Below are 57,671 nucleotides of genomic sequence, written 5' to 3'. Positions count from 1 at the left end.
CGGTGAGGTAGACGGGCTTGCGACCCCACCGGTCGGCGAGGCGGCCCGCCTGCGGGATCACCGCGAAGTGCACGACGTGCGCGATGAGCAGCGCGAGCAGGAGCTGGCTGGTGTCGTACTCGTGCACGGTCTTGAGGTAGACGATCGTGAAGCTGACCACGATGTAGTACACGATGTTCTCGGCGAAGCGCAGGCCCATCGCCTGGAGGATGCCGATCGGGTAGCGACGCAGCACCTCGACCACGCCGTACGACGTCGCCTTCTCGGTCTCGACCTGCGCCTTCGCCTCCAGGAAGATCGGCGCCTCCTCCACGTGACGGCGGATGTAGTAGCCGACGAGGACGATCACCGCGGACAGCCAGAATGCGATGCGCCAGCCCCACTCGAGGAACGCCGCCGAGCTCATGACCCACGAGCTCACCAGCAGCACGAGCGTGGCGAGCAGGTTGCCCACCGGCACCGCCGCCTGCGGCCAGCTCGACCAGAAGGCGCGCGAGCGGTCGGGGCTCTGTTCGGCGACCAGGAGCACGGCGCCGCCCCACTCACCACCGACCGCGAAGCCCTGGATGAACCGCAGCGCGACGAGCATCGCGGGAGCCCAGTAGCCGATGCTCTGGAACCCGGGCAGGCAGCCCATCAGGAAGGTGGCGGCGCCGACGAGGATGATCGTGGCCTGCAGTGTGGGCTTGCGGCCGAAGCGGTCGCCGATCTGCCCGAACACGATGCCGCCGAGTGGGCGCGCGATGAAGCCCACCGCGTAGGTGACGAAGGCGGCGATGATGCCGTCGAGCGGCGACCCGGTGGCCGGGAAGAAGTAGGTGCCGAACACGAGGCTCGCGGCGGTGGCGTAGAGGAAGAACTCGTACCACTCCACGACGGTGCCGGCCATGGAGGCGGCGACGACGCGCTTGAGCTTCGAGGTCGACGGTGCGGGGGCGGCGCTGCGGGATGCGCTGGTCGAGGATGCCATGTCTCTCCTTCGGGGTGTCGACGGTGACACCACTCGTCCAGTGTCGGGAGGACTGCGGATTGCAGCAATGCCCAGTCCCGCGCAGCTGATGTGCATAATTGCAGAATGGATGCGGCCAGGCGCCCTCGCGCGGACGATCTGCTCGTGCTGCTCGCCGTGGCCCGCACCGGCCGCTACACGAGCGCCGCCGCGCACCTCGGCCTCGACCACACGACGGTCGCCCGACGCATCGCCGCCCTCGAAGACGCCCTCGGTGGTCGCGTGATCGCGCAGTCCGCGGGCGGGTGGGAGCTGACCGACCTCGGCCGCTCGGCAGCGGAGACCGGCGGACGCATCGAGGCCGCGCTGTCCCAGCTCGACGACGGCGGCGGCGATGCCCCCGACCCGATCGCCGGGGTGGTGCGCATGTCGGCCACCGACGGCTTCAGCGCGTACATCGCCGCGCCGGCCATCGCCGAGCTGCGCCTCGCCCATCCCCGGCTGACCGTGGAGATCGTCGCCGCGACCCGACGCGCGGCCGAGCATCGCGCAGGCCTCGACCTGGAGGTGGTGGTCGGCGCCCCGCAGACCCGCCGCGCCCACGCCGTGAAGCTCGGGACCTACACGCTGGGCATGTACGCCTCCCGCGACTACCTCGCGCGCACCGGCACCCCCGGCACCCGCGAGGAGGTCGAGCAGCACCGGCTCGTGTACTTCGTCGACTCGATGCTCCAGGTGGATGCGCTCGACCTGCCGCGGCGACTCGTGCCGGGGATGCAGGACGGGCTCACCTCGACCAACGTGTTCGTGCACGTGGAGGCCACGCGTGCCGGTGCCGGCATCGGCCTGCTCCCGTGCTTCGCCGCCGACCGCCACGCCGACCTGGTGCGCCTGCTGCCGTCGGTCTTCGCGGAGAAGCTGCCGTACTACCTCGTGACCCGGCCCGAGTCGCTGCGGCTTCCCGCAGTCGCCGCACTCGTGGAGGCTCTGCGCGCCCGCACCCGCGCGGCCAAGCCGATGCTCGACGGCCTCAGCGGCTGAGCGTCAGCCGGGCGTCCTTGGTCAGCAGGTACAGTGTGCGGCGTTCGCCCGGAAAGCCCGTGAAGCCGAAGCGCTCGTAGAACGGCACGACCTCGTCGCTGATGGCGTGGACGAGGAGGGCGTGGACGCCGATCGTGGCCGCGGCCTCCAGCGCACGGAGGGTCGCGTGCTGCAGGAGCGAGGCGCCGAGGCCGAGGCCCGCGAACTCCCGGTCGACGGCGAGCCGACCGAGGAGGACCACCGGGACCGATGACGGCATACCCGCGGACAACGACGGCGGCCCCTCGGCGCGGTCGAGCGAGCTGGCGGACAGGCAGTAGTACCCGGCGACTCGGCCCTCGCGCGTGACGGAGACCATCGTGCGGGACGCGCCGCTCTTCTCGTTGCGCCGTGCCTTGAGACTCACTCGAGGCCGAGGTGTGCGAGCTCGGCGGGGGCGAGCATGCGGGAGCGGATGAGGAAGCGCAGGCCGGTCGGACCCTCCACGCTGAAGCCGGCGCCGCGGCCGGGGACGACATCGATCGTGAGGTGCGTGTACTTCCAGTACTCGAACTGCGACGCCGACATGTACACCTCGACCGGGTCGTCGAGGCCGACGTCGAGCGCGCCGAGCAGCACGTCGCCCTGACCGACGAGGAACATCCCCACCGGGAAGCACATGGGGGCGGAGCCGTCGCAGCAGCCGCCCGACTGGTGGAACATGAGCGGACCGTGCTGCGTGGTCAGCTCGCGCACGAGCGCCGCGGCAGCCTCGGTCACGGCGACGCGCTCGGCGGCATCGGCGGACACCATGGAACTCCTTCCTCGGGACGGGCCGACGGACGCCGGCCCAGCGGGAGCGACTCCGGGCGGGCACCTCGCCCGCCCACCCGGAGCCGCCGTTCAGAAGAAGCCCATCGGGCCTTCGGCGTAGGACACCAGGAGGTTCTTCGTCTGCTGGTAGTGGTCGAGCATCATCTTGTGGTTCTCGCGGCCCACGCCCGACTGCTTGTACCCGCCGAACGCCGCGTGCGCGGGGTACTGGTGGTAGGTGTTCGTCCACACCCGACCGGCTTCGATGGCCCGGCCCGCGCGGTAGGCGATGTCGCCGCTGCGGCTCCACACCCCGGCGCCCAGGCCGTACAGCGTGTCGTTGGCGAGGGAGATCGCGTCGTCGAAGCCGTCGAACGAGGTGACCGACAGCACCGGGCCGAAGATCTCCTCCTGGAAGATGCGCATGTCGTTCGTGCCCTCGAACACCGTCGGCTGCACGTAGTACCCCTCGCTCAGGTCTCCGCCCAGGTCGGCACGCTCACCGCCCACGAGGAGCCGCGCACCACCCTGCTTGCCGATGTCGATGTAGCTGAGGATCTTCTCCAGCTGGTCGTTCGAGGCCTGGGCGCCGATCATCGTCGCAGGGTCCAGCGGGTTGCCCTGCACGACCTTCCGCACCCGCTCCAGACCGTCGGCGAGGAATCCGTCGTAGATGGAGCGCTGGATGAGCGCGCGCGACGGGCACGTGCAGACCTCGCCCTGGTTCAGCGCGAACATCGTGAAGCCCTCGAGCGCCTTGTCGTAGTACGGGTCGCTCGTCGAGCGCGCCACGTCTTCGAAGAACACGTTCGGGCTCTTGCCGCCGAGCTCGAGGGTGACCGGGATGAGGTTCTGCGAGGCGTACTGCATGATGAGACGCCCCGTCGTGGTCTCGCCGGTGAAGGCCACCTTGCGGATGCGCTTGTGCTGGGCGAGCGGCGCCCCCGCCTCGATGCCGAAGCCGTTCACGATGTTGACGACGCCCGCGGGGATCAGATCGCCGATGAGGTCGAACAGGAACAGGATCGACGCGGGTGTCTGTTCCGCGGGCTTGATCACGATGCAGTTGCCGGCGGCGAGCGCCGGCGCGAGCTTCCACACCGCCATCAGGATCGGGAAGTTCCACGGGATGATCTGCCCGACGACGCCGAGCGGCTCGTGGAAGTGGTACGCCACCGTGTTCTCGTCCAGCTGGCTGATGCCGCCCTCCTGGGCGCGCAGGACTCCGGCGAAGTAGCGGAAGTGGTCGATGGCGAGCGGGATGTCGGCGGCGAGGGTCTCCCGCACGGGCTTGCCGTTCTCCCACGTCTCGGCGACCGCGATCTCCTCCAGGTGCTGTTCCATGCGATCGGCGATGCGGGTGAGCAGAAGGGCGCGTTCGGCCGGACTCGTCTTGCCCCAGGTGGCGAAGGCCCGCCAGGCGACGTCCACCGCGCGATCGACGTCCTCTGCCGTGCCGCGGCCGACCTCGGTGAACGGCTTGCCGTTGACGGGGCTCACGTTCTCGAAGTACTGGCCCTTCACCGGCTCGACGAACTCGCCGCCGATGTAGTGGCCGTAGCGCGGACGGTAGGTCGCGAGGGCTCCGGGCTGCCCGGGTGCGGCGTAGGCGAGGGATACGTCTTCTTCGACGATGCTCATGGGGTCTCCTTCGACGGTGCCGGGGCCTCGGTGCCCTGCGGCGCTGCTCCGACGCTAGGTCGCCCGACGTTGCAGACCGATGCGCAACGTTGCAGGAGGTTGCATCGCCTCAGTCGAGGGCCGCGGCGAAGGCCCGGAAGCGCTCCGCCATCTCCTCCGGCACCTCGGCCAGAGTGAAGTGGCCCCCGCGGTCGAGCCGCTCGAACACGCGCAGGTCGCGGTAGTACCCGCGCGCCAGCACCTCCGGGTAGTCGTGCTCGTGCCGTTGCACGTAGACGGCCGCCGGCACCGTGACCGGGGGCATCGCCTCCGGAGTGTCCGCCCCCTCGTAGTACGGCCGGAAGGAGCTCGCGATGCTCTGGGTGACCCAATAGACCATCGCGTCGGTCAGGATCCGCTCGCGGGAGATCACGCGCTCCACGGCCGCCGGGTCGTCGCCCTCGGTGTCCGCCCATTCGGAGAGCTTCTCCGCGATCCACGCGAGCAGCCCGGCCGGCGAGTCGTTGAGCGCCACGGCCAGCGTGTCCGGACGCGCCCACTGCACATGGCCGTAGGAGCCGTGCGGGCCGTGGTCGGCGTCGAGGCGGGCGAAGAACGCATGCACGTCGGGGTCGTCGCTGGCCGCCCGCTCCTCCGGTGTGCCGAAGTGCGCGTGCGTCGCCACGATCCCGAGGATCTGCGTGGGATGGGAGGCGGCGATCAGATCGCTCACGTTCGCCGAGACGTCTTCCCCGTAGGTCAGGTACCGCTCGTAGCCCAGCACCTCGGTCATGAGCCGGTGCATGGTCGCGGCGAACCGGCGCTCGTCGGCCGGGCCGTCGGCGTAGGGCTGCGAGAACGCGAAGCCCGGGAGGCTCGCGACCACCACGTGGAAGTCGCGGAGGTGGGCGGTCGCCTCCAGCTGGAGCGCGAAGGTGTGCGGCCAGCCGTGCATGATCAGCAGCGCGGGCGCGTCGTCCTGCTCGGCCCGGAGGTGGGCGAAGTGGATCTCGGTGCCGTCGACATCGGCCAGGAACTGCGGGAACCCGTTCAGCCACTCCTCGCGCGCGCGCCAGTCCCACTCGGCCCAGGTGCTCACGAGCTCGCGCAGCCACGCGGCGTTCATGCCGGAGCGCATGCGGCGGGGCGAGTCGTCGAGCAGACGCGTGCGTCGGAGCCGGTCGCGCAGGTCGTCGAGGACGCCATCGGGAACGTGCAGCTGGAAGGGACGGATCTCGGACATGCCCGGACGCTACTCCGGGCCACCGACAGCGCGCTCGATGCGGGTGACCAGACCCGCTCGCCGCGGCGAGCGCGCCGGCAGCATCTCCAGGGCGAGGCGCAGCACCTCCGCGTCCTCCTGGCCCTCGGGGATGTCGGCGTAGGCGAGCAGCACGTCGAGGCTGGCCTCGGACAGCATCACCTCCCGCAGCGCCGCGCGCACCGTCTCACGGAACTCCTCCACGCCGGGCGAGGCGGACTCCGGCAGCACGGGCCCGCGGTAGGCGGTCAGAGCCACGCGGTGCGCGCCGCGGTCGAGCAGCGACAGCACGTCGTGCGCGTCGGTCTCCAGCGGCACAGGGAGGCGGTACGGGCGCGACTCCGGCACCAGGTCGGGCGCTGCCCGCTCGAGCACCTTCCGCAGCCGCACCATCTCCGGGCGCAGGGTGTCGGGGGAGACATCGGGGCCGTACACCAGCTCGCTGAGCCGCTCGGCCGACAGTCCCTGCCGGTGCACCGCGAGCATCAGCAGGATGGCCGCGTGGCGGGCGCTCAGCTCGATCACCGACTCCTCGTGCGCCGACTCGGTCTCCAGCCGCGCGCGGTCCCTCCCGAGCACGTGCAACCGAGCCCGTGCCGTGGCGGTGGGCCGCAACCGGGGCGTCGTGCGCGGGCGCGAGGTCGCGGCGCGCCCGCGCAGTCGGGCGACCAGCAGCTCGGACTCCACGGCCCTCGCGGTCGCGTCGACCAGGAGGCGGGCCTGCGTGCTGACGACCTCGGGCCCTCCCGTGATGTCGAGCACGCCGAGCACGCGCTGAGTCTCGGGATCGCGGACGGGGGCGGCGGTGCACGACCACGGATGCACGAGCCGGTTGTAGTGCTCGGCGCCGCGGATCTGCACGGTCTGGTCCAGGGCCAATGCCGTGCCGGGGGCGCTGGTGCCGACGGCGCCCTCCGACCAGTTCGCGCCGGCGACGAAGCCCATGCCGTCGGTGAGGGAGCGCAGCTGTGCGTCGCCCTCGATCCACAGCAGCCGTCCGGCCTGGTCGCCGACGGCGATCACCACGCCGGAGTCCTCCGCGCTCCCGGGCAGCAGAAGCGCCCTGATCATGTCCATCGCCGAGGCGAGCGGGTGCGCGCGGCGGTAGGCATCGAGCTCGTCGGCGCGCAGGTCGAGCGGCGGCGGGCCCTCGGGGCCGACCCTGCCACGCCACGACCGCTCCCACGACTCGCGCACGAGCGGGCGCACCTGCAGCAGCCGTCGGTCGTCGAGGTTGCCCGCGATGAGCTCCTCGTGCGCACGCTCGATCAGCAGACGCGAGGCTTCCGGCAGGTCCCCGCGCGACCCCTGCCACGGTGCAGACACGCGATCTCCGATCGTCGAGAACGTGCGTGCCCTCAGTGTAGGAGCAGGACCCCTCCCACGGAATATCGCATTGCGCCGCCGTGGCGCTCACCCCGCGCAGCCGTCCGTCGCGTCAGCGGAGCAGGCCGGCGACGAGCGCGTCGATCACGTCGTCCGTGGAGCTGCCGGGGTCGATCGGGGTCGTGAGGCGGTCGAGCAGCAGGCCGTCGATCGCGTAGTGGAACAGCGCGATCTCCTTCCGTCCGCCGGGGAGGCCTGCCGCGGTGTTGAAGGCGACGTCGGCGTCGAAGCCGGCGCGCTGCCAGGCGCCGAGCAGGGCGGCGAGCTCGGGGCGACGCCCGCTTTCGAGTCGCAGTTCGAACAGGGCGAGCGTCACGTCCCTGTCCGCGGTGAGCCGCCGCACGATGTCGCGCAGGTAGTCGGCGAACAGCGCAGGGCCCGGCGTTCCGGCGGCACGGCGCTCCAGGTCCTCCGGCGTGGGGGCGAGGCGTTCGCCGATGCGGTCGACCAGTCCCTCGATGAGGGCGTCACGGCTGCGGAAGTAGTTGGACGTGGTGCCGGTGGGCATCCCCGCGGCGGCATCGACGGCCCGGTGCGTGAGGCCGCGCGAGCCCTCCTGGGCGAGCACCGTGAGGCCCGCATCCGCGATCGCGCGTCGCCGTGCCTCGTTCCTCACCATGAGAAGCACACTAGCGCAATCACTACGGCTGTTGTACATTCAACCGCGACAGATGTAGTGATTGGAGAATGATGCGAGAACTCGTGTACTACGCGGCCGTCACCCTGGACGGCTTCATCGCCGGACCGCACGGCGAGTTCGACGCCTTCCTGGTGGAGGGCGACCACATGGACGGCATCAACGCGCGCTTCGCCGACACCCTGCCCACCGTCGCGGCGGAGGCCCTCGGCATCGCCCAGGAGCGGACGATGTTCGACACGGTGCTGATGGGGTGGAACACCTACGCCGTCGGCGGGCTGCCGAGCCCCTACCGTCACCTCAGGCAGATCGTGTTCAGCCGTACCCAGCACGGGGAGGCCGAGAACCTGGAGATCACCGCGGAGGATCCCGTCGAGGTGGTCCGGCGTCTCAAGCAGGAGGACGGCCGCGCGATCTGGCTGTGCGGAGGCGGGGCTCTCGCCGCGACCCTCGCCGACGAGATCGACCGGCTCGTGCTCAAGCGGCAGCCGCTGCTGTTCGGCTCCGGCATCCCCCTATTCGGCGATCGCCCGTACCACCCCGAGCGGTTCGACGCCGTCGACACGACCGCCTACGGCACCGGCGTCGTCGTCACCGAGCTGGTGCGCCGCCCCGCCGGCTGAGCCCGGAACCAGGCGCCGGGAGGGGGTGCGAACACCCATCCATACCTCCTCCCGGCCGTCCTGGCAATGGCGTTCTCGGAATCGGCCCCGCTTCCTATCGTGAACACACACCACGAGTCAGGAGAGGCGCCATGGACGTCGAGATCCCCATCCCCACTGGCTCCCCGCAGCGCGCAGAGACGTCCGAGCAGCCGACGTCCGCCGACGCCGCGTGCGAGCGCATCGACTTCGACCGGTACGTCGTGACCCCCACGGCTCCCGTCGGCTACATTGACGTCGTGCCGCCGCTCTACGTCTGCTACCTCGGTCACCCCTATCCGCGCGCCGTCGAGATCGCGCAGGTGTACGACTTCGACCACGCGGTCGGGATCGTGAGCGCCATGGCCGCCGGCTCGCGCGACCACGCCCTCGCCGGATGAGCCTCGAGGTCTGGCCCGGGTCCGCCTATCCGCTGGGCGCCACCTTCGACGGGCAGGGCACCAACTTCGCCCTCTTCAGCGAATCCGCCGAGCGCGTCGAGCTGTGCCTGTTCGACCAGGACGGCACCGAGACCCGCGTCCCGCTCACCGAGGTCGACGCGTTCGTCTGGCACGGGTATCTGCCGACTGTGCAGCCGGGGCAGCTGTACGGCTATCGCGTGCACGGCCCGCACGACCCCGCGCAGGGCCAGCGCTTCAACCCGAACAAGCTGCTGCTCGACCCGTACGCCAAGGCCGTCTGCGGCGACATCGACTGGGGGCAGTCGCTGTTCGGCTACGACTTCGGCGACCCCGACTCCCGCAACGACGACGACTCCGCCGCCGCCATGGTGAAGGGCGTCGTCGTCAACCCGTTCTTCGAGTGGGCGGGCGACCGCCTGCTGAAGACGCCCTATGCGGAGACCGTGATCTACGAGGCCCATGTGAAGGGGCTGACGCAGCGTCACCCCGAGATCCCGGAGGAGCTGCGCGGCACCTACGCCGGCATCGCCCATCCCGCCGTGATCGAGCACCTGCAGCGCCTCGGCGTGACCGCGCTGGAGCTCATGCCCGTGCACCAGTTCGTGAACGACTCGGTGCTGCAGGACAAGGGGCTCTCCAACTACTGGGGCTACAACACCCTCGGCTTCTTCGCGCCGCACAACGCGTACTCCGCCACGGGCGAGCACGGCCAGCAGGTGCAGGAGTTCCGGGCCATGGTGCGCACTCTGCACGACGCGGGCATCGAGGTCATCCTCGACGTGGTCTACAACCACACGGCCGAAGGGAACCACCTCGGACCGACCCTCTCGATGCGCGGCATCGACAACGAGGCCTACTACCGCCTGGAGGAGGATCGCCGGTACTACACGGACTACACCGGCACCGGCAACAGCCTCAACGCGGGCAACCCGCACTCGCTGCAGCTGCTCATGGACTCGCTGCGCTACTGGGTCACCGAGATGCACGTCGACGGCTTCCGCTTCGACCTGGCGTCGACCCTGGCGCGCGAGTTCTACGACGTGGACAGGCTCGCCGCGTTCTTCGAGCTCGTGCAGCAGGACCCGGTGGTGTCGCAGGTCAAGCTGATCGCCGAGCCGTGGGACGTGGGGCCCGGCGGCTACCAGGTGGGCAACTTCCCCCCGCAGTGGACCGAGTGGAACGGCAAGTACCGCGACACCGTGCGCGACTTCTGGCGCGGCGAACCGCAGGCGCTCGGCGAGTTCGCGTCGCGGCTCACCGGTTCGGCCGACCTGTACGAGCACTCGGGACGGCGCCCGGTCGCCTCGATCAACTTCGTCACCGCACACGACGGCTTCACGCTGCGCGATCTCGTCTCGTACGACGAGAAGCACAACGAGGACAACGGCGAGGACAACAACGACGGCGAATCGCACAACCGCTCGGACAACAACGGCGTCGAAGGTCCCACGGACGACATCGAGGTCAACCGCCGGAGGGCGCGGCAGCAGCGGAACTTCCTCGCCACGCTGCTGCTCTCGCAGGGCGTGCCCATGATCTCGCACGGCGACGAGCTCGGCCGCACGCAGCACGGCAACAACAACGGCTACGCGCAGGACAACGAGCTCACCTGGATCGACTGGGACAACGCCGATCTGCCGCTCGTCGAGTTCACCGCGGCCGTGGCCCGGCTCCGCCGCGAGCACCCCACCTTCCGTCGCAGCCGCTTCTTCGACGGACGGCCGGCGCAGGCGGAGGACGGCGAGCGCATCCCCGACGTCGTGTGGCTGCGGCCGGACGGCGGGCCCATGGCCCCGGAGGACTGGGACTCCGGCTTCGGCCGCTCGGTGGGCATGTTCCTCAACGGCCGCGGAATCCGCGAGAACGATCGGCGTGGGCGGCCCGTCGAGGACGTGAACTTCCTCGTGTACTTCAACAGCGGCGACGAGCCCGTCGAGCTCGTGCTGCCCGACGAGCGGCACGGCGATGAGTGGCTCGTGGTCGTGGACACCGCGGGCGAACTCTCCCACGATCGTCCGCTCCGTCCGCAGGAGACGGTGCCCCTGGAGAGCAGGGCCATGCTCGTGCTCCAGGAGGTCGACGGCGAGCCCGTGGCCACGGACGACTCGGTCGACGCCTCGCTCCGTGCGCAGAGCGATCAGGGCGAGGCATGACCGACCGCCCTCTGTCGACGTACCGACTGCAGATCAGCGACCGGTTCCCGCTCGACGCCGCGGCCGACGTGACCGGCTACCTGGCTGAACTCGGCGCGTCCTGGGTGTACCTCTCCCCCCTGCTCGCTGCGGTGCGCGGCTCGAACCACGGCTACGACGTGGTCGATCACTCCCGCGTCGACCCCGACCGCGGCGGTGAGGAGGGCCTCGAGCGTTTCGCCGCGGCCGCCCGAGCCGCGGGCCTGGGCATCCTCGTCGACATCGTGCCGAACCACGCAGGGGTCGCCGTGCCGCGGCAGAACCCGTGGTGGTGGGAGGTGCTGCGGCTCGGGCGGGAGACCCGGCGCGCCGCGGCCTTCGACATCGACTGGGCCGCGGGGGGCGGGCGCCTCCTCCTGCCGCTGCTCGGCTCCCCGCCGGACGAGGCACTGGCGAACGGCGAACTCGTGGCCGACACGACCCCGGCCCCGGATGCGCCGGACGGGGTGCTGCGCTACTTCGAGCACGTGCTTCCCCTCGCTCCAGGCACGGCCGCCCTCGCCGACGACCTGCCGCGACTGCTCGCCGCGCAGCACTACGAGCTGCGGTTCTGGCGGGACCAGAACACCGACCTCACCTACCGGCGCTTCTTCGCGGTGTCCGAGCTCGCCGGTCTGCGCGTCGAGCTGCCCGACGTGTTCGCCGACACGCACCGCGAGATCCTGCGGTGGATCCGCGACGGGCTGGCGGACGGCCTGCGGGTGGACCACCCGGACGGCCTGACCGACCCCGGTGCGTACCTGGAGCAGCTCGCCGACGCCACCGGCCGCGTCTACACGCTCGTCGAGAAGATCCTCGAACCCGGGGAGGCGCTGCCGGCCTGGTGGCGCACGGACGGCACCACCGGCTACGACGCGCTGGCCGAGCTCGACCGGCTCTTCGTCGACGCGGACGGCGTGGCGGCGCTCGACCGGCTCGATGCGCGGCTGCGCGAGGACACGGGCCTGCCGCCGGCCCCGGCGTGGCCCGACCTGATCCATGACACCAAGCGGATGATCGCCGATCGGCTGCTGGCCGCGGAGGTCCGGCGGCTCGTGCGCACCCTGCCGCACGGCATCGTGCACGCCGACGACGCTCTCGCCGAGCTGGTCGCCTGCTTCCCGGTGTACCGCGCCTATCTCCCGGAGGGCAGCGAGCACCTGCGCATCGCGTTCGCCGAGGCGCGGCGCCGCCGACCCGAGCTCGCCGGCGCCTTCACGGCACTCGAGCCGCTGCTGCTCGACCCCGCTCTGGAGGTTGCGCAGCGCTTCCCCCAGGTGACGGGCGCCGTGATGGCGAAGGGCGTGGAGGACACCGCGTTTTACCGGTACACGCGGCTGGGCACGCTGACCGAGGTCGGGGCCGACCCGTCGATCCCCGCGGTGTCGGTCGAGGAGTTCCACGAGGCGCAGCGGGCACGGCTCGCCGCCTGGCCGCACTCGATGACGACCCTGTCCACGCACGACACGAAGCGCTCGGAGGATGTGCGGGCCCGGCTCGCGGTGCTGTCCGAGATCCCGGAGCGCTGGGCCGAGGTGCTCGACGAGCTGCGCGCCGTGGCGAGCACGGGGCACGGACCGCTCGACGCGCTGCTCTGGCAGGCCGCGGTCGGTGCCTGGCCGATCCCCGCCGACCGGCTGCGGGACTACGCCATGAAGGCCGCGCGGGAGGCGGCCGAGGAGACCACCTGGCAGGACCCCGATGCGGCGTTCGAGAAGGGGCTCGACGCGATCGCCCGTGCGGTCGAGGGCGACGCTGCGCCGATCCTCGACCGGTTCGTGCACGAGATCGTCGGCGCCGGCCGTTCCAACGCCCTCTCGGCGAAGCTGCTCCAGCTCACGGGCCCCGGCGTTCCCGACGTGTACCAGGGCACCGAGCTGTGGGACCTGTCCCTGGTCGACCCCGACAACCGCCGGCCGGTGGACTTCGCGGTGCGCGCCCGCATGCTGCGCGAGCTCGATGCCGACCACGCCCACGGCGTGCTGCCGCCCGTCGACGACACGGGCGCCGCGAAACTGCTCGTCACCTCGCGTGCCCTGCGCCTGCGCCGCGACAACCCCGAGCTGTTCCGCTTCTACCGTCCTGCCGTGGTGGAGGGCGAAGCCGCCGGGCATGCCGTGGCCGTGCACCGCGGCGGAGCCACGGCCGTGGCGACCCGGCTCCCGGTCGCCCTCGCGCGTCGCGGCGGCTGGGGCGACACCGTGATGATGCGGCCGGACATCCCCGGGACCGACCTGCTCACCGGTCGGCGTATCGCCCCTGGGCCCGTGCGGCTCGCCGAGCTGCTCGACACCTACCCGGTCGCGTTGATCGAGCTCGCGCGATGAAGGAAGTGCGCGGATGATCGAGGTGTGGGCGCCCCGCGTGGAGCGGCTGCGGCTGCGGCGGCTGACCGCCGACGGGACCGTCGCGGAGGAGCGCGAGCTGAGCCCCGCAGGCCACGGGTGGTGGCGCGGGGACACGGTGCTCGCGGACGGCGAGCGCTACGGGTTCCTGCTGGACGACGACGAGCAGCTGCGCCCGGATCCACGGTCGCGGCGGCAACCGGACGGCGTGCACGAGGCGTCGGCCTGGTTCGACCCCGCCGCGTTCGCGTGGACCGATGCCGCCTGGACCGGACGGCAGCTCGCCGGCGGACTGCTCTATGAGCTGCACCTGGGCACGTTCACCCCCGAGGGCACGCTCGACGCCGCGGTCGCCCGCCTGGGGCACCTGGTCGAGCTTGGCGTGACCCACGTGGAGCTGCTGCCCGTGAACGCCTTCAACGGGCGCTGGAACTGGGGCTACGACGGGGTGCTCTGGTACGCGGTGCACGAAGGCTACGGCGGACCGGCGGCGTACCAGCGCTTCGTCGACGCGGCGCACGCGCACGGGCTCGCCGTGGTGCAGGACGTGGTGTACAACCACCTGGGCCCGAGCGGCAACTACCTGCCGCTCTTCGGCCCGTACCTCCGCGAGGGCGAGAGCACCACCTGGGGCGACTCGATCGACCTCGACGAACCGGCGGTCCGGCAGTACATCATCGAGAACGCCCTGGGGTGGCTGCGTGACTTCCATGTCGACGGGCTGCGGCTCGACGCCGTGCACGCCCTGCACGACACGCAGCCGGTGCATCTGCTGCGCGAGCTGGCCGAGCGGGTGGACGCGCTGTCGGCACATCTCGGACGCCCGCTGACGCTCATCGCGGAGTCCGACCTCAACGACCCGACGCTGATCCTCCCGCGCGAGGCCGACGGCTTCGGGCTCACGGCCCAGTGGTCGGACGACTGGCATCACGCCGTGCACGTCGCGCTCACGGGCGAGACCACGGGCTACTACGAGGACTTCGCATCACCGGAGGCGGTGGCCAAGGTCACCGACCGGGGCTTCTTCCACGACGGCACGTACTCGTCGTTCCGCGACCGTCCGCACGGAGCGCCGATCCCGCCCGAGGTGCCGGCGTGGCGGCTCGTCACCTTCGCGCAGGACCACGATCAGGTGGGCAACCGTGCGGCGGGCGACCGGCTCTCCGCCACGCTGTCGCCCGATCGGCTCGCGGTCGCGGCGGTGCTCACGCTGACCGCTCCTGGCACGCCGATGCTGTTCATGGGCGAGGAGTGGGGGGCTTCCACGCCCTGGCAGTTCTTCACGTCGCACCCCGAGCCCGAGCTGGGGCGTGCCGTGGCCGAGGGTCGTGCGGCCGAGTTCGCCCGCATGGGCTGGGACCCGGCCGCGGTGCCCGACCCGCAGGATCCGGAGACCTTCCGGCGCTCGCAGCTCGACTGGACGGAGCTCGAGCGGCCGGAGCCCGCGCGGCTGCTGGCTCTCTACCGCGACCTGACCCGACTGCGGCGCGCACGACCCGAGCTGACGGAGCCCGACACGACGCACACGACGGTCGAGGTCCGCGCGACCGACGGCCGCCCGGAGCATCGCGTGTACCGCCTCGGCCGCGGAGACCTGTCGGTGCTGATCAACCTCTCCCCCGAGCGGGCCGTGTTCGAGGTCGACCCCGTGGCATCGGTGCTGCTCGCGACCACCGCGCTCACCCGGGACGGCGCTCTTCTCACGCTGCCTCCCGACGCCGCCGCCGTGGTGGGCCCGCCCACCCCCTGACACCATGTGCCGCGGGCGCGACCGACGTGCTCGTGCCGGAGCGGCGCTGAGGGCTCAGCCGCGGGCGGCCCACCAGTCGCGCAGCCGCTGTTCGGCGACATCCGGACCGAGCACGCCCTCGTCGAGCCGGAGATCGAGCAGGAACCGGTACGCCTCGCCGACCTCACGCCCAGGGCGGATGCCGAGCACCTCCTGGATGCGGTTGCCGTCGAGCTCCGGGCGGATCGCGTCGAGCTCCTCCTGCTCTCGGAGGGCGGCGATGCGCGACTCGATGTCGTCGTAGGCGGCGGCCAGACGCGCGGCCTTGCGACGGTTGCGCGTGGTCACGTCGGCGCGCGTGAGGATGTGCAGCCGCTCCAGCAGCTCGCCCGCGTCGCGCACATACCGGCGCACGGCCGCGTCGGTCCAGGCGCCCTCCGCGTAGCCGAAGAAGCGCAGATGCAACTCGATCAGGGTCGCGACGGCATCGGTGGTGGCGGTGTCGAACCGCAGCGCCTGCAGCCGTTTGCGGGCCATGCGCGCGCCGACCACATCATGGTGGTGGAACGTGACCGCGCCGCCCTGCTCCAGCTTGCGCGTGCGCGGCTTGCCGATGTCGTGCAGCAGAGCGGCGATGCGCAGCGGCACGTCGGGCGCGGCCCCGGGGTTCCGCGCGTGCTCCAGCTCGATCGCCTGGCTGAGCACCGTCAGCGAGTGCTCGTAGACGTCCTTGTGGTGGTGGTGCTCGTCGACCTCGAGCCGCAGGGCGCTCACCTCGGGGAGGAACTCCTCGATGAGTCCGGTGTCGACCAGCACGCGGATGCCCCGCACGGGGTCGTCGGTCTGCATGAGGCGCACGAGCTCGGCCTGCACCCGCTCGGGGCTGACGATCGACAGCGTCTCCCGCAGTTCCGTGATCGCCGCGGCGGTGTCGTCTTCCACGGCGAAGCCGAGCTGCGCGCTGAAGCGGGCCGCGCGGAGCATGCGGAGCGGGTCGTCGCCGAACGACACACGGGGGTCGGCCGGGGTGCGCAGAACCCCGGCGACCAGGTCCTCCACGCCGCCGGTGGGGTCGATGAGCTTCACGGACGGCACCTGGAGGGCCATCGCGTTGACCGTGAAGTCGCGCCGCACCAGGTCGCCGTCGATCGTGTCGCCGAACTCGACGGTGGGCTTGCGCGTCACACCGTCGTAGCTGTCGGCGCGGTACGTGGTGATCTCCACCTGCTCGCCCTGCACGCGGGCGCCGATGGTGCCGAACGCACGACCGATGTCCCAGTGCGCCGTGGCGACGGGCTTCACGATCGCGAGGATCTCGTCGGGCGACGCGCTGGTCGTGAAGTCGAGGTCGTGCGTCTCCCGCCCGAGCAGCGCGTCGCGCACCGGGCCGCCGACGACCGCGAGCTCGAACCCGGCCTCGGCGAACGCGGTCGCGAGGGTGCGGACGACGGGATTCTCGGCGAGCGCGCCGAGACGGGCGAGGCCGTCGGCCATGTTGAGCATGGGTTCCAGCGTACCGGGACGACCGAGTTCACCTCCCGGTCGCCTGCGGGTCAGGCGGCGGTCATCCGGCTCCGCTGGGCTGGACGGGCCCCGTGCGGCTGAGCACGGATCCCCACCATGAAGGACTGACATGACCTCCCCCACCCCTGCGGTGCGGTGGCGGCGTCGCGGACTGACCTCCGTCGCGCTGCTCGCCCTGCTCGGCGGCGCCGTCGTCGCCCCGGCGGCTCTCGCCGCGCCCGACCCGGACGTGCCCACCGGTTCGCTGATCACGACCGACACGACGTGGCATTACCTCGACGACGGCTCCGACCCTTCCCCCGCTCCGGCGGCGCTGCGCGACTGGACTCTCCCTGCGTTCGACGACAGCGCCTGGAAGACCGCGCCAGGCGGATTCGGCGCGAAGAACGGCAAGCTCGGCGCCGTGGGTCCGCAGACGCCGACGACACTGCTGAACCACTACCTCGACGGGGCGAAGGCCCCGACCGTGCCGACGTACTTCTTCCGCACGACGTTCGAGCTGGAGCCCGGTGTGGCCGAGCAGGTGGCGGCACTGCAGAGCACCATCACCTACGACGACGCGATCATCGTGTGGATCAACGGCCAGGAGGTGGCGCGCTACGTCGACGGCCGCATCACCGACACCGTGAACGTCGAGTACGCGGGCGACTCCAACGGGGACCCGCTCACCAGCACGTTCAGCGCGGGCGGCGAGCTGCTGCACGACGGGGCGAACACCATCGCCGTGTCGCTGTTCCAGGACCGCGCCACCAGCTCCGACATCTACTTCGACATGTCGGCGCTCACGCTCGTGAAGGCATCCGACCCCGGGACGCCCGTCGTCGCACCGCCGACCCGCGTGATCCTCACGCCGACCGCGCAGCCCGCGGTCTCGCAGTCGTTCTCGTGGCTCGCGGGCGACGCCTCGCACACGGTCGGCCAGGTCGAGATCGCCCCGGCGGCCGGCGGCGAGCCGCGCATCGTGGACGCCTATGACGCGGGCGTCGTGAACGGCAACCCGAACGCGCATTTCTCGGCGACCGTGACCGGGCTCACCCCGGCGACCGAGTACCGCTACCGCGTCGGCCTCCCCGGCAGCTGGAGCGACTGGTTCACCTTCCGGACCGCCGACCCCACCGCGACCGACTTCCAGTTCATCTACTACGGCGACGCGCAGATCGGTCTCGACACCACGTGGCCGAGCGTCGTGAAGCAGGCAGAGGCGAACGCGCCGCGCTCCATCGGCTCGGTGCACGCGGGCGACCTCATCAACACGTCCAGCAACGAGACCGAGTGGCTGAACTGGTTCAAGGGCATGGAGGACTCCGCCGTCCGCACGAACGTGATGGCCGCCCCCGGCAACCACGAGTACTCAGGCGACAAGCTCCTCACCGCCTGGAAGGCCGCGTTCGAGTACCCGCACAACAACCCGTCGACGAGCTCGATCGGCGCGCTGGCCGACCTCGCGAAGGGCGACTCTCCGGTCGCGCAGCAGTACCGGGCGTTCTTCGACCACTGGAGCACGTTCGCCGCGGAGACCGCGTACTACACCGACTACCAGGGCGTGCGCTTCATCACACTGAACGCGACGCGCGACACGACCTTCCTCACCCCGCCCGGACTCCCGTCCTGCACGGGTGCCGAGTGCCCGTCCAGCCAGATCGGTGTGCTGTGGACGCGGTTCCAGGCGGCCTGGCTCGACCTGCTGCTGCAGGACAGCCCGTCGAAGTGGAACGTCGTGACGTTCCACCAGCCGGTGTTCTCCGCGTCGGCCGGTCGTGACGAGCCGGTGCTGCGGGCCGAGTGGCTGCCCGTGTTCCAGCGCAACGACATCGACCTCGTGCTCATGGGTCACGACCACACGTACGCCCGCGGCTACGTCAACACGGATGCGACCGACACCCCCGGCCTCACCACGGGCCCGGTCTACGTGGTGTCGAACTCGGGCGCGAAGCACTACGACCTGGAGACGCCCGAGAAGAACGTGTGGACCAACAACGGCGCCACGCAGGTGCTGCGCGGCGAGGGCGTCACGACGTATCAGGTGATCGACGTGTCGAAGGATCAGCTCGTGTACCGGTCCTACCTCGCCGAGAAGACCGGCAGCGCGTCGACCGACCTGCCCGTCGGCGCGGTGTACGACACGTTCACGGTGACGAAGTCCGATGCGGGCGAGAAGTGGGTCACCGAGCAGGGTGTCACGCCACCCGTGACCGAGGAGCCGGAGCCCGAGGAGCCCGCGAAGGTGGAGCTCGGCGCGTCCTCCGTCGCGGCCGGTGGAACCCTGTCGGTCTCGGGCAGCGGCTTCGCGGCCGGGGCCGAGCTGCGGCTCGAGCTGCGGTCGGACCCGGTGTCGCTGGGCACCGTGACGGCCGCGGCAGACGGCTCGTTCGCCCGCACGGTCACGATCCCTGCAGGCACCCCGGCGGGCGCGCACACTCTCGCCGTGATCCTGCCCGACGGCACCGAGGTGACCGCCGCGCTCACCGTGACGGCTGCCGCGGGCGGCGGGGCGACCACCCCGGGCACGGGCGGCACGGGCGGCACGGGCGGTGCTGCGGACGGCGACCTCGCCACGACCGGCGCCGACAGCATGCCGTACGTGATCGCGGCCGTCGTGCTGCTCGCCGCGGGCCTGGGCCTGTTCGCCCTGCGTCGCCGTCGGCAGCACGCGGTGGCGGAGTCCCCGGTCGGGGCATCCGCGGTGGATGCGTCTGCGGTGAACGCTGAGTAGCCGATCCCGCACGGGCGCCGTCGGGGCTTCGGCTCCGGCGGCGCCTTCGCGCGAGGGCGCCGTTCGCATCTCAGGAGTTCCGGGCGACACACCGCCCATAGCGCTGCCCTCGGGCGTACATGCTCGATTTCTCCTGAGTTGTGAACGCTGGGCAGCGCGACCGCACCGCCATAGGATCGGCGCATGGCCCCCGACGAGGATTCCCCCACCCCCGCACCCGGATCCCGCGACACCTCACGCCGCGGCTTCTTCAAGGTGGGCGGGGCGGCCCTGGCGGGCGCGGTGATCGGCGGTGCCGGCGGCGCGGCGATCGGCGCGTCGGTGGCCGGGAGCGCCAGGGACGGCTTCGCCGACGACCCCGACCCGTTCGCCGCGCTCACCCCACGCAGCGAACCCGGCTTCGACCACATCGTCGTGGTGATGGGCGAGAACCGCTCCTTCGACAACCTGCTCGGCTACCTCTACTCCCCGGACACGCTGCCGAAAGGCGAGACCTTCGAGGGTCTGGCGTTCGGCTCGTACAGCAACACCGCGGCGGACGGGACCGTGGTCGACGCGCACGTCTATCAGGGCGACACCGACCGGATCATGAGCCTGCCCGATCCCGACCCGGGCGAGGAGTATCCGCACGTCAACACCCAGATCTTCGGCACGGTCGACCCGAAGACCAACGCCGACCTGTTCGTCGACGAGATGTCCGCCCCGTTCAACGCGCCGACGCACGGCGAGAAGGCGACGATGTCGGGGTTCCTCGACGACTACATCATCAACTTCCGCCGCCTGCGCAAGGGCACCGAGCCGAGCATCGACGAGGCCAGGCACATCATGGGGTCGTTCTCCCCGGAGATGCTGCCCGTGCTGTCGACGCTCGCGGCGGAGTTCGCCGTGTTCGACCACTGGTACGCGGGCGTGCCGTCGCAGACGTTCTGCAACCGCTCGTTCTTCCACGCCTCTACGTCGCACGGGTTCGTCACGAACCAGGGTGGTGGCGGCTACAAGAAGTGGCTCGACGCCCCCGCCGAGCCGACGGTGTTCAACCGGCTGGAGGAGAAGAAGCTCAGCTGGAGGATCTACATCGACAAGCTCCAGCTGGTGTCCTTCACCGGCATGCTGCACGCGCCTGTGCTGGAGAAGTACTGGCGCACCGAGCACTTCGGCACCATGGAGGACTTCTACGCCGACGCCAAGAACGGCACCCTCCCCGCCTACGCGTTCATCGAGCCGCGCATGGTCTACGACCACAACGACTTCCACCCGCCGTTCGGGTCCCCGAGGGAGAGCGTGGTCGACGGCGAGCCGGTGTTCGACAGCGCGATCTCGGACGTGCGCGCCGGCGACCGCCTGATCCACGACATCTACGAGGCCGTGCGCACGAGCGCGACCCCCGACGGCTCGAACGCCGTGAACACCCTGCTGCTCATCACGTTCGACGAGCACGGCGGGTGCTACGACCACGTGCCGCCGCCCGCCGCCACGAAGCCGACGGAGGACACGAAGCCCGGGGAGATGGGCTTCACGTTCGACCGGCTCGGCTGCCGCGTACCGGCCATCGCCGTGTCCGCCTACACCCGCCGCGGCACCGTGATCCACGACGAGATGCACCACGGCTCGGTCACCGCGACGCTCTCCCGGCTGCACGGGCTGAAGCCGCTGAACGACCGCGACCAGTCCGCGAACACACTGATGAACGTGGTGAACCTGGACAAGCCGCGGCACCCGGCCGACTGGCCCGTCACGACCCCGGCCTACACACCGCCGAACCCCGAGGACACCGAGCCGCAGCCGAACTCGGCCGATCACCTCAAGCCGCTGACGCCTCCGGCGCGGGGACTGCTCGGGCTGCTGATCGCGCGCTACGGCAAGCCGGGCGAGCCCGAGCCGCAGACCTTCGCCGACGCGTACCGGCTGCTGCACGAGCACGGCGAGGAGCTGTTCGGCCCCGCCCGCTGACGTCGCACTCTCGCACGCAGGTCGCAGAGGTGGGCGGATTCGCTGCGACGCGGGCGCGAATCTGCGACGCCACCCCGGTGACCTGGTCTGCGTGCGAGCTCAGCCCTCGCGGGTGAAGGTGACGTGGACCACGCCCGACTCGGCGACCTCGGAGCTCACGCGGTACCCGGACTCGAGGCCGCGGAGGTCGTCCCACAGCCGGATCCCGCTGCCGGTGAGGATCGGCGTGATGCCCACGTGCAGGTCGTCGACGAGCCCCGCGCGCAGGAACTCCCGCACCGTGGTCGCGCCGCCGCCGATCCGTACGTCCTCGCCGCCCGCAGCTTCGACCGCCGTGCGCAGCGCCTCCTCCGGGGTCGCGGAGAGGAAGTGGAAGCTCGTGCCGTTGGCGAACTCGATCGAGGGCCGCGGCGTGTGGGTGAGCACGAACACCGGGACCTCGAACGGCGGCTCGTCGCCCCACCAGCCACGCCAGTCGGGGTCGTCCGCGTGGAGGTGCAGCCCGAACATCGCCGCGCCCATGATCTCCGCGCCGATGCCCTCGAAGTAGCGGGCCGCATAAGTCTCGTCGACCCCGGTCGTGCCCGCGCCCCTGGTGTCGTGGAACACGCGCTGCTGGAACGTGCGGGTCGCCGTGTATGCGGCGGTGAGCCGCCCCCAGTCCTCGCCGAACGGGTTCTCGGGCGTCTGGTCTGTCGTCGTGGCGAAGCCGTCGAGGGAGATGTTGAGGTCGACGCGAACGCGGGTCATGGGGTGCCTCCGGGCGGGGGTGAGGGCGTCGGTCGACGCACCGCTCCCCAGCGTCGAGCCTGCACCCCGCGCTGTCAAGCACGATGTTCGACGCGTCAGGCCTTGTCGTGGAGCTCCAGGTGGAGGATCGGATACGGTCGGCCGTCGCCGTCGAGCTCGCTGCGACCGACCGGCACGAAGCCCCTGTTGAGGTAGAAGGCGCGGGCGCCGTGGTTCTGCTCGTTCACGTCGACCTTGGACACGGCCTGGGTGGTGACCACCTCCGCCAGAAGAGCCGAACCGACGCCCTGTCCGCGGACGGAATCCGAGACGAACAGCATCTCCAGTCCGTCGTCGTGAACGCCGGCGAATCCGACGGGCTTTCCGTCCATTTCAGCGACGGTGAGGGTGACGGCGGGGAAGTAGTCGGACGCGAGGTGCGATTCGATCCGGGCGAAGTCGGACTCGTCGAGGAAGTCGTGGGTCGCGCGCACTGCGCTGCGCCAGATCTCGACGAGAGCCGCGTACTCCTCGGGGCCGCGGCCCGCGCGGATGACGATCTCGGTGCCGTTCACGGACATGTGTTCGATCCTCGCTCACTTCCCGCGCATCGACCGCCCCCGCCCGGATCAGATCGCGTCGCCCTGCACCGGGCCGTCCGTGTTGGGCTTCCACCCGAGCGCCGGGGCGACGTGCTCCGCGAACGCCTCCAGCACGTGCAGGTTGTACTCCGGGCCGAGCTGATTCGGGATCGTCAGCATGAGGGTGTCCGCGGCCATCACGGCCTCGTCCTGGCGCAGCTGTTCGATCAGCACGTCGGGCTCTGCGGCGTAGGTCTTGCCGAACGTGGAACGGTAGCCGTCGATGATCCCGACCTGGTCTGCGTTCTCCTCGCTGCGCAGCCCGAAGTACGCGCGGTCAATGTCCGACACCAGCGGGAACACGCTGCGACTCACCGACACGCGCGGGGTCCCGGTGTGTCCGGCCTCACGGTAGGCGCTGCGGAACAGTTCGATCTGCTCGCGCTGCAGCTCGTGGAACGGCTGGCCCGTGGCCTCGGTCACCAGCGTCGAGCTCATCATGTTGAGCCCCTTGCGGCCGGTCTCCTCCGCGGTCGCGCGCGAACCCGAACCCCACCAGATGTGGTTGCGCAGGGTGGGCGACTGCGGCTCGATCGCCAGGTACTGTCCGGGGCCCACCATCCGAGGGTCGCCGGGGGCCAGGCGCTCCCCGTCGATCGCCCGCAGGAAGATGTCGAACTTCTCCCTGGCCAGCACGCTGCCGCGCTCGGTGTCCTCCTCATCGCGGAAGCCGAACGTCTCGTAGCCGCGCAGGGCGGTCTCGGGTGACCCCCGGCTCACGCCGAGCGCGATGCGTCCGTCGGCGATGAGGTCGAGCGCCGCCGCCTCCTCCGCGAACTGGAAGGGGTTCTCGTACCGCATGTCGATGACGCCCGTCCCCACCTCGATGCGGGAGGTGCGGGCGGCCATCGCGGTGAGCAGCGGCATGGGCGATGCGGCCTGACGCGCCCAGTGGTGCACGCGCACGTACGCGCCGTTGACGCCCAGCTCGTCGGCGCCCTCCGCGATCTCGATGGTCTGCTTCAGCATGTCGCCCGCCGTGCGGGTCGCCGAGCCGGGCACATCCGCATAGTGCCCGAACGAGAGGAATCCGAAAGCCTTCATGATGTATTCGAACGCATGGAAGCGCGTGCTATTCCCCCGGCAGCAGGAAGCCGTCCCGCACGAGGGCGCGGATGCGCGGCTCCAGGTCGGCCCACAGCTCTGCCAGCGGCACCCCGAACAGGTCCGCGAGCGCCGCCGCGATCTGCGCGACCGTGAGCTCCCCGTCGCACGCGCCCACGAACCCCGCGAGCGCCGGGTCCACCGCGACCGTGCGCGCGAAACCCCCGCCCTGCCGCAGCTCGATCACGCTCGGGTCGTCGTTGCCCGGCAGCAGATGCCTGGCCTCGGTCACATCGGCGGCCACCACCAGGGTCACAGGAAGACCCGCGGCGAGCGCGTCGTGCGCCACCAGGCCCGTGCCCAGCGCGGCACCCACGTTCGACACGGACTGCGTGAGCCGCTCGACCCGCCGGAGCGGCTCGCCCGCGCCACGGCGCAGCAGCACGTACCCGAAGCCCACCGCGGTCACGCCGCGTGCCGCGAAGTCGTCGAGCCAGGCCGACAGCAGCGGCGTGAAGGCGGGGTCGCGCGGAGTGGTGCCGCCGTCGCGGATCCACAGTTCCGCGTAGCCGAGGGGCGTGAGCTCCTCGCGCTCGATCACCCACAGGTCGAGGTCGGCCGGCACCCAGGCGTCGAGCCGCACCAGGCCCGCGACCCCCGCGCGCGACTCCCAGTTGCCCAGCAACTGCGCGATGCCGCCCCGCGTGAGATGCGCCGGCGCCGTGCGCACGAACTGCTCCACGAGCGCGTCGCCGACCAGTCCGCCGTCGCGGTACTCGTACGCGGGCACGCCCTCGGCGCGCGGCGTGATCACGAACGGAGGGTTGGACACGATGAGGTCGAACGCCTCGCCCGCGACCGGCTCGAACATGCTGCCGTGCCGGAAGTCGATGTTGGTGACGCCGTTGAGCTGCGCGTTGAGCCGCGCGAAGGCGAGCGCGCGATGGGAGATGTCCGTCGCGACGACGGTTCCGGCGCGCCGTGCGACCAGGAGCGCCTGGATGCCGCACCCGGTGCCCAGGTCGAGTGCCCGGTCCACCTCCACGGGCACGACGGTCTCGGCGAGCGTGCGCGATGCGCCACCCACACCCAGGACGTGGTCGGGGGGCAGCGGGCCGTCGAGCGCGACCTCGTCCAGGTCGCTCGCGATCCACCACTCGCCCACGCCGTCCGCATCGACGAACGACTGCGGCCGCAGCAGGGCCGTCGGGGTCACGGTCTCGGCGTCGGCGGAGGCGAGACCCAGCGCGACGAGCCCGTCCACTCCGAGGGAGGGCAGTGCCACGGCGACGGCGGCCCTGGACTGCGCCAGGCCGAGCACGAGGAGGCGGCCGAGCGTGGCCAGCACCCCGTCGTCGCCGTCGATCGCGCGCAGGATCGGCTCGCGCATCCCCCGGCCCAGCGCGTCGTCCGCCTCCGCACCCCACAGCCGTCGCAGCGGCTCGGAGCGCAGGTCCGCGGCGTCGAGATCCGCGGCGAGCGCGGCACTGCGGAGGGGGTCGGGAACGGGGGCGGGGGTGTCGGACACGGCCGTCACTCTACGCGTCTTCAGGGTTCTCCTTCCTCCGGCCTCCTAGAATCGCAGGGTCAGTACTCACGATCCGCCTGCTCCCCGGCGTTCGAGGAAGACCTCCATGACCGCGACCACACCCGACACGGGCCTCCGTGCGCGCCTGCGACGGCTCGCGGTCTCGGTGATCGCTGCGGCCGGGGTCGCCGTGCTGGCCGCTCCCGGTGTCGCCACCGCCGCGGACCAGGCGCCCGCCGACGACGAGCGACGGGTCGAGCTCCACGTCTCAGCCGGCCTGCGCGGCACGGTCGCCCCCGGCACCTCCTCCTCCGCGATCGTGACGATCGACAACGGCACGGCGTCGGAGCTGACCGCCGGCCAGGTCGAGATCGAGCTGGGGAGCACGCCGCTGGCTGACGCCGAGGCGGTCTCCGCCTGGCTCGATGAGGGCGAGACGACCGGGTCCCTGGTGCCCGTCGGCGACGACGCGACCAAGCCCGCCGAAGCGGGCGGCTCCACCACCACGACCGTGTTCCTGCCGCAGGAGACCATCGCCGCCTTGACGCCGGGGGTGTATCCGCTGCAGGCGTCGCTGACGGGCGCACGCACGGGCGACAGCGGCGGCGAGCGGGCGGCGAGCTGGGACACCACCGCCACGAGCGTCCTGGTGGTCGCCCCCTCGTCCGCGAGCCCGGTCGGCGTGCTCGTGCCGATCACGGCGACCCCTGCGAACGGCGCCCTGCTCAGCGCCGACGAGCTCTCCGCGCTCACGGCCCCCGAGGGGGCGCTCACCGCGCAGCTGGACGGCGTGTCGGGGACCGCCGCCGTGCTCGCCGTCGACCCGGCCATCCTCGCCTCCGTCCGCGCCCTGGGCACGACGGCGCCCGAGTCCGCTCGCGAGTGGCTCACGCGCCTCGACGAGCTGCCGAATGCACGGTTCGCGCTGCAGTTCGGTGATGCGGATGCCACCGTGCAGGCGCAGGCGGGACTGCCGCAGCTGCTGGCACCGCTGCCGTTCGCCGGCCTGCTGAACCCGGCGGCGTTCCCGCAGCAGCAGGTCACCGCTACCCCCGGTCCCGGCTCCGACGCGACGCCCGGGCCCTCCCCGACCACGACCACCGCACCCGCCATCCCGGACGACGAGGAGCTGACCGCCGTCGAGGGGGCGCTGCCGCGCATCCTGTGGCCGGAGGACGACCTCACGCAGACCGACGTGACGGCGTTCGCGGGCTACCTCGGGCAGGGCACCACCACGGTGGTCTCCTCCGACACGGCCGGAGTGCGCGCCGCCCACGCGACGGCGGGCGGTCAGGACCTGCTCGTGACGGACGCCGCGACCTCGGCCGCGCTGTCGGACGCCGCCGCCGCCGTGGACGCCGCCGAGCGCCAGCGCCTGCTCGCGGAAGCCGCCGCGCACCTCTTCCTCGCCCAGAGCGCAACGGCCGGGGCGCCGCTGCTGATCGGCCTCGAGCGGGACGAGACCCGCACCGCCGACGCGCTCCGCGATGCGATCTCCGCGGTCGACTCGGTCGGGTTCGAGCTCTCCGCCGTGCGGGCGACCCCCGCGGTCGCGGCGACGCTGCCGGAGACCGTCGCCGCGAGCAGAGCGGCGGATCTGGCGAACCTCCTCGCAGACGAGCAGGCGCTGACCGCGTTCTCGTCCATCCTCAGCGACCCCTCCGTGCTGCTGAGCCCCGAGCGCATGCGCATCATGCGCACGATCGCGGTGGGCTCGTCGGCGAGCGTCTTCGCCGACAAGGTCGAGACCCACCGGATCCAGACCACGGCAACGCTCGGCAGCGTCAGCATCCCGCCGTCGAGCACCATCCAGCTGCTGACCGCGAACGCCGACCTCCCCATCGCCGTGCGCAACGACCTGCCGTGGCCGGTGACGGTGCAGCTCTACGCCTCGCCGAGCGACCCGCGGCTGGAGGTCACGCCGATGATCGAGACGGTCGTGCAGGCCAACTCCTCGACGCGGGTCAAGGTGCCGGTGTCCGCGCGTGTCGGCAGCGGTGAGCTGGACCTGCGCCTGAGCCTGTCGAGCCCCACGGGCGTGCCGATCCAGTCGGCGCAGTCGGTCAGGGTCGCGGTGCGTGCCGAGTGGGAGACGATCGGGCTGATCGTGTTCGGCGGGCTCGCGGTGGTGCTGATCGCCCTGGGCGTCGTGCGCACTGTGCGGCGCAAGCGCCGTGAGGCCGTGGAGGAGCAGGCCGTGGAGGCCGCCGTCGAGGAGCTGATCGAGGAGAAGGAGGCCGCCGCGCGTGCGAGCACGGAGCACCCCGACCCTCCCGCGACGAAGGGGCCCCGTGAATAGCCTCGGCCGCGCGAGCGCCATCATCGGCGCTGGCACCATGGTGTCGCGCGTCACCGGACTGCTGCGCAGCATCGTGCTGGTGGGGGTGATCGGCTCGTACGGGTCGGGTCCTGCCGACGCGTTCGCTGCGGCGAACACCCTGCCGAACAGCGTCTTCTCCCTCATCTCCGTCGGCATCCTCACCGCGGTGATCGTGCCGCAGATTGTCAAGGCCACGGCCGACGCCGACGGCGGCAATGCGTTCATCTCGAAGCTGTTCACGCTCGGGACGGTCGTGCTGGTCGCCGTGACGGCTGTCGCAACGATCGCGGCGCCGTGGCTGGTGCAGATCGTGGCCGGCGGGCTCTCGTCCACCACCCAGGCGCTCGCGACCGCGCTCGCGTACTGGTGCCTCCCGCAGATCCTCTTCTACGGTCTCTACGCGCTGCTGGGCGAGGCCCTGAACGCGCGGCGCATCTTCGGGCCGTTCACCTGGGCACCGGTCGTCAACAACATCGTCTCCATCATCGGATTCCTGATCCTGGGGTGGGTGTTCTCGCCGGTCTCCCGGGACTCCGCCGACTGGACGCCGGAGATGATCGCCACTCTCGGCGGCACGGCGACTCTCGGCATCGCCGTGCAGGCGCTCATCCTCCTCCTGTTCTGGAGGAGGACGGGCCTCTCCCTCCGCCCCGACTTCCAGTGGCGGGGCGTCGGCCTCGGCACCGTGGGGAAGCTCGCCGGATGGACGTTCCTGATGGCGTTCGCCTCGCTGTCCGCCGGCGTGCTGCAGGGCAACATCGTCAGCAACGCCTCGGAGGCCGGGGCCTCTCTCGCGGTGACCGCGAACGCCTGGCTCATCTTCATGCTGCCGTACTCGGTGATCGTGCTGTCGATCGGCACCCCGTACTTCACGCAGATCAGCGAGCACGCCGCCGCCGGGCGTGACGACGAGGTGCGCGGGGACATCGCGCGCAGCATCCGCACGCTGCTGTTCTTCATCGTCGCCGCGGTCGCGGCGGTGGCCGCCGCGGCGATCCCGGCCTCGCGCGTCTTCACCGAGAGCGCCTCGGATGCCGAGGGGGCGGCGGTCGTGCTCCTCTGCTACCTGGTCAGCCTCATCCCGCTCACGATCCTGTTCATCGTGCAGCGCACCTTCTACGCGTACGACGACACGCGCACCCCCTTCTGGTTCACGATCTTCCAGTGCGCGCTCATCGTCGTCACCGCCCTGGGCGCGGTCGGGCTGTTGTCGGCCGAGGTCATCGATCTGACGCAGCTCGCCGCCGCGGTGGCCCTGGGGCAGTCCATCGCCAGCACGGTGCAGACGATCGTCGCGACCTGGCTCCTGCACCGGAAGATCGGCGGCATCGGCGTGCTGTCCTGGCTGCGCGCCACCGCGCTCTTCGCCGTCGCCGCGATCCCGGCGGGCCTCGCCGGATGGGGGGTCTTCCTCCTCCTCGGCGGGACGACGGGATGGGCGACCTCGGGAGTCATCGCCGGCGCCCTGGCGACGGCCGTGATCGGTGCGGTCGTCGTGATGGTCTACGTCGCGATCCTCGCGGTCCTGCGCGTCCCGGAGCTGAAGGCCGCGGGCGGACTGCTGCGTCGGTTCCTGCCCGGCCGCTGACCGGGGAATGCCCCGCGGTTACCATGGGTTGAAGCAGTCGGACGTCTTTCGACGGCACCGCCTTTCTAACGGAGATCACATGCGTCAGGTCATCATCATCGGCTCCGGCCCCGCCGGATTCACGGCTGCCATCTACGCGGCGCGCGCGAACCTGGAGCCGCTCCTCATCGCCAGCTCCGTCGAGGTCGGCGGAGAGCTCATGAACACGACCGAGGTGGAGAACTACCCGGGCTTCCCTGAGGGCATCCAGGGCCCCGAGCTCATGGCGAAGTTCCAGGAGCAGGCCGAGAAGTTCGGCACCGAGGTGCTGTACGACGACGTCACCGAGCTCGACGTCGCCGGCACGGTCAAGAAGGTCACGCTCGGGTCCGGTGCGACGCACGAGGCGAAGACCATCATCTACGCGACGGGCTCCGCCTACCGCAAGCTCGGCATCGAGGGCGAGGAGCGTCTGTCCGGCTTCGGTGTGTCCTGGTGCGCCACCTGCGACGGCTTCTTCTTCCGCCAGAAGACGATCGCGGTCGTCGGCGGCGGCGACTCGGCGATGGAGGAGGCCACGTTCCTCACCCGCTTCGCGGACAAGGTCTACGTCATCCACCGCAAGGACTCCCTGCGGGCCTCGAAGATCATGCAGGAGCGCGCCTTCGCGAACGAGAAGATCGAGTTCGTGTGGAACAGCGAGGTCGTGGAGATCCTCGGCGAGAACGCCGTGTCCGGCGTGCAGCTGCGCTCCACGGTCGACGGCTCGCTGCGCGACCTCCCGCTGGACGGCCTGTTCATCGCGATCGGCAACGACCCGCGCACGCACCTCGTGCACGACAAGCTCGACCTCACGCCCGAGGGCACGATCTGGGTCGACGGGCGCTCCTCGCGCACCTCGGTCCCCGGTGTGTTCGCCGCGGGCGACGTGATCGACCCCACGTACCGTCAGGCGATCACGGCCGCGGGCAGCGGGACGGTCGCGGCGCTCGATGCCGAGCACTTCCTGGCCGACCTGGAGGACGCATCGGTGGAGGTCCCCGCCGCAGAGGCCGCCGAGGTCATCACGGCCTGAGCGGCCGGGAACACTATCCGCTCGCCCGTTGTTGTAACGGACGAACCTCGAACAAGGAGAACTCTGATGAGTGCAAAGGCAACGAGCCAGGCGACCTGGGAGCAGGACGTGCTGCAGGCCGATGGTCCCGTGCTGGTGGACTTCTGGGCCGAGTGGTGCGGTCCGTGTCGTATGGTCGCGCCGGTGCTGGACGAGATCCAGTCCGACAACCCCGACAAGATCACCATCCTCAAGCTCAACGTGGATGAGAACCCCGAGCTGGCCATGAAGTACCAGATCACGTCGATCCCGGCGATGAAGGTCTTCCAGGGCGGCGAGGTCAAGACGACCATCATCGGCGCCAAGCCGAAGTTCGCGCTCGAGAAGGACCTGGCCGACTTCATCGGCTGATCCCCCGCGACATCAGAAGGGGCCGTACCTCCCGGGGGTGCGGCCCCTTCTGCGTCCCCGCGCCACCGCGCGTCCCCGCGCCACCGTCCGTCACCCGTCGCGTGCCCGCCCCGCCGGCCTCCCGTGTGCGCCGCCCTCCTCACCCCGCCCGGTCGAGCCGGATCCCGAACGTGACGCCGTCGTCCGTGCGCCGCAGCTCGTCCATCCCGAGCCGCCGGTAGAAGCCGAGCGCCGCGGTGTTGCGCGCCCCCGCGGTCAACTGCAGCCCCGGCACCCCCTCCGCGCGCAGATGTTCCGCGAGCGTGTCGATGAGCCGTCGACCCCACCCCTGGCCCTGCGCCTCGGGCAGCAGGTCGATGTGCAGGTGCGCGGGGTGACTGTCGACGAACGGTGCCGGGCTCGCACCCACGGCGTCGGCGTAGGCGACCGCGGCGCGGTCCCGCGTGGCACCGCCCCTGTCCTCGCGATAGGCCGGCGCGCGCGGGGGCCACCACGCCAGCCGGAACCACCCGTCGAACGCGGTGGTGTCCGGTGCGCACACCACATACCCGACCACGCGGTCGCCGTCGTCGAGCACGAAGCAGCTCTCCGGGCTCCAGGCCGCATAGGGCAGGGCGAACACATCGCCCAGCAGTCGCGACGACCGGTACAGCCCGGTCGCGTCGGCGCCGGAGTCGCCCGTGCGCAGGCACACGTCGGCCAGGTCGTCCTCGTCGCCCACGCGGAAGGGCCGGAGGCGCCGCAGCACCCCCGGCCCGGTCGATCCGGTGGGGCTCACGGCCCCGCGAGCTCGGCGCCCTTGTCGCCGCGCTTGAATCCGCACGCCCGGGTGGTGCCGGCCAGGCAGCCCTTGGCGAGCATGTTCGCGCTGTAGTAGTCGATGTAGCGGAAGCCGTAGGTCTCCCCGCGGGCGAACGCCTGACCCTGGATCGCGGCGCGCCAGGTCTCGAACGCGTCATCCGGGATGTCCACGTACAGGTCGGGCGCGAACCCCTCCGCGTCCTCCCAGTTGTCCGCGTGCAGGAACTGCGAGATGCCGTGGCGGCCGTAGGGGCTGTCCACGGGCAGCGAAGCCAGGAAGCGGCCGCGCTCCGCGAGGAGCGCCGCCCGCTCGTGGTCACGGTGGATGCTCTTCGTCCAGTGCGTGATGAGGATCTCGGGCTTCTCCTGGCGGATGATGTCGGCGATCTGCTCGGCGGCGGAGTCGTCGTCCGGCAGGAACCCGTCCGAGTAGTCGAGCACCCGGAACTCGGCGCCGATCGCGGCGGCGAAGGCCTCGCCCTCTGCGACCTTCTGCTTCCGGTACTCGTCCGGTGCGATCGTCGGGTGTCCTCGCTCGCCGTAGGTGCAGGCGAGGATGATCGCGCGGTCGCCCTCCTGCACCATCTTCGCGAGGGTCGGGCCCGCCGTGAGGTCCATGTCGCCGATGTGCCCGCCGATGGCGAGTACGGTCCTACCCATTGTCATCACTCCGTTTCGTGGGGGTCACTTCATTCCGCTGAGCATGACGCCGCGGACGTAGTACTTCTGCAGGAACAGGAAGATCAGCAGCACCGGCAGGGTGCTGATCACGATGCCGGCCATGACGATCGGCATCGTGCGGTTCGGGTCGATGAAGCTCTGCAGCATCTGGATGCCGACCGGCAGCGTCATCAAGTCGGGGTTCGCGGAGGCGATCAGGGACGACCAGATGTACTCGTTCCACTGCCCGACGAACGTGATCACGCCGAGCGTGATGGCCACGGGCGTCGCCTGCGGCAGCACGATGTTGAAGAACAGCCGCCACTCCCCCGCACCGTCGATGCGCGCGGCCTCCAGCATCTCGTCGGGCACCCCGACCATGAACTGCCGCATCAGGAAGATGCCGAAGCCGCTGACCAGGAACGGCAGCATCAGCGAGACGATGTTGTTCGTCATGCCGCCGAAGCCGCCCTGGCCGAGGATGTTGTTGCCCCCGACGAGCGGCCAGTTCAACATGATCAGGAAGTCCGGGATCAGCAGCAGGAACGGCGGCAGCATCATGGTGGCGAGCACGAACCGGAAGATCACGTCCCGGCCGCGGAAGCGCAGCTTGGCGAGCGCGTAGCCCGCCATGGCCGAGGTGATCAGCACCGACGCGGTGACCACGAGGGTCACGACCGTGCTGTTGAAGAACAGGGTGCCGAGCTGCAGCTGCTCGAACGCGGCCGTGTAGTTGTCCCACGTCCAGTTCTCCGGGAAGAACCGGTAGGGGAAGATGCCGTACTCGCCCGGCCCCTTGAGCGAGCTGAAGACGGTGTCGAAGAACGGGACCACCATCATCAGGCCGCCGATGGCGACCACGAGGTAGGAGATCCACGGGAACGGGTGGCGCTTGCTCTTGCGGACGCCCATCAGTCGTCTCCTCCGGTGCGACGGCTGATCCAGAGCTGGAGCAGCGTGATGATGAAGATGATCAGGAACAGGACCATCGCCATGGCGCTCGCGGTGCCCCAGGCGCCGAACTTGAACGCCTGCTGGTACATCTCGAACGCGGCGACGTTGGTGGCGTTCGCTGGTCCGCCGTCCTTCGTCATCACGATGATGAGCGCGAACGACTGCAGCCCGGCGATGCACTGGGTGATGAACACGAACACGAGCGAGGGGCGCAGCAGCGGCAGCGTGATGCTCCAGAACGTGCGCCAGGAGTTCGCGCCGTCGATCTCCGCGGCCTCGTACATGGTCTTGTCGATGCCCTTGATGCCGGCGGTGAGGATGAGCACGGCCGCGCCGATCGAGGCCCAGGCCTGCACCACGGCGACCGCCGGCAGCGCGAGGTTGGGGTCGGACAGGAATCCGATCGAGTTCACGCCGACCGCGTTGAGCAGCGCGTTGATGAGGCCGGCCGGCTGGTAGAGCATCTTCCACACGTTGCCGATCGCGACCACGGTGGCGACGACGGGGAGGAAGTACAGGAACCGCCAGAAGCCCTGGAACTTGAGCCGCTCGATGAGCTGCGCGACGACGACGGAGCCGCCGACCGCGAGGATCACGGCGATGAAGGCGAACAGGAAGGTGTTGACGAGGATCGGCTGCACGAACGTGCTGTCGAAGCGGAGGATGTCCGCGTAGTTCTGGAAGCCGGTGAACTCGATCTTCGTCAGGTCGTAGCCGCCCCAGGTCGACAGCGACAGGAAGATCGCGAAGAACGTGGGCAGGATCAGGAAGACGGTGAAGAACAGCAGGGAGGGCGCGAGGAACAGGTAGCCGGCGCGGGCCTCTCGACGGAACCGGCGGGAGCGCGGCTTAGCCTTCTTGCCGATCGTGGTGACCGCGATCGTGTCCTCGGCGGCTTCCTGCGCCGCCGTCATGAGTGTGGGGTTGGCCATCGGCCCTCCGTGGTGGTCTCGGGTGAGGGCGGGGACCGGTCGGCCCCCGCCCTCGGGTCCTGCTACTGGGCGTCGATCTCCTTGACCAGCTTCGAGAAGGTGGTCTTCACGTCGGCGCCGTTGACGATGATGTCGTTGAGGGCCGTGTTGGTGGCCGTCTTCGCCTCGTAGGCGTTGGACGCGTTGGACTCGGCCATGGCGTAGTCGGCGGCGGCGTAGATCGCCTCGAGGTTCGGCTCCTCGGCGAGGTACTTCGGGCCGAGGATCTCCGCGTCGGTGGTGCGCGGCGGGATGAGGCCCTGCGTGGCGAGGAAGTCCCCGAGCGCAGTCACGCCGTCCTCGTTCTCGTGCGAGTTGAGCCAGCTGAGGAACTTCCAGGCCTCCTCCTGGTGCTGGCTGCCGGAGTTCACGCCCGTGAAGAAGCTGTAGGCGAGAGAGCCGACGTCACCCGTCTCCGGTCCGGGCACGGGAGCCACGCCCACGTTCGCGTAGTCGCCGCCCATCGAGGCCTTGAGGCTGCCGATCCACCATCCGGCCTGCACGGCCATCGCGACGCCGCCCGTGGGGAACGCCTTGGTCGGCATGATCGAGGTCGAGGTGGCTCCGGTCTCGGCGAGATCGGACTCCAGCTGCATCACGTCCTCGGCCGTGTCGTCCATGGCGGACTTCCCGTCCGGGGCCAGGAACTCGCCGCCGGCGGAGTCGAGCAGCGACAGGAACGGGTGCACCGTGTGGTTGTCGCCGTCCTGGATGAGCGAGAGGCCCTGCACGATGGTGTTGCCGGAGCCGTCCTTCTTCGTGGTCGCGTTGGCGATCTCGGTCAGCTCGTCCCAGTTCGCGGGCGGCGCGTCGTAGCCCGCGTCCGCGAGGATCTGCTTGTTGTAGAAGAGCGCGTAGGTGTTGAACTCGGTCGGGTAGCCGAGGATGTCCCCGTCGCCCGTGGTGACCGAGTCGAGGGCGGCCTTGCTGTAGTTGTCGGTGATGTCGGCCTTCACGTCAGCTGGAGGCGCCGAGAGCACGCCGTTGGCCTGCAGCTGCCCGCCCCAGAGGGAGTAGGAGCTGACGATGTCGGCACCGCGTCCGCCGGTCTGGCGGACGTTGAGGGTGGTCAGCAGCTCGTCGAAGTTGACGGCCTGCGAGGTCACCTGGATGTCCGGGTTCTCCTCGTTCCACTGGTCGATGAGGGCGCCGATGCCCGTCTTGAACGGGTCGCTGCCGTAGTGGCTGAGGAAGGTGAGCTCGACGACGCCGTCGTCTCCCCCGCCTTCCGCGCCGGTCGTGCATCCGGCGAGCGCCAGGGCGGCCGCGCCGCTCAGGGCGATCGTGGTCACCATGCGTCGGCTACGACGCTGTGCTGCAGACTTCATGTGATTCCTCTCGGGTGGTCCGCGTCAGGCGGCGGTGGGGGCGTGCAGGATCGTGAAGGTGCGAGTGATCTCGAACCCGGTCTTGAGGTAGAGGTGTCCGGCCGCGGAGGTCTCCTCGGTCCACAGGAACCAGGCGCTGTGCGCGCCGAGCGCGCGCATGCGCTCGAGCGTGAGGTGCAGCAGGATCTTCCCGAGACCGGTGCCGCGGCTCTCGGGGAGGACGCCGAACGGTCCGAAGCGCTCGAGCACGTTCTCGTAGGTGCCGTGCATGGCCCAGCCGAGCATCGTGCCCTCGGGATCGCGGCACACCATGATGCGCTCGAGGGCCTGACCGCCGAGGACGCCCTCGCGGATCCCGCGCGACCAGTCGGCGTTGAAGGTGCCGGCGATCTCGATCAGGTCGACGAGGTCGTCTCCGCTCGGGGAGAAGAACGTCCACCCCTCCGCGCGCATCTCCGCGATGCGGGCGCGGACGTCGTCGGGCATCGCGTAGTCGTTGAGGGTGCGGTCCATGGCGACCGAGGTGTACTGGGTCTGGAAGCCCATGCCGCGCAGGAAGGCATCGGCCTCCGGGTAGCGGTCGGCGTCGAGCCCTGGCAGGAAGTAATTGGGCGTGTAGGAGGAGAAGTACACGGTCTGGACGCCCTTGTCCCGCAGCCACGACTTCGCGGCGGTCATGAGGGTGGTGGCGATACCCTGGCGGCGCGCGGACGGCACGACGAAGAAGAACGGGATCCAGCCGGACGTCGGTTCGAGGTCGTCGCCGTCTGCCGCGATCTGCCGGCGCACCGCGTAGACCGCGCCGACGATCGCACCGTCGGCTTCGGCGAGGAAGAGGCCGTCGGCGTCGAAGTTGCGGTCGAGGAGGATCAGGTCGCGGAAGCGGTCGTAGCTGATGCCGTCGGCGGGTGCCGCTTCCGTCCAGGCCTGCGCGATCTCGGGGCCATCGCCCGCGCGGAAGGTCCTGATGCTGCTCTCCATGGAAGATCTCCTCGGGTGTGGGGGTGGGGGCCGGGCGATGGGAATGAAAGTACATTCACCGTCCGGATGATGTCAATAAGTTTTGATCACGATTAACAAGATGGAAATAGTTTTCAGCGCGGGTACAGCAGCACGTCGTCGCCGTAGATCTCGGCGACTCGTCGGGTCCCCGGCGTCAGCGAGGACAGCGGCGCGCCCGCGTTCAGGGCCTCCCGCAGCGTGGTCGAGCCCCAGAGGCGGTCGAGTGCGTACCCGGTGTCGCCCGGATCGAGGCGCTGTCCGGCATCCAGGCTGCGCACCTCCCCCGGGGCCGAGGCTCGTGCGGCCTCCAGTACCGCGAGGGCGGTGCCGACCGGGTCGTAGGCGCCGTGGTCGGTGAGGTGCAGCTGCACGCCGCGTGCGGTCTCGCCCACGTGCTTGTGGAACGTCGGCTGGAAGGCGATGTCGCGGAACAGCACTCCCGGCAGGCCGCGCGCACGGAGATCGCTGGCGAAGTCGGCGGTGAGGAAGGGTGCGCCGATGGTCTCGAACGGCCGCGTGGTGCCGCGTCCCTCGCTGAGCGTCGTCCCCTCCACGAGCCCGATCCCCGCGAAGGCGTACACGGAGTCGAGCGTGGGGATGTTGGGCGAGGGCGGCACCCAGGGCAGTCCTGTGGCCCTCCAATCGCGGTGCACGTCCCAGCCGGTCAGGGCGACGACGTGCAGGTCGATGTCGAGTCCGTCCGCGGCGAGGTCTCTCCGTGCGAAGAGCCGCGCGAGCTCCCCGGCGGTGAGGCCGTGCCGCTGGTGGATGTCGCTGCGCCCCACGAAGCTCGTGAAACGGCTGTCGCTCACCCCGGGGCCGGACAGTACGGCACCGCCGAGGGGATTCGGTCGATCCAGCACTGTGAACGGCAGCCCGAGGCGCGCGGCGCTCCGCATCGCGTCGTACATCGTCCAGATGTAGGTGTAGAACCGCACCCCGATGTCCTGCATGTCGAAGGCGAGGGCGTCGACGCCGCTGGCCGCGATCATGTCGTCCAGGGCGGTTCCCTCGGTGAGGTAGGTGTCACTGAAGGGCAGGCCGGAGCGCTCGTCCCGCTCGATCTCGGTGCTCTCCCCCGCCTGCACCGAGCCGTCCAGTCCGTGCTCGGGACCGAAGAGGTGGTGGAGGGGCACACCGGCGCCCTGGAGAGCGTCGATCGTGCGGGACAGATCCGGCATCGTGCCGGTGAAGTTGGTGAGGAGGCCGATCCGGCTCCCCGGGATCAGCTCAGGCTGGTCTGCTGCACGCTCCGCTCCGATGCGTAGGCGTGACGTCATGGCGAACTCCCTTGTCTTCATGAAGCCCGCGGCAGTCGTGGTTCATCGAGACGTCCGCCGCGGTGCTGTCACCTTTTTACCAGCATCAAGCGTTTTATGAAAATCATGTTCACCGATGTGTCGCGAACGCTCTCGTGTGGGCGGGCGTGCGCAGTCGCTGCCGGTTTCGCACCGGCGGTCCTCGCCCGTCGCCCCTTCGACGTCGTCCGCCACGGTCCGCACGCCGTCTCCCGCGGTGCGGCCTCACGCCGGCACCGCGCACACCCGGTGCCTTCCTCCGATACGCACGACCGCAGTCGCATCATCAGCCCGCAGCGCAGCGCGCCCCCTCACACGCGGGGCGCGTCGTGCAGCGAGAGCGCCCGGGTCAGGAGGCGTCGGCGACGCGCGGGTCCCAGCGACGGTGGCGCTGCTGCTCGTCGAGCAGTCCCCACACCGCCGGCGTCAGCTCCGGGTACTCGAGAGCGATCTGACGCAGCACCCGGTAGTGGCGTGCGGCGTTCGGGCGCACCCCGTCGTTCGCGGCGATGTTGTCCGCGCGCAGCAGGTACACGACGAGCTCGTCGACGCTCGGCAGCTCCTCCATGAACTCCCAGGGGTCTTCGCCGCCGAGCAGCCGCTCCTGGATGAGCACCGCGAGTTCGTCCGCCGCTTCGGCGCGCAGCACTTCGAGGCTGGCGCGGCGCGGAACGGACTCGGTCATCGTTCCAGCCTACGCGCGTGCGGGACGCCTGCGGCGCTCCACCGTGACGTCCTCGCTCATCTCCTCGAGTTCCTTGCCCTTCGTCTCGGCGACCTTGAAGTACACGAAGAAGAAGGAGAGCAGGGCGAAGAAGGCATAGAAGCCGTAGGCGAACGTGAGACCGATCTCCGCGAAGGCCGGGAAGGTGGTCGAGATGAAGAAGTTGGCGACCCACTGCGCCGCCGCGGCCACCGCGAGGGCGCCGGCGCGGATGGAGTTCGGGAACATCTCCCCCAGCAGCACCCACACGAGCGGCCCCCAGGTGGCACCGAAGAACACGACGAACGCGTTCGCGCAGATCAGCGCGACGGTGGCCCACGGGTCGGGCAGCGTCACGGTTCCCGCGGAGTCGAGCGTGCCGAAGGAGAAGGCGAGTGCCATCAACCCCAGGGTCACGGTCATGCCCACGGAGCCGACGAGCAGCATGATGCGGCGGCCGACCTTGTCGACGAGCAGGATCGCCACGATCGTGACGACGATGTTGGTGACCGAGGTGATGACGGTGATCAGCAGCGCCTGGGACTCCCCGAAGCCGACCGACTGCCACAGCGTCGTCGAGTAGTAGAAGATCACGTTGATGCCGACGAACTGCTGGAACACCGACAGCAGGATGCCCACCCACACGATCGGCTTGAGACCCAGGCGGTTGCCCCGCAGGTCGCGCAGCGATTCGGAGCGCTCCGTGTTGATGGTGCCGGTGATCTCCTCGATCTTCGCCTTCACGTCGACGGTGCCGGTCACGGTCGTGAGCACTTCGGACGCGCGGTCGATCTCGCCCTTGCGCACCAGGTAGCGGGGCGACTCGGGCAGTTTCAGCGCGAGGATGCCGTACACGACGGCCGGGATGGCTTCCGCGATGAACATCCATCGCCACGCGTGCAGGCCCCACAGGGGCTCGGCGGCGCCACCGGCGACCTCCGCGAGCAGGGCGTCCGACAGGAGTGCCATGAAGATGCCGGTGACGATGGCGAGCTGCTGCAGCGACCCGAGTCTGCCGCGCATGCTCGCTGGAGAGACCTCGGCGATGTACGCGGGAGCGATCACGGAGGCGGCGCCCACACCGAGCCCGCCCACGATACGCCAGATGATGAGGTCGATCACGCCGAAGGCCAGGCCGGATCCGATCGACGACGCGAGGAACAGCCCGGCCGCCACCACCATCACCGGGATGCGACCCCACCTGTTGGCGAGTGGCCCCGCGAACCAGGCGCCGATCGCGCAGCCGATCAGGGCCGAGGAGACGGCGAAGCCCTTGAGCCCGACGCCGAGGTCGAACCCGGAGACGTCCCCCGCCAACGCGTCGACGGCACCGTTGATCACCGCCGTGTCGAAGCCGAAGAGGAATCCGCCGAGGGCGGCGGCGATGCTGATCGCGATGACCTTGCCGCGCAGGGTGGATCCGGACGGTGTCTGAGTCATGGGGGCCTCCTCGACGTCACTGCTCGTGAGTCTAGGGCTCCCTGCCCGACTTCCGGGGGCGTCAGGACCGGCCGTAGCCTTCTTCGCCGAGCTCCTCGAGAATCCGGTTCAGGTCCTGGATCGACGCGAAATCGATCGTGACCTGGCCTTTCCGCGCTCCGAGGGAGATGCGCACCCGGGTGTTGAGTCGGTCTCCGAGCTTGCCGGCGACCTCGTCGAGGTAGGCGCGACGCGCGCCCGGGGTCGGCTTGGGAGCCTTGCCGGCGGACGGCTGCGCCTTGGCAGCCTCCTCGGTGGCGCGCACCGAGAGGTCCTCGTTCACGACCTTGTCGGCCAGCCGCTGCATCGACTCGGGGCTGTCCAGGCTGAGGATCGCGCGGGCGTGACCGGCGGAGAGGACACCGGCGGCGACGCGCTGCTGCACGGGAACCGGCAGCTTGAGCAGGCGGATCGTGTTGCTGATCTGGGGGCGGGAACGACCGATGCGTGCCGCGAGCTCCTCCTGCGTGATGCCGAAGTCCTCGAGCAGCTGCTGGTAGGCGGATGCCTCTTCGAGCGGGTTCAGCTCCGACCGGTGGAGGTTCTCCAGGAGGGCGTCGCGCAGCAGATCCTCGTCGGCGGTGTCACGGACGATCGCGGGGATGGCGTCCAGGCCGGCTTCGCGTGCGGCCCGGGTGCGCCGCTCCCCCATGATGAGCTCGTACTCGCCGTCGGCGTTCTTCCGCACGACCACGGGCTGCAGCACACCGAACTCGCGCACGCTGTGCACGAGCTCGGCGAGGTCATCGGGGTTGAAGTGCGTGCGCGGCTGGCGCGGGTTCGGCACGATGGCCTGCGGGTCGATCTGGATGAGGTGGATCCCGGGCACCGCTTCGAGGTCGGCGTCGGCCGTGGGCGCGGCCACGGCCTCCGTCTCGGCGGGGCGCAGGCTGGCCCCGGGGAAGAAGACGTCGACCGGTCGCTCGGCCTGGTCCGCCGTGGGGATGAGGGCTCCGATGCCTCGGCCGAGTCCCGTGCGCTTCGCCATTATCTCTCCTTGCTCTGCGTCACTCGGGACGCGATCTCGACGGCGGCCTCACGGTAGGCGATCGCCCCGGCGGACTGACCGTCGTAGGCGATGACCGTCTGGCCGAAACTGGGGGCCTCGGATACACGTACCGACCGAGGGATGACAGTGTCCAGCACCTGCGTCGGGAAGTGGGTGCGCACCTCTTCCGCGACCTGCTGCGCGAGGCGTGTGCGCCCGTCGAACATCGTGAGGAGGATGGTAGACAGGTGCAGCGCGGGGTTGAGGTGCTTCTGGATCATCTGGATGCTGCCGAGGAGCTGGCTCAGCCCCTCCAGCGCGTAGTACTCGCACTGGATGGGGATGAACACCTCAGTCGCCGCCGTAAAGGCGTTGATCGTGAGCAGCCCGAGCGAGGGAGGGCAGTCGATGATCACGAAGTCGACGGGGTGCTCGGCGAGGTAATCCTCCAGGGCACGACGCAGACGATGCTCTCGGGCGACCTGCGCGACGAGCTCGATCTCCGCGCCGGCGAGGTGGATGGTGCTGGGGGCGCAGAAGAGTCGCGGGTTCTCCGGACTGGGCTGCACGATCTCCGCGAGCGGGAACTCGTCGATCAGGACGTCGTACACGCTGGGTGTGTCGGCGTTGTGGGGCACACCGAGCGCCGTCGAGGCGTTGCCCTGCGGGTCGAGGTCGATCACGAGGACGGTGGCCCCGAGGCCGGCGAGAGCCGAAGCGATGTTCACCGCGCTCGTCGTCTTGCCGACGCCACCCTTCTGGTTCGAAACCGTGAGAACGCGGGTCTTCCCGCTGAACTCGACGGTCACGGCCTCCAGTGCGCGGCGACGAGCGGAGAGGTCGGCGAGTTCGCGCGCCAGGGGGGTATCCATCCCGAACGAGTCGTTCGACGGTGTCTTCTCGGACTGTTTCACGTGAAACATCCACTCCTTTCGGGGCCGCGTTCCACTCTAATCGCCAGGACCGACCCTCGTTCACCGATGCCGCTCCCCCGGCGCACGTCCTTCACCCCGGCGCCGCCTCCCGCGGCCGGCGACGCCCGCACGTCGCCCCAGAATCACCCCCTCCCCCGCTCCCCGGTACTTCCTCGCGCCCAGCCCCGGTCCACACCCGCCGATCCCACCGATCCCACCCTCCCCGCCCCCGCCCTCCGGTCCCCGCTCCCCGGTTCCCCTCCAGTCCCACCCTCCGTTCCCGCCGGCTCGTGCACCGTGGTACACCCGCGCTCGTTCGCCTGCCGCACCGACACCATGGCGCAGAGACCCCCGAGAATCGTCTGGACCCGGCCACGTCTCTGGACGCGATCCGGCGTCCCCGTCTGATGAAGGTCGCCATACGGCACTCGCGGCGGCAGACCCGGCCTGCCCCCGCAGCCATGCGGCAACGAAACAGGTGTGTCACTGGACGACCTTGGCCTGCATTGGCCTCCTACAGATGGACATTCCCCACGGGAACCCGTGGTGACGCCGCTCGCACAACCTCAGCGTGGAGCGACATCGCCGTTCCCTCCGCCGCGCGGCCAGCCGATCAGGCGCTTCCAGCGATTCGCCCGGATGGGGGCTCGCTGGCCGCTACCGGCAGCTGGCGAACGATGATGGCACGGACGCGCAAGCGGGGGACATGTCAAGCGACCGAAGCGCCTCCTCAACACTGTGTTTCACGTGAAACATGGTGATGCCACGGCCGTGACTCTCCGTTAACGCGCCACCTCCCCCCGACCCGCGTTGGCGTGAGCTGAAACCCCAAGCTGCATCCTGACGGCAGGGCTCCGCCCGTGGATGGCCGCGGCGACCTCCGCCCCACCCCCTACGGATGACCCTTCGGGACCGCGCGGATACCGGCGCCGGCGACAGTTGAGGCGTCGAGCCCCCGCTCGTCCCGGCGGCGGGCAGCAACGGCGACACCATGAACAGCCCAGACGGCCGTGGTCAGAAATCACACCGAAGACCGCCCGCACGTCCTCATCAAACGCAGAGCGCATGCGACTCCATGTTTCACGTGAAACGCCGCCGTCGCGATCGGACTCAACTCAGCAGGGTTTCATCGCCCGCCCAAGCGGACACCCGCTCCCCAGCCCGGTGCCGACCATCGCTGAACGCGAGCACGTCCCGCTTTGTTGGCGCCGCCCCCCGGGGGAACAGCAAGCCGTGATCGCCGACCGTCCCTACCCCTCCAGACAGACACGTCGGCGTCCTGGCCCTCGCTCCAGCGCCAGGGCGAAGTCCGCGAGCCTCCTCACGCCCTGGTCGGGCCGAAGGATCCGCCCATGCGGGCGATCTGACCACCGCCGAATGCGCCCGATTCGGGGTTTCACGTGAAACGTCCAGACCGCAACATGGGCCGCGAATCTCAGCAGCCCGAACACGAGCAGCTCGATGTTTCACGTGAAACGCCCCGCTGCGCCAAAGACGGCGACCTCAGCACCTGATCGCCATCGCGCGTCCCCGCCGACACCGCCCAGCCCACTGCCGGCGATAGTGAAGGCACCAACGCCCACCCTCATGGGAACCGCCGCGCCGAGAAGACAACAATCCGTGGTCGCTAGTCGCAACGAACTCCCCTGACGGACACACCCACGCAGAGATCGTGCAGTTAGCCTCTGGTCCCGTATGGGGTCTGCTTCCTAGCGGCGGGCCACGCTATCGGGCGTGCGGTGAACTTCGACTGGAGGGCGACTCTCCTTCGCGAAAGGGGCACCGGCCACGAGCCACGACACGCGCCGACTCGATCGAATAGACACGCGCCACGCGGTCCAGCCAGCCGCTGAACGCCAGCACTTCGATGTTTCACGTGAAACGCCGCCCCGTCGCCACAACGCAACCGCAAACGACTAAACGCCGTGCCTCGCCCGAAAAGCCCTGCCCGCCCAAGCCGACGTAGACCATCGTTGGACTCGATCAGCGTGATGCTTCACGCGAAATGCCGCAGCCACAAAGCGCAACCGCCAATGACTGGTCGCCGGGGCGCGCCCGAACGGCCACACCCCCACCAAAACCAATGCAGACCATCGCGGGACGCGAGAACTTCGATGTTTCACGTGAATCGCGCGCGCGGGAAGCACCTGACCCGAGGAGATGCATCCCCGATCCACCCCGCAGGCCACCGATCAGTCCGGCCGGTGGAACTGGGTGCCGAGTAATACCGCACGCTCGGCGAACCCGTCTCTCCCGGCGTGCCCACCTCAACAGCACCGGTCCTCGACCAGCGAGGAACCATCCACCCGTACAGTCCTCGATCAGCGGGAGACATCCGCCCAGCAGAAGCCGTCACAATGGACTCCGTCACGCGGAGCACATCCCCGTGCACAGGCGAGTCGCCCACGGCCGCCACCGCGACGACGCCCGAACGAGACCTCGCGATCCCCAATCCTGGAGATCCGGTCGCGCGGACCACTGCAGCCTCACGCCCTGAGAACACCCAGGACGTAAGACGGTCCGCGCCCTCGCGGCAAGCAGAGAACGCACACGCCACTGCCACACACCATCAACCCGCACCACGGACCCTCTCGGTGACCGAGGCACCCGCGGCCGGCGATCGAGGCTTCATGTTTCACGTGAAACACGGCGTGGACGACAGCCGGACGCTCCCGGAATCAGGCCGTCTCTCGCACCCGGGCTCGAACGACGCGAGTCGTCTCCGGCAGGACTCCTTCACCCAGCACTTCCACCCGCACGTCGGAGAGTCGGAACTTCTTGATCTGCTTCTGCGCCGCCTCGATCTCGTTGGCGGCGTTCAGCCCCTTCAGCAGCGTCAGCTCTCCCCCATCCCGCGCAAGCGGAGCGGTCAGCGGAATGAGCGTGCGGAGCGCACTCACCGCCCGCGCCGTCACGACGTCGAACCCCTCACCCGCCTTCACGTCCTCCGCGCGAGCTCGCAGCACGGTGACGTTCGCGAGCTCCAGCGCCGCGACCTGCTCGTTCAACCAGGTGACGCGACGCTCCATCGGCTCGATCAGAGTCCATGACACATCGGGGCGCGCGATGGCCAGCACCAGCCCGGGCAGCCCGGCGCCCGAGCCGATGTCCGCAACGGACCCGTGGAACAGCGGCGCGGCGATCGCACTGTTCAGAATGTGCCGAGTCCACAGCCGAGGGAGTTCCAGCGGCCCGATGAGGCCACGCTGTTCCCCCTCGCGCGCGAGCGCCTCGGTGAACGCGCGAGCCAGCTCTATGCGATCGCCGAACAGCGACGCGGCAACCGCGGGCTCCGCTTCCACTGCACTCATGCTGTCTTCCCGAACCGACGAAGCACCAGCAGCTCAGCGCCGACGCAGGACGGTGTGCCGATCCGCGCCCTCGCCGTACGACTCGGAGACCAGGCCGCGGTCGGCGGCGATGTCGTGCACCAGCTTGCGCTCGTAGCTCGACATCGCGGGAAGCGATGCCTGGGAGGACCCCTCGTCGAGCTTCGCCGCGGCCGCCTCCACCAGCGTCTCCAGCTGACGACGGCGCGTGTCGCGGGATCCACCGATGTCGAGGATCAGACGCGAGAAGGAGCCGGTCTTGTTCTGGACGGCCAGGCGGGTGAGCTCCTGGAGGGCCTGCACGGTCTCCGGCGCCGACAGCACGGACAGTCCGTCGCCCTCTGCCTCCACCGAGACGTAGGCGCGACCCTGGCGGACGTCGAGGTTGAGGTCCCCATCGATGTCCGCGATGTCGAGAAGCTCCTCGAGGTAGTCGGCGGCGACGTCACCCTCGTGCTCGAGCTGTGCCACCGTCGGCTCGGTGCTCCCGGTCACGACCTCGCTCATGAACCGCTCCCCTTCTTCTTCGCCCGCTTCTTGCCCACGGGCTGCTGACGCTTCGGAGCCTCGGCCTTCGCCTTCTCCGCCTCTTCGAGGAGTCGCTGCTGCTCCGCCTCGTACACCGACATCGGGACGACCTTGCCGGAGGAGTCGATCGCCTTGCCCTTGCGCGCCAGTCGCTCCTCGCGGGCCTTGGCCGCCTCGGAGCCCGGGGTCGGCATCTCGCGGATCACGAGGAACTGCTGACCCATGGTCCACAGGTTCGAGATGAACCAGTACACGACGACGCCGAGCGGGAAGAAGACACCGGAGAAGATGAAGCCCAGCGGCAGCACGTAGAGCATGATCTTCTGCATCTGGTACGCCTGGCCGGTCTTGGCCTCCGGCGACAGGTTCTTGGAGATGATCTGCAGCTGCGTGAAGAACTGCGAGGCGATCATGAGCACGACCAGCGTGACGAGGATGATGATCGCCGTCGTGTTGCTCGTCTCGATCGCGTTGCCGAGCGTCTCGTGCAGGGAGGCGACGCCGAACAGCTTGGCGTCGTAGAACTCCTGGGTCAGCTCCGGGCTGAGGAGGCCGACGCCACCGACGTTGTCCTTCGCGTGCTTGCTGACGTCGCTCAGCACGCTGTACAGCGAGAAGAAGATCGGCATCTGCACCAGGAGCGGCAGACAGCTCGACATGGGTGTCGTGCCGTGCTTCTTGTACAGCGCCATCGTCTCGCGGCTCATCGCCTCGCGAGAGAGCTGATCCTTCTTGCCGCGGTACTTCTCCTGAACTTTTCGCAGTTCAGGAGCGATTTCCATCATCTTCCGCTGGCTCTTGATCTGCTTCACGAACAGCGGGATGAGCGCCGCGCGCACCACGATCACGAGACCGACGATCGACAGCACCCAGGTGATGCCCGAGGCGGCCGGGAGTCCGACGGCGGTGAGCAGCCAGTGCCAGGCGACGAGGATGAGCTCGACGACCCACTTCAGCGGCCAGAGGATGGTGCCGAGCAGATCGAACCCGCCCGCAGCCGGTTCGGGGCTGGGGGTGGTGCTGGCGAACAGGAGGTCAAGGCCCACCGATCAGTCCTTTCGGGAGGGAACGACGAAACCATGAGCGGTCAGGTCGTAGCGGAAGTGGTCGTGCGGCGTGACGTCGTCGACGCCGCCGCGAGTCCAGGGATTGCAGCGGAGGATGCGCCAGAAGGAGAGCAACGCTCCCCGGACGGCGCCGTGCTGCTGCACCGCACCTACAGCGTAGGCGGAACAGGAGGGGTAGTACGCACACACGTCGCCGTACAGCGGGGAGATCACCTTGCGGTACCCGGTCAGGAAGGCGAGGACGGCGTTGCGCGGGATCAACGGAATGGCCCTGAGCGCGTCGCGCCCGTGGAGCTCCCCTGTCCCGACGGATGACGCCGGCAGCGCGGTCACGATGTCACCTCGGTCGGCGCGAGGCGCCCGAGGCAGCGGTGCACGTCGGCACGCAGCTCCCCGATGGACGCGGTGGCAGACGCAGGAAGGGCACGGATGACGACATCCGTGCCCTGAGGAACACGCGGGAGCGCCTCCGCGCAGACGGCTTTCAGACGCCGACGCACGGTGTTGCGCACCACGGCGGTGCCCACCTGCTTGCTGATGATGAACCCGAACCGCGCGGCTCTGCTCTCGCCCGTCGACAGCATGGACGTGACCACGCGCGCCCCGCCACAGCGGGATCCGCGTCGAACGACCAGTCGGTAGTCGCTCCCGCGGGTCAGCCGGAACGGGCGGGCGAGCACGGCTGCTTACGCAGAGAGCTCGGTGCGGCCCTTCGCCCGGCGTGCCGACAGGATGGCACGGCCGGCGCGGGTGCGCATGCGGGCGCGGAAGCCGTGCTTCTTGGCGCGACGACGGTTGTTGGGCTGGAAGGTGCGCTTGCTCATGAAATCACTCCGGGAATGCTGCCACCGGAATCACTTTCGACCGGAGACATGGGGAACTGCCGAATAGGCATAAGTCAACCGATTAAGGGTACGTCTTGGCGGCGCACAGGGCAAATCTGCTCCCTGCCGCGCTCGAAGAGGATCACGTACCGCACAGCCATTATCCACAACCTGGACGCGCCCGGCCCGCGCAACACGCGCCCGTGTTTCCAAGGGCAGGTTGCTGTTCGGGGCCGGTGTGACTACCGTGGCATCCGAAGTTATCCACAGGGGCCAGGCATGTCGACCCCGACCCTTCCCCCGTCCGGAGCACCATGTCCTCACCAGCCCAGCCCGACGTCCCGATCTGGACCACGGTGCAGGAGCTGCTCGAGGCGGACGATCGGGTCACCCCGCAGCTGCAGGGCTTCCTCAGCCTCGCCGTCCCCGCCGGGGTGATGGCGGCGACGCTGTACCTGGAGGTCCCGAACGACCTCACCGCCGCCCAGATCAACAAGCGGCTCCGGCTGCCGATCATGGAGGCGCTCACCCACATCGGGGACGAGGTCACCTCGTACCGCGTCGTGGTGAACCACGAACTCGCGGAGCAGCCGACGGCGCCGATCGCGGTCGCCGACTTCGGACGCCAGGAGCCGGCCCGCGTCGAGTCCCCCATGGAACAGCCCACGCAGCTGCGCCACGAGTCGCGGCTCAACCCCAAGTACACCTTCGACAACTTCGTGATCGGCCAGTCCAACCGCTTCGCGCATGCGGCAGCCGTCGCCGTGGCCGAAGCGCCGGCCAAGGCCTACAACCCGCTGTTCATCTACGGCGACTCCGGCCTCGGCAAGACCCACCTCCTCCACGCGATCGGCGACTACGCACAGTCCCTCTACGCCGGGGTGAAGGTGCGCTACGTCTCCAGCGAGGAGTTCACGAACGACTTCATCAACTCGATCGCGAACAACCGGGGCGCCGCCTTCCAGGCGCGCTACCGCGACGTCGACATCCTCCTCATCGACGACATCCAGTTCCTGCAGGGTCGCGCCGAGACCCAGGAGGCCTTCTTCCACACGTTCAACACCCTGCACGACCACAACAAGCAGGTCGTGATCACGAGCGACGTGGCGCCGAAGCATCTCACGGGCTTCGAGGACCGCATGCGCAGCCGCTTCGAGTGGGGCCTCATCACCGACGTGCAGGCGCCCGACCTCGAGACCCGCATCGCGATCCTCCGCAAGAAGGCGCAGAGCGAGGCGCTGCACATCCCGGACGAGGTGCTCGAGTACATCGCCACCGTCGTGTCGTCGAACATCCGCGAGCTGGAGGGTGCGCTGATCCGCGTCTCCGCGTTCGCCAGCCTGAACCGCTCCGCGCTCGACATCTCCCTCGCCCAGACCGTGCTCCGCGACATCATCGACACGGCAGAGGACAACATCATCTCGCCGACCGACATCATCACGGCGACCGCGCAGTACTTCAAGCTCACGGTCGACGACCTGTACGGATCGAGCCGCTCCCAGCAGATCGCCACCGCCCGGCAGATCGCGATGTACCTGTGCCGCGAGCGCACGAGCCTCTCTCTCCCGAAGATCGGGCAGCTGTTCGGCAACCGCGACCACACCACGGTGATGTACGCGTACAAGAAGATCAGTGAGCTGATGAAGGAGCGCCGCTCCATCTACAACCAGGTGACGGAGATCACCACGCAGCTCGGTCGGCGCTGAGACCGCCGCACCGCACGTCCACGGGGACGGGCCATCCACGGATGGCCCGTCCCCTTCGTCGTGCGTGACAGCGATCGCGTGGCCCCGATAGATGCGTCTATGCACATGTGGATAACTTGTGGATGACCGTGGATCGGAAGCCCTCGGATGTGGGTCGATCGAGGAAACCTGTGGATAACCGGTCGACACCGCCAAAGCGTCCATACCCCGTCAACCCGCGGATTCCTCAGCGTCTCCACAAGTGACAACCTTGTAGTTCCCTACTCGCGTCTGCTTTCCACCGACTTATCCACAGTATCCACAGGTGTTAACACCGTTAAGGAGTTAAGTCATTCAGGGTGCGATCCGATCACCAGACGGTGGGGAGAACCGGGCGGGCCGGTCGAGCGCGGCTCGACGTAGGGAACCGCGTGACTGTGGGGCTAGCATGGGAAGCCCTGCACTGGCAGGACCCCGATGACGACCCGTCACTCCGACGACAAGGGAGCACCCGTGAGGTTTCAGGTCAACCGCGATGTCTTCAGCGAGGCTGTGTCCTTCGTCGTCAAGCTCCTCCCCCAGCGAAACCCGCAGCCGATCCTGGCCGGTGTGCTGATCGAGGCCGACGGCTCGGGACTCACACTCTCCGCCTTCGACTACGAGGCATCAGCGCGCACGACCATCGAGGCCACGGTCGAGACCCCGGGCACGATCCTCGTGCACGGCCGCCTCCTGTCCGACATCGCGAGCCGGCTCCCGAACGCCCCGATCGAGATCGCGGTGGAGGACGACGGCGGCATCGCGGTCACCTGCGGTTCGGCGCGCTTCACGCTCGCGGCCATGCCGGTCGAGGAATACCCGTCGATCCCCGAGGTCTCCGGTTCCTCGGGCGTCGTCCCGGCCGACGAGTTCGGCACCGCGATCGCCCAGGTCGGTTTCGCCGCGTCCCGTGACGACGTCACCCCGGTGCTGACCGGTGTGCAGCTCGAGGTCACGGGTCAGACGCTGAGCCTCGTCGCCACCGACCGCTACCGGGTGTCGCTGCGCGACGTGCCCTGGGACGGTGAGGCCGTCGATGCCACCGCGCTCGTCCCGGCGCGCACGCTGCTCGAGGTCGGCAAGACCTTCGGCCACGCCGGCACGATCCAGATCGCCTTCTCCGGAGCGGGTGACCGCGAGATCATCGCCTTCACCGCGGGCAACAAGACGGTGACGTCGCTGCTGATCAAGGGAAACTTCCCGCCCGTGCGCCGGCTGTTCCCCGAGCAGACCGACCATTACGCGGTCGTCAACACGGGCGAGCTGATCGAGGCCGTCCGCCGCGTGTCCCTCGTGCTCGACCGCGCCGCTCCGCTGCGGTTCACGTTCTCCGCCGACAGTGTGACGATGGACGCGTCCGGCAGCGAGCACGCCCGCGCCTCCGAGTCGGTCGACGCGATCCTGTCCGGCGGGGACGAGGTGACGCTCGGCCTCAACCCGCAGTACCTGATCGAGGCTCTCGGTGCCGTGAAGAGCGAGTTCGTGCGCGTCACGTTCACCTCCAGCGACAACGCCAACAAGCTCAGCCCCGTGCTGATCACGAGCCAGACCTCGGTCGACCAGGCCGGACTCGACTCGTTCAAGTACCTGCTGCAGCCGAACCTGCTCCTGCGCTGATCGCCGCAGGGAACGGGCGGGGGCCGGCCGCGGTGTCGGACCCGAAAGGTAGGCTGGCTCCGTGATTGTGGAGCATCTCAGCCTGGTCGATTTCCGCAATTACGCGACCGCCGAACTGGCCCTGCACCGGGGGCCGAACGTCCTCGTCGGGCGCAACGGACAGGGCAAGACGAACCTCGCCGAAGCCGTGGTGTTCCTGGCGACGCTGGGCTCGCACCGGGTCTCGTCGGATGCGCCGATGGTGCGCGACGGGCAGGAGTTCGCCGTCATCCGCGCACGCCTGTCGCACGGCGAGCGTCGGGTGCTCGTCGAGGTGCAGCTCAACAGGCAGGGCTCCAACAAGGCCAGGATCAACGGCTCGCCGTCGAAGCCCAACGAACTCCCTCGTTACGCACATGTGGTGCTCTTCGCTCCGGAGGATCTGCAGATCGTCCGCGGCGATCCCTCGTCGCGGCGACGGTTCGCCGATCAGCTGCTCATCCAGCGCACACCGCGGCTGTCCGCCGTGCTCGCCGACTACGACCGCGTGCTCAAGCAGCGCAACGCCCTGCTGAAGTCGGCACGCGCACGCGGTGTCCGCGGCGAAGGGTTGAGCACGCTCGACGTGTGGGATGACAAGCTGGTCGCGCTCGGCTCCGAGATCATCACGGCTCGCCAGCGACTTGCCGCCGACCTGCAGCAGCCGGTGACCGACGCCTACGCCGCGATCGCGGGTGCGGACCACCGCCCGCGACTCGAGTGGGCGCTGTCCGTCGCCGGCGGCGACCCGGAGGACGACGAGTCCGGGAGCTCGGACGACGCGCCGGCACCCGGGACCGGCCCGCAGGTGGATGCCCGCCGGATCGCCGAGCTGTTCCGTGCCTCCCTCGCGGCGAAGCGCTCGAACGAACTCGACCGCGGACTCACCCTCACCGGTCCGCACCGCGACGACCTCGTGCTCCGCGTGCGCGATCTTCCGGTCAAGGGCTACGCCTCGCACGGCGAATCGTGGTCCGTCGCGCTCGCGCTGCGACTCGCCTCGGCGGAGCTGCTGCGCAGCGAGTCTCCGGCCGGCGACCCCGTGCTCATCCTCGACGACGTGTTCGCCGAGCTCGACGCGGACCGGAGGCAGCGGCTCGCCACCCTGACCTCGGGTTATGAGCAGGTGGTGGTGACGGCTGCCGTGGAGGAGGATATCCCCGCGGTGCTGCACGCCCACGTGGTGCGGATCAGCGCCGGCACCATCAGCGACGAGCGGGAGCGCGCAGCAGAGGCGGAGGGCGAGCGCGATGAGTGATGCCACCACCGACAGCGTGATCGAGGCCCCGGAGACGGTCGCCACGTACCTGCGCCTGCGGGGTCTCAAGCCCAGCGCGAAGAACTGGAAGCGCAAGCGCCGGATCGCCGAGGACGACGAGAACGCACCGTTCACGCCCGGCCGTGACCCCGGCTCCCTCGGTGCGGTGCTCGACAAGCTCAGCCGTGAGTCCGGGTGGGAGACGACGCTGGCGCGCGAGGACCTCGTCCGTCAGTGGGCGGATCTCGCCGGTGCCGACACCGCGAAGCACTCGGAACCGGTGTCCCTGGAGCGCGGACTGCTGACCGTGAAGTGCGATTCGACCGCGTGGGCGAAGAACCTCCAGTTCATGCGCGCGACCATCCTCACCGAGATCGGTCGTCGTTACCCCGAGGCCGGGGTGGAGAACCTGCGCTTCATCGGACCGGACGTCCCCTCCTGGAAATGGGGTCCCAGAGCCGTTCCAGGACGGGGCCCACGCGATACCTACGGGTAGGGCACCATGCGAGGGGTCCACGACGCTCAGAGGGCCACACGCGGCCGTTGAGCGGCATTTCGACTCGAAACCCGGCTAGAATGGGGATTCGAGATATCGATCTGGAGAATGCCCTCTGATGACGCCTGAATCCCCTGCTGACGAGACGGAATCGAACACCGGGGGAACCCCCGCACCCGAGGGAACCGCCGAGTCGTCCACCGACCGCCCGAAGCAGCAGCCCGGGGAATACGGCGCCGACTCGATCCAGATCCTTGAAGGGCTGGAGGCCGTCCGCAAGCGCCCCGGCATGTACATCGGCTCCACGGGGCCGCGGGGTCTGCACCATCTGGTGTACGAGATCGTCGACAACTCCGTCGATGAGGCCCTCGCCGGCTACGCCGACACGATCCTGGTGACGCTGCTGGCGGACGGCGGTGTCCGCGTGATCGACAACGGCCGCGGCATCCCCGTCGACCCGCACTCCTCCGACCCCTCCAAGTCCACGGTCGAGGTCGTGCTCACGATCCTGCACGCCGGCGGCAAGTTCGGCGGCGGCGCCTACGCCGTCTCGGGTGGTCTGCACGGTGTCGGCTCCTCCGTCGTGAACGCGCTCTCCACGCGCTTCGAGGTCGAGGTGAAGCAGAAGGGCTTCGTCTGGCGGCACAGCTTCGCCGACGGCGGCGTCCCTCAGCAGAAGCTGGAGAAGGGCGAGGCGACCGACGAGACCGGGACGAGCATCACGTTCTGGCCGGATGCCGGGATCTTCCAGGAGACGGTCGAGTTCGACTACGACACCCTGCGCACCCGGTTCCAGCAGATGGCCTTCCTCAACAAGGGCCTGCGCATCGAGCTCTCCGACGAGCGGCCCGACGCGGCGTACGAGACGGAGGAGGACGGACAGGCGGTCACGAAGCAGCCCGCCGACGTGTTCTTCTACGAGCGCGGCCTCGTCGACTACGTCGAGTACCTGAACAAGGTGCGTCACGCCGAGGTCGTCAACGACGAGATCATCGCGTTCGAGTCGGAGGACACCACGCGCAAGATCTCGCTCGAGGTCGCGATGCAGTGGACCACGTCATACACCGAGAACGTGTTCACCTACGCGAACACGATCAACACGCACGAGGGCGGCACGCACGAGGAGGGGTTCCGCGCGGCGCTCACGACCCTCGTCAACCGGTACGCCCGTGCGAACAACCTGCTCAAGGAGAAGGACGACAACCTCTCCGGCGACGACGTGCGCGAGGGTCTGACCGCAGTCATCTCGATCAAGCTCGGCGAGCCGCAGTTCGAGGGGCAGACCAAGACCAAGCTCGGCAACACCGAAGCGAAGGCGTTCGTGCAGAAGGTCGTGGGCGACCAGCTCGGCGACTGGTTCGAGCGCAACCCGAACCAGGCGAAGAACGTCATCCGCAAGGCGATCGACGCGGCGACCGCGCGACTCGCCGCCCGGAAGGCGCGCGAGACCGCTCGCCGGAAGAGCGTGTTCGAGTCGGCCGCCATGCCGGACAAGCTCAAGGACTGCACGAGCAAGGACCCGTCGATCAGCGAGATCTTCCTCGTGGAGGGCGACTCGGCCGGCGGCTCCGCGGTGCAGGGGCGCGACCCGCACACCCAGGCGATCCTGGCGCTGCGCGGCAAGATCCTCAACGTCGAGCGCGCGCGACTCGACAAGGCGCTCGGCAACAAGGAAGTCCAGGCGATGATCCAGGCCTTCGGCACGGGCATCGGCGAGGAGTTCGACATCGAGAAGGCGCGGTACCACAAGATCGTGCTGATGGCCGATGCCGACGTGGACGGCCAGCACATCACGACGCTGCTGCTGACGCTGCTGTTCCGCTACATGCGCGGGCTCATCGAGGCCGGGTTCGTGTATCTGGCGATGCCGCCGCTCTATCGCCTGAAGTGGTCGAACTCCCCGCACGAGTACGTCTTCAGCGACGCCGAGCGCGACGCGCTGCTGAAGTACGGCCTCGACAACGGCAAGCGCATCCCGAAGGACGCGGGCATCCAGCGCTACAAGGGTCTCGGCGAGATGAACGCCAAGGAGCTGTGGGAGACCACGATGGATCACACCACGCGGACCCTCCGTCAGGTGACCATCGAGGACGCGGCGGCTGCCGACGAGATCTTCAGCGTCCTGATGGGTGAGGACGTGGAGTCGCGCCGGAGCTTCATCCAGCGCAACGCCAAGGACGTCCGCTTCCTCGACATCTGAGCGCGAGCTCCCCCCTCGCACGCTCCACCACCGGAAACCGAAGAGAACACATGACTGACGAAGAACGCCCCGACATCAACGAGGGTCACGACCACGGCAAGATCGATCAGGTCGACCTGCAGTCGGAGATGCAGCGCAGCTACCTCGACTACGCCATGGCCGTCATCGTGGGCCGCGCGCTGCCGGATGTGCGCGACGGTCTCAAGCCCGTGCACCGCCGCGTGATCTACGGCATGTACGACGGCGGCTTCCGCCCGGACAAGTCGTTCTCGAAGTGCGCCCGTGTGGTCGGCGAGGTCATGGGGCAGTACCACCCGCACGGCGACTCGGCGATCTACGACGCCCTCGTCCGCCTCGTGCAGCCGTGGTCGCTGCGCTACCCGCTCGCGCTCGGCCAGGGCAACTTCGGCTCTCCGGGCAACATGGGCGCCGCGGCCCCGCGGTACACCGAGACCAAGATGGCCCCGCTCGCGCTGGAGATGGTGCGGGACATCGAAGAGGACACGGTCGAGTTCACCGACAACTACGACGGTCAGACGCAGGAGCCGACGGTGCTCCCGGCGCGGTTCCCGAACCTGCTCGTCAACGGCTCGGTCGGCATCGCGGTCGGCATGGCCACGAACATCCCGCCGCACAACCTGCGCGAGGTCTCCGAGGCGGCGCTCTGGGCGCTCGACAACCCGGACCTCCCGCGGGACGAGCTGCTCGACGGGCTGATCCAGCGCATCCCCGGCCCCGACTTCCCGACCGGCGCCCAGATCCTCGGCACGAAGGGGATCCACGAGGCGTATCGCACGGGCCGCGGCTCGATCACGATGCGCGCCGTCGTGAACGTCGAGGAGATCCAGGGCCGGACCTGCCTGGTGATCACCGAGCTGCCGTACCAGGTGAACCCGGACAACGTCGCGGTGAAGATCGGCGACCTCGCCCGTGACGGCAAGATCACCGGGATCGCGGACATCCGCGACGAATCGTCGGACCGCACAGGGCAGCGTCTCGTCGTCGTGCTCAAGCGCGACGCGGTCGCCAAGGTCGTGCTGAACAACCTGTACAAGCACACGCAGCTGCAGGAGAACTTCGGCGCGAACATGCTCGCGATCGTCGACGGCGTGCCGCGCACCCTCGCGATCGACGGCTTCGTCACGAACTGGATCGCCCACCAGATCGACGTGATCGTGCGCCGCACCCAGTTCCGGCTCAACGAGGCCGAGAAGCGCATGCACATCCTGCGCGGCTACCTCAAGGCGCTCGACGCGCTCGACGAGGTCATCGCGCTGATCCGGCGGTCGCAGACCACGGCCGATGCGAACGAGGGACTGCAGAAGCTCCTCGACATCGACGAGATCCAGGCCGACGCGATCCTGCAGATGCAGCTCCGTCGCCTCGCCGCTCTCGAGCGCCAGAAGATCATCGACCAGGCGACCGAGCTCGAAGCGCTCATCACCGACTACAAGGCGATCCTGGCCGACGAGGGCCGCCAGCGCACGATCATCCGCGAGGAGCTCACCGGCATCGTCGACAAGTTCGGCGACGAGCGGCGCACGCACATCCTGCACGGCTTCGACGGCGACGTGTCGATGGAAGACCTCATCGCCGAGGAGGAGATGGTCGTCACCGTCACGCGCGAGGGCTACATCAAGCGCACGCGCAGCGACAACTATCGCTCGCAGCACCGCGGCGGCAAGGGCGTGAAGGGTGCGCAACTGCGCGCCGACGACATCGTCGAGCACTTCTTCGTGACGACCACGCACCACTGGCTGCTCTTCTTCACCGACAAGGGTCGCGTCTACCGCGCGAAGACCTACGAGGTGCCGGAGGCCGGCCGTGATGCGAAGGGCACGCACGTCGCGAACCTGCTCGCGCTGCAGCCGGAAGAGAGCATCGCCCAGGTGCTCGACATCCGCGACTACGCCGTGGCGGACTACCTGGTGCTCGCCACGCGCGACGGTCTGGTCAAGAAGACCCGTCTGGACGCATACGACACCAACCGCCAGGGCGGCGTGATCGCCATCCGCCTCAACGACGACGACGAACTCGTCAGCGCGCTGCTCGTCAACGCCGAGGACGACATCCTCCTCATCAGCCGCCGCGGCATGTCCGTCCGGTTCGAGGCGACCGACGAGGCGCTGCGTCCGATGGGTCGCGCGACAGCCGGTGTGCGCGGCATGAAGTTCAAGATCGACGGCGACTGCCTGCTCTCCGCCTCGGTCGCGGCCGCGGGCAAGTACGTGTTCGTGGTGACCGACGGGGGCTACGCGAAGCGCACGGCCGTGGAGGAATACCGCGTCCAGGGCCGCGGCGGAACGGGCATCAAGGTCGCCAAGCTGAACGACGATCGGGGCACTCTGGCGGGCGGTCTGATCGTCGCGGAGGACGACGAGGTCTTGGTGGTTCTGTCCAGCGGCAAGGTGGTACGCTCTGCCGTGGCCGAGGTCCCCGCCAAGGGTCGAGACACCATGGGAGTGGTGTTCGCCCGCACGACGGAGGCCGATCGCATCCTCGCCATCGCCCGGAACGGCGAGCGTGGTCTCGCCGAAGAAGAGGCAGAGACGGATGCCGACACCGAGGCCCCCCAGACGACTGAGACACCCGAGGATACAGACGCATGAGCACAGTGGCCGACAAGCTGGCGAAGAAGTCGACCCGTAAGACCGGCGGCAAGCAGGTCCGCCTGCGACTCGTCTACGTCGACTTCTGGTCGGCGGTGAAGCTCTCCTTCCTGGGAGCCGTCGCCCTCGCCGTGGTCACCATGGTGTCGTTCTTCCTCATCTTCCTGGTGCTCCAGGCGACCGGCATCATGACCACCGCGGACGAGTTCCTGCAGGGCATCACCGACAACGCGTTCGTGCTGTCGGAGGTCGTCGGGCTGCCGCAGGTGATGGCGTTCGCCGCCGTCGTCGCGATCCTCAACCTGATCGTGTTCACGGTGCTCGGCGCCGTGGTCGCCGGCATCTACAACCTGGCGGTGAAGGTGACCGGCGGGCTGCTCGTCGGCTTCATGTCGAACTGACACGGCTGTCACGAAGGGCGGGGGCTG

At 69.6% G+C, this 57,671-nt stretch carries 48 protein-coding genes (1 of these 48 running past the window's edge); 19 read left to right on the top strand and 29 right to left on the bottom strand.

The features are described from left to right. Window positions 1–970, bottom strand: partial view of an MFS transporter gene (locus M3C17_RS06920; protein WP_259976900.1) — the 5' portion only. 416 nt of this gene lie to the left of the window's left edge; the window shows 970 of its 1,386 coding nt (coding positions 1–970); the start codon lies at window positions 968–970; its stop codon lies off the left edge, out of view. Window positions 971–1,075: 105 nt separating this feature from the next. Here M3C17_RS06920 and M3C17_RS06915 point away from each other — a divergent pair, with 105 nt between their 5' ends. After that, entirely contained in the window at window positions 1,076–1,990 is a 915-nt protein-coding gene (locus tag M3C17_RS06915) for a LysR family transcriptional regulator (protein ID WP_259976899.1), read from the top strand. Here M3C17_RS06915 and M3C17_RS06910 read toward each other — a convergent pair. The 6 genes from M3C17_RS06910 to M3C17_RS06885 all read right to left on the bottom strand — a co-directional run bounded on the left by M3C17_RS06910 (window position 1,980) and on the right by M3C17_RS06885 (window position 7,668). Then, window positions 1,980–2,396 carry a GNAT family N-acetyltransferase gene (locus tag M3C17_RS06910; protein ID WP_259976898.1) on the bottom strand — a complete coding sequence of 139 codons (417 nt, stop codon included), beginning with the start codon at window positions 2,394–2,396 and terminating at the stop codon, window positions 1,980–1,982. The genes M3C17_RS06915 and M3C17_RS06910 overlap by 11 nt on opposite strands. After that, window positions 2,393–2,782, bottom strand: coding sequence for a DUF779 domain-containing protein (locus M3C17_RS06905; RefSeq protein ID WP_259976897.1), 390 nt, complete (start codon window positions 2,780–2,782; stop codon window positions 2,393–2,395). The genes M3C17_RS06910 and M3C17_RS06905 overlap by 4 nt, the downstream gene beginning before the upstream one ends. A gap of 90 nt (window positions 2,783–2,872) precedes the next feature. Next, window positions 2,873–4,423: an aldehyde dehydrogenase family protein gene (locus M3C17_RS06900; protein WP_259976896.1), complete on the bottom strand. Its 1,551-nt coding sequence runs from the start codon at window positions 4,421–4,423 to the stop codon at window positions 2,873–2,875. 109 nt (window positions 4,424–4,532) lie between these two features. Beyond that, window positions 4,533–5,645, bottom strand: a complete 1,113-nt coding sequence (locus M3C17_RS06895) for an epoxide hydrolase family protein (RefSeq protein ID WP_259976895.1) — start codon at window positions 5,643–5,645, stop codon at window positions 4,533–4,535. A gap of 9 nt (window positions 5,646–5,654) precedes the next feature. Continuing rightward, window positions 5,655–6,989: a GAF domain-containing protein gene (locus tag M3C17_RS06890; protein WP_259976894.1), complete on the bottom strand. Its 1,335-nt coding sequence runs from the start codon at window positions 6,987–6,989 to the stop codon at window positions 5,655–5,657. Between the two features lie 112 nt (window positions 6,990–7,101). After that, on the bottom strand, window positions 7,102–7,668 hold the full coding sequence (locus M3C17_RS06885) for a TetR/AcrR family transcriptional regulator (RefSeq protein WP_259976893.1): 567 nt from the start codon (window positions 7,666–7,668) through the stop codon (window positions 7,102–7,104). A 71-nt stretch (window positions 7,669–7,739) separates the two neighbouring features. Between M3C17_RS06885 and M3C17_RS06880 the strand changes: the two genes are divergently transcribed. The 5 genes from M3C17_RS06880 (at window position 7,740) to treZ (ending at window position 15,015) form a co-directional block, all read left to right on the top strand. Next, a complete protein-coding gene (locus M3C17_RS06880; protein ID WP_259976909.1) occupies window positions 7,740–8,309 on the top strand; it encodes a dihydrofolate reductase family protein in 570 nt (189 codons plus the stop codon). Between the two features lie 131 nt (window positions 8,310–8,440). After that, window positions 8,441–8,728, top strand: a complete 288-nt coding sequence (locus tag M3C17_RS06875; RefSeq protein ID WP_259976892.1) for a hypothetical protein — start codon at window positions 8,441–8,443, stop codon at window positions 8,726–8,728. Next, entirely contained in the window at window positions 8,725–10,902 is a 2,178-nt protein-coding gene (gene glgX / locus M3C17_RS06870; protein WP_259976891.1) for a glycogen debranching protein GlgX, read from the top strand. Before M3C17_RS06875 ends, glgX begins: the two co-directional genes overlap by 4 nt. After that, complete coding sequence (gene treY / locus M3C17_RS06865) at window positions 10,899–13,247, top strand: malto-oligosyltrehalose synthase (RefSeq protein WP_259976890.1); 2,349 nt, start codon at window positions 10,899–10,901, stop codon at window positions 13,245–13,247. The genes glgX and treY overlap by 4 nt, the downstream gene beginning before the upstream one ends. A gap of 13 nt (window positions 13,248–13,260) precedes the next feature. Beyond that, a complete protein-coding gene (gene treZ, locus M3C17_RS06860) occupies window positions 13,261–15,015 on the top strand; it encodes a malto-oligosyltrehalose trehalohydrolase (protein WP_259976889.1) in 1,755 nt (584 codons plus the stop codon). A 54-nt stretch (window positions 15,016–15,069) separates the two neighbouring features. On the opposite strand, the gene M3C17_RS06855 is transcribed toward treZ, so the two are convergent. Beyond that, entirely contained in the window at window positions 15,070–16,497 is a 1,428-nt protein-coding gene (locus M3C17_RS06855; RefSeq protein ID WP_259976888.1) for a CCA tRNA nucleotidyltransferase, read from the bottom strand. Window positions 16,498–16,627: 130 nt separating this feature from the next. On the opposite strand from M3C17_RS06855, the gene M3C17_RS06850 reads away from it, so the two are divergent. Both M3C17_RS06850 and M3C17_RS06845 read left to right on the top strand, forming a co-directional pair. Continuing rightward, window positions 16,628–19,231: a metallophosphoesterase family protein gene (locus tag M3C17_RS06850; RefSeq protein WP_259976887.1), complete on the top strand. Its 2,604-nt coding sequence runs from the start codon at window positions 16,628–16,630 to the stop codon at window positions 19,229–19,231. Window positions 19,232–19,414: 183 nt separating this feature from the next. After that, on the top strand, window positions 19,415–21,181 hold the full coding sequence (locus M3C17_RS06845) for an alkaline phosphatase family protein (RefSeq protein WP_259976886.1): 1,767 nt from the start codon (window positions 19,415–19,417) through the stop codon (window positions 21,179–21,181). A gap of 99 nt (window positions 21,182–21,280) precedes the next feature. Here the strand turns inward: M3C17_RS06845 and M3C17_RS06840 are convergent, their stop codons facing one another. The 4 genes from M3C17_RS06840 to M3C17_RS06825 form a co-directional block, all read right to left on the bottom strand. Continuing rightward, entirely contained in the window at window positions 21,281–21,931 is a 651-nt protein-coding gene (locus M3C17_RS06840) for a dihydrofolate reductase family protein (protein ID WP_259976885.1), read from the bottom strand. A 95-nt stretch (window positions 21,932–22,026) separates the two neighbouring features. Beyond that, the gene (locus M3C17_RS06835; protein ID WP_259976884.1) at window positions 22,027–22,491 is read right to left on the bottom strand and encodes a GNAT family N-acetyltransferase; all 465 of its coding nucleotides are present in this window, start codon (window positions 22,489–22,491) and stop codon (window positions 22,027–22,029) included. A 48-nt stretch (window positions 22,492–22,539) separates the two neighbouring features. Continuing rightward, window positions 22,540–23,595, bottom strand: a complete 1,056-nt coding sequence (locus M3C17_RS06830) for an LLM class flavin-dependent oxidoreductase (RefSeq protein ID WP_259976883.1) — start codon at window positions 23,593–23,595, stop codon at window positions 22,540–22,542. Between the two features lie 28 nt (window positions 23,596–23,623). Continuing rightward, window positions 23,624–25,132: a methyltransferase gene (locus M3C17_RS06825; protein WP_259976882.1), complete on the bottom strand. Its 1,509-nt coding sequence runs from the start codon at window positions 25,130–25,132 to the stop codon at window positions 23,624–23,626. A gap of 97 nt (window positions 25,133–25,229) precedes the next feature. Here M3C17_RS06825 and M3C17_RS06820 point away from each other — a divergent pair, with 97 nt between their 5' ends. From M3C17_RS06820 to trxA, 4 genes are all read left to right on the top strand, one after another. Then, complete coding sequence (locus M3C17_RS06820) at window positions 25,230–27,422, top strand: DUF6049 family protein (protein WP_259976881.1); 2,193 nt, start codon at window positions 25,230–25,232, stop codon at window positions 27,420–27,422. Continuing rightward, window positions 27,415–29,031, top strand: a complete 1,617-nt coding sequence (gene murJ / locus M3C17_RS06815) for a murein biosynthesis integral membrane protein MurJ (RefSeq protein ID WP_259976880.1) — start codon at window positions 27,415–27,417, stop codon at window positions 29,029–29,031. The genes M3C17_RS06820 and murJ overlap by 8 nt, the downstream gene beginning before the upstream one ends. Before the next feature lie 79 nt (window positions 29,032–29,110). Next, a complete protein-coding gene (gene trxB / locus M3C17_RS06810; protein ID WP_259976879.1) occupies window positions 29,111–30,085 on the top strand; it encodes a thioredoxin-disulfide reductase in 975 nt (324 codons plus the stop codon). Between the two features lie 66 nt (window positions 30,086–30,151). Beyond that, the gene (gene trxA / locus M3C17_RS06805) at window positions 30,152–30,475 is read left to right on the top strand and encodes a thioredoxin (protein WP_259976878.1); all 324 of its coding nucleotides are present in this window, start codon (window positions 30,152–30,154) and stop codon (window positions 30,473–30,475) included. A gap of 139 nt (window positions 30,476–30,614) precedes the next feature. On the opposite strand, the gene M3C17_RS06800 is transcribed toward trxA, so the two are convergent. From M3C17_RS06800 to rpmH, 17 genes are all read right to left on the bottom strand, one after another. Continuing rightward, complete coding sequence (locus tag M3C17_RS06800; protein ID WP_259976877.1) at window positions 30,615–31,253, bottom strand: N-acetyltransferase; 639 nt, start codon at window positions 31,251–31,253, stop codon at window positions 30,615–30,617. Further along, on the bottom strand, window positions 31,250–31,936 hold the full coding sequence (locus tag M3C17_RS06795) for a PIG-L deacetylase family protein (RefSeq protein ID WP_259976876.1): 687 nt from the start codon (window positions 31,934–31,936) through the stop codon (window positions 31,250–31,252). Before M3C17_RS06795 ends, M3C17_RS06800 begins: the two co-directional genes overlap by 4 nt. A 24-nt stretch (window positions 31,937–31,960) precedes the next feature. After that, a complete protein-coding gene (locus M3C17_RS06790) occupies window positions 31,961–32,848 on the bottom strand; it encodes a carbohydrate ABC transporter permease (RefSeq protein ID WP_259976875.1) in 888 nt (295 codons plus the stop codon). Then, the gene (locus M3C17_RS06785; protein ID WP_259976874.1) at window positions 32,848–33,822 is read right to left on the bottom strand and encodes a carbohydrate ABC transporter permease; all 975 of its coding nucleotides are present in this window, start codon (window positions 33,820–33,822) and stop codon (window positions 32,848–32,850) included. Before M3C17_RS06785 ends, M3C17_RS06790 begins: the two co-directional genes overlap by 1 nt. Window positions 33,823–33,884: 62 nt before the next feature. After that, window positions 33,885–35,189, bottom strand: coding sequence for an extracellular solute-binding protein (locus M3C17_RS06780; protein WP_259976873.1), 1,305 nt, complete (start codon window positions 35,187–35,189; stop codon window positions 33,885–33,887). Between the two features lie 24 nt (window positions 35,190–35,213). After that, window positions 35,214–36,170 carry a GNAT family N-acetyltransferase gene (locus tag M3C17_RS06775; protein ID WP_259976872.1) on the bottom strand — a complete coding sequence of 319 codons (957 nt, stop codon included), beginning with the start codon at window positions 36,168–36,170 and terminating at the stop codon, window positions 35,214–35,216. A 113-nt stretch (window positions 36,171–36,283) separates the two neighbouring features. Further along, a complete protein-coding gene (locus M3C17_RS06770; protein ID WP_259976871.1) occupies window positions 36,284–37,471 on the bottom strand; it encodes a DUF1343 domain-containing protein in 1,188 nt (395 codons plus the stop codon). A 367-nt stretch (window positions 37,472–37,838) separates the two neighbouring features. Beyond that, window positions 37,839–38,174, bottom strand: coding sequence for a tryptophan synthase subunit alpha (locus tag M3C17_RS06765; RefSeq protein WP_259976870.1), 336 nt, complete (start codon window positions 38,172–38,174; stop codon window positions 37,839–37,841). Between the two features lie 9 nt (window positions 38,175–38,183). Further along, window positions 38,184–39,632 carry a sugar porter family MFS transporter gene (locus tag M3C17_RS06760; RefSeq protein WP_259976869.1) on the bottom strand — a complete coding sequence of 483 codons (1,449 nt, stop codon included), beginning with the start codon at window positions 39,630–39,632 and terminating at the stop codon, window positions 38,184–38,186. A gap of 61 nt (window positions 39,633–39,693) precedes the next feature. Then, complete coding sequence (locus M3C17_RS06755) at window positions 39,694–40,659, bottom strand: ParB/RepB/Spo0J family partition protein (protein ID WP_259976868.1); 966 nt, start codon at window positions 40,657–40,659, stop codon at window positions 39,694–39,696. Then, complete coding sequence (locus M3C17_RS06750) at window positions 40,659–41,531, bottom strand: ParA family protein (protein WP_311198435.1); 873 nt, start codon at window positions 41,529–41,531, stop codon at window positions 40,659–40,661. Before M3C17_RS06750 ends, M3C17_RS06755 begins: the two co-directional genes overlap by 1 nt. 2,720 nt (window positions 41,532–44,251) lie before the next feature. Then, on the bottom strand, window positions 44,252–44,884 hold the full coding sequence (gene rsmG, locus M3C17_RS06745) for a 16S rRNA (guanine(527)-N(7))-methyltransferase RsmG (protein WP_259976866.1): 633 nt from the start codon (window positions 44,882–44,884) through the stop codon (window positions 44,252–44,254). Between the two features lie 33 nt (window positions 44,885–44,917). Then, complete coding sequence (locus M3C17_RS06740; protein ID WP_259976865.1) at window positions 44,918–45,409, bottom strand: R3H domain-containing nucleic acid-binding protein; 492 nt, start codon at window positions 45,407–45,409, stop codon at window positions 44,918–44,920. After that, the gene (gene yidC, locus M3C17_RS06735) at window positions 45,406–46,476 is read right to left on the bottom strand and encodes a membrane protein insertase YidC (protein WP_259976864.1); all 1,071 of its coding nucleotides are present in this window, start codon (window positions 46,474–46,476) and stop codon (window positions 45,406–45,408) included. Before yidC ends, M3C17_RS06740 begins: the two co-directional genes overlap by 4 nt. 3 nt (window positions 46,477–46,479) lie before the next feature. Continuing rightward, window positions 46,480–46,830: a membrane protein insertion efficiency factor YidD gene (yidD, locus tag M3C17_RS06730; RefSeq protein ID WP_259976863.1), complete on the bottom strand. Its 351-nt coding sequence runs from the start codon at window positions 46,828–46,830 to the stop codon at window positions 46,480–46,482. Next, window positions 46,827–47,177, bottom strand: a complete 351-nt coding sequence (gene rnpA / locus M3C17_RS06725) for a ribonuclease P protein component (protein ID WP_259976862.1) — start codon at window positions 47,175–47,177, stop codon at window positions 46,827–46,829. Before rnpA ends, yidD begins: the two co-directional genes overlap by 4 nt. Window positions 47,178–47,183: 6 nt before the next feature. Further along, a complete protein-coding gene (gene rpmH / locus M3C17_RS06720; RefSeq protein WP_022879826.1) occupies window positions 47,184–47,321 on the bottom strand; it encodes a 50S ribosomal protein L34 in 138 nt (45 codons plus the stop codon). A gap of 314 nt (window positions 47,322–47,635) precedes the next feature. On the opposite strand from rpmH, the gene dnaA reads away from it, so the two are divergent. From dnaA to M3C17_RS06685, 7 genes are all read left to right on the top strand, one after another. Next, window positions 47,636–49,027 (top strand): chromosomal replication initiator protein DnaA, encoded by a 1,392-nt coding sequence (gene dnaA, locus M3C17_RS06715; protein ID WP_259976861.1) that lies wholly within the window; start codon window positions 47,636–47,638, stop codon window positions 49,025–49,027. A gap of 492 nt (window positions 49,028–49,519) precedes the next feature. After that, on the top strand, window positions 49,520–50,662 hold the full coding sequence (gene dnaN / locus M3C17_RS06710; RefSeq protein WP_259976860.1) for a DNA polymerase III subunit beta: 1,143 nt from the start codon (window positions 49,520–49,522) through the stop codon (window positions 50,660–50,662). Between the two features lie 61 nt (window positions 50,663–50,723). Then, on the top strand, window positions 50,724–51,938 hold the full coding sequence (gene recF / locus M3C17_RS06705) for a DNA replication/repair protein RecF (protein WP_259976859.1): 1,215 nt from the start codon (window positions 50,724–50,726) through the stop codon (window positions 51,936–51,938). Beyond that, on the top strand, window positions 51,931–52,434 hold the full coding sequence (locus M3C17_RS06700) for a DUF721 domain-containing protein (RefSeq protein WP_259976858.1): 504 nt from the start codon (window positions 51,931–51,933) through the stop codon (window positions 52,432–52,434). The genes recF and M3C17_RS06700 overlap by 8 nt, the downstream gene beginning before the upstream one ends. A gap of 118 nt (window positions 52,435–52,552) precedes the next feature. Continuing rightward, entirely contained in the window at window positions 52,553–54,634 is a 2,082-nt protein-coding gene (gyrB, locus tag M3C17_RS06695) for a DNA topoisomerase (ATP-hydrolyzing) subunit B (RefSeq protein WP_259976857.1), read from the top strand. Between the two features lie 50 nt (window positions 54,635–54,684). Then, window positions 54,685–57,243 carry a DNA gyrase subunit A gene (gyrA, locus tag M3C17_RS06690; protein WP_259976856.1) on the top strand — a complete coding sequence of 853 codons (2,559 nt, stop codon included), beginning with the start codon at window positions 54,685–54,687 and terminating at the stop codon, window positions 57,241–57,243. Beyond that, window positions 57,240–57,644, top strand: coding sequence for a DUF3566 domain-containing protein (locus M3C17_RS06685; RefSeq protein WP_259976855.1), 405 nt, complete (start codon window positions 57,240–57,242; stop codon window positions 57,642–57,644). Before gyrA ends, M3C17_RS06685 begins: the two co-directional genes overlap by 4 nt. The last annotated feature ends 27 nt before the right edge of the window (window positions 57,645–57,671 follow it).

Origin of the sequence: Microbacterium sp. p3-SID336 (genome assembly GCF_025143365.1) — a bacterium.
In the GTDB taxonomy this organism is placed as follows: Bacteria; Actinomycetota; Actinomycetes; order Actinomycetales; family Microbacteriaceae; genus Microbacterium.
Note: the sequence above shows the minus strand (reverse complement) of the source record. Positions and strands in the feature narration are given on the sequence as shown.

Coding starts and splice junctions, on each gene's coding strand:
- treY (WP_259976890.1), top strand. CDS start 10,899: ATGACCGACCGCCCTCTGTCGACGTACCGACTGCAGATCAGCGACCGG.
- glgX (WP_259976891.1), top strand. CDS start 8,725: ATGAGCCTCGAGGTCTGGCCCGGGTCCGCCTATCCGCTGGGCGCCACC.
- M3C17_RS06790 (WP_259976875.1), bottom strand. CDS start 32,848: ATGGGCGTCCGCAAGAGCAAGCGCCACCCGTTCCCGTGGATCTCCTAC.
- M3C17_RS06845 (WP_259976886.1), top strand. CDS start 19,415: ATGGCCCCCGACGAGGATTCCCCCACCCCCGCACCCGGATCCCGCGAC.
- M3C17_RS06830 (WP_259976883.1), bottom strand. CDS start 23,595: ATGAAGGCTTTCGGATTCCTCTCGTTCGGGCACTATGCGGATGTGCCC.
- rpmH (WP_022879826.1), bottom strand. CDS start 47,321: ATGAGCAAGCGCACCTTCCAGCCCAACAACCGTCGTCGCGCCAAGAAG.
- M3C17_RS06685 (WP_259976855.1), top strand. CDS start 57,240: ATGAGCACAGTGGCCGACAAGCTGGCGAAGAAGTCGACCCGTAAGACC.
- M3C17_RS06835 (WP_259976884.1), bottom strand. CDS start 22,491: ATGTCCGTGAACGGCACCGAGATCGTCATCCGCGCGGGCCGCGGCCCC.
- M3C17_RS06905 (WP_259976897.1), bottom strand. CDS start 2,782: ATGGTGTCCGCCGATGCCGCCGAGCGCGTCGCCGTGACCGAGGCTGCC.
- gyrA (WP_259976856.1), top strand. CDS start 54,685: ATGACTGACGAAGAACGCCCCGACATCAACGAGGGTCACGACCACGGC.
- M3C17_RS06900 (WP_259976896.1), bottom strand. CDS start 4,423: ATGAGCATCGTCGAAGAAGACGTATCCCTCGCCTACGCCGCACCCGGG.
- M3C17_RS06785 (WP_259976874.1), bottom strand. CDS start 33,822: ATGGCCAACCCCACACTCATGACGGCGGCGCAGGAAGCCGCCGAGGAC.
- M3C17_RS06755 (WP_259976868.1), bottom strand. CDS start 40,659: ATGGCGAAGCGCACGGGACTCGGCCGAGGCATCGGAGCCCTCATCCCC.
- M3C17_RS06840 (WP_259976885.1), bottom strand. CDS start 21,931: ATGACCCGCGTTCGCGTCGACCTCAACATCTCCCTCGACGGCTTCGCC.
- M3C17_RS06895 (WP_259976895.1), bottom strand. CDS start 5,645: ATGTCCGAGATCCGTCCCTTCCAGCTGCACGTTCCCGATGGCGTCCTC.
- M3C17_RS06795 (WP_259976876.1), bottom strand. CDS start 31,936: ATGGGTAGGACCGTACTCGCCATCGGCGGGCACATCGGCGACATGGAC.
- M3C17_RS06875 (WP_259976892.1), top strand. CDS start 8,441: ATGGACGTCGAGATCCCCATCCCCACTGGCTCCCCGCAGCGCGCAGAG.
- M3C17_RS06850 (WP_259976887.1), top strand. CDS start 16,628: ATGACCTCCCCCACCCCTGCGGTGCGGTGGCGGCGTCGCGGACTGACC.
- M3C17_RS06760 (WP_259976869.1), bottom strand. CDS start 39,632: ATGACTCAGACACCGTCCGGATCCACCCTGCGCGGCAAGGTCATCGCG.
- trxB (WP_259976879.1), top strand. CDS start 29,111: ATGCGTCAGGTCATCATCATCGGCTCCGGCCCCGCCGGATTCACGGCT.
- M3C17_RS06915 (WP_259976899.1), top strand. CDS start 1,076: ATGGATGCGGCCAGGCGCCCTCGCGCGGACGATCTGCTCGTGCTGCTC.
- M3C17_RS06740 (WP_259976865.1), bottom strand. CDS start 45,409: ATGAGCGAGGTCGTGACCGGGAGCACCGAGCCGACGGTGGCACAGCTC.
- M3C17_RS06820 (WP_259976881.1), top strand. CDS start 25,230: ATGACCGCGACCACACCCGACACGGGCCTCCGTGCGCGCCTGCGACGG.
- M3C17_RS06750 (WP_311198435.1), bottom strand. CDS start 41,531: ATGGATACCCCCCTGGCGCGCGAACTCGCCGACCTCTCCGCTCGTCGC.
- rsmG (WP_259976866.1), bottom strand. CDS start 44,884: ATGAGTGCAGTGGAAGCGGAGCCCGCGGTTGCCGCGTCGCTGTTCGGC.
- M3C17_RS06855 (WP_259976888.1), bottom strand. CDS start 16,497: ATGCTCAACATGGCCGACGGCCTCGCCCGTCTCGGCGCGCTCGCCGAG.
- dnaA (WP_259976861.1), top strand. CDS start 47,636: ATGTCCTCACCAGCCCAGCCCGACGTCCCGATCTGGACCACGGTGCAG.
- M3C17_RS06880 (WP_259976909.1), top strand. CDS start 7,740: ATGCGAGAACTCGTGTACTACGCGGCCGTCACCCTGGACGGCTTCATC.
- M3C17_RS06780 (WP_259976873.1), bottom strand. CDS start 35,189: ATGAAGTCTGCAGCACAGCGTCGTAGCCGACGCATGGTGACCACGATC.
- M3C17_RS06770 (WP_259976871.1), bottom strand. CDS start 37,471: ATGACGTCACGCCTACGCATCGGAGCGGAGCGTGCAGCAGACCAGCCT.
- M3C17_RS06765 (WP_259976870.1), bottom strand. CDS start 38,174: ATGACCGAGTCCGTTCCGCGCCGCGCCAGCCTCGAAGTGCTGCGCGCC.
- M3C17_RS06775 (WP_259976872.1), bottom strand. CDS start 36,170: ATGGAGAGCAGCATCAGGACCTTCCGCGCGGGCGATGGCCCCGAGATC.
- trxA (WP_259976878.1), top strand. CDS start 30,152: ATGAGTGCAAAGGCAACGAGCCAGGCGACCTGGGAGCAGGACGTGCTG.
- treZ (WP_259976889.1), top strand. CDS start 13,261: ATGATCGAGGTGTGGGCGCCCCGCGTGGAGCGGCTGCGGCTGCGGCGG.
- M3C17_RS06700 (WP_259976858.1), top strand. CDS start 51,931: ATGAGTGATGCCACCACCGACAGCGTGATCGAGGCCCCGGAGACGGTC.
- gyrB (WP_259976857.1), top strand. CDS start 52,553: ATGACGCCTGAATCCCCTGCTGACGAGACGGAATCGAACACCGGGGGA.
- M3C17_RS06885 (WP_259976893.1), bottom strand. CDS start 7,668: ATGGTGAGGAACGAGGCACGGCGACGCGCGATCGCGGATGCGGGCCTC.